50 protein-coding genes and 1 riboswitch (2 of these 51 running past the window's edge) are annotated in these 56,968 nt (G+C 68.7%); of the genes, 18 read left to right on the top strand and 32 right to left on the bottom strand.

What is annotated here, in order from left to right:
- Positions 1-69 carry the end of a DUF6458 family protein gene (locus OG555_RS30315; RefSeq protein ID WP_329475965.1) on the top strand. The gene continues 228 nt to the left of window position 1, outside the view, so only the last 69 of its 297 coding nucleotides appear in the window; its start codon lies off the left edge, out of view; its stop codon occupies positions 67-69.
- Between the two features lie 41 nt (positions 70-110).
- Positions 111-494, top strand: coding sequence for a nuclear transport factor 2 family protein (locus OG555_RS30310; RefSeq protein ID WP_329475964.1), 384 nt, complete (start codon positions 111-113; stop codon positions 492-494).
- Here OG555_RS30310 and rny read toward each other — a convergent pair.
- Complete coding sequence (gene rny / locus OG555_RS30305) at positions 475-2,166, bottom strand: ribonuclease Y (protein WP_329475963.1); 1,692 nt, start codon at positions 2,164-2,166, stop codon at positions 475-477. The two genes, OG555_RS30310 and rny, sit on opposite strands and share 20 nt — an antisense overlap.
- A gap of 776 nt (positions 2,167-2,942) precedes the next feature.
- On the bottom strand, positions 2,943-3,401 hold the full coding sequence (locus OG555_RS30300) for an antitoxin (protein ID WP_329475962.1): 459 nt from the start codon (positions 3,399-3,401) through the stop codon (positions 2,943-2,945).
- 357 nt (positions 3,402-3,758) lie between these two features.
- Between OG555_RS30300 and OG555_RS30295 the strand changes: the two genes are divergently transcribed.
- A complete protein-coding gene (locus OG555_RS30295) occupies positions 3,759-4,514 on the top strand; it encodes an alpha/beta hydrolase (RefSeq protein ID WP_329475961.1) in 756 nt (251 codons plus the stop codon).
- Here the strand turns inward: OG555_RS30295 and OG555_RS30290 are convergent.
- From OG555_RS30290 to recA, 4 genes are all read right to left on the bottom strand, one after another.
- Entirely contained in the window at positions 4,511-4,909 is a 399-nt protein-coding gene (locus OG555_RS30290; RefSeq protein WP_329475960.1) for an MmcQ/YjbR family DNA-binding protein, read from the bottom strand. The genes OG555_RS30295 and OG555_RS30290 overlap by 4 nt on opposite strands.
- A gap of 480 nt (positions 4,910-5,389) precedes the next feature.
- Positions 5,390-5,884: a regulatory protein RecX gene (locus tag OG555_RS30285; protein ID WP_442914453.1), complete on the bottom strand. Its 495-nt coding sequence runs from the start codon at positions 5,882-5,884 to the stop codon at positions 5,390-5,392.
- A gap of 266 nt (positions 5,885-6,150) precedes the next feature.
- Positions 6,151-6,309 (bottom strand): hypothetical protein, encoded by a 159-nt coding sequence (locus OG555_RS30280; RefSeq protein ID WP_329475958.1) that lies wholly within the window; start codon positions 6,307-6,309, stop codon positions 6,151-6,153.
- A 905-nt stretch (positions 6,310-7,214) separates the two neighbouring features.
- Positions 7,215-8,291, bottom strand: a complete 1,077-nt coding sequence (recA, locus tag OG555_RS30275) for a recombinase RecA (protein WP_329475957.1) — start codon at positions 8,289-8,291, stop codon at positions 7,215-7,217.
- A gap of 249 nt (positions 8,292-8,540) precedes the next feature.
- Between recA and OG555_RS30270 the strand changes: the two genes are divergently transcribed.
- From OG555_RS30270 to OG555_RS30260, 3 genes are all read left to right on the top strand, one after another.
- Positions 8,541-9,332 carry a hypothetical protein gene (locus tag OG555_RS30270; RefSeq protein WP_329475956.1) on the top strand — a complete coding sequence of 264 codons (792 nt, stop codon included), beginning with the start codon at positions 8,541-8,543 and terminating at the stop codon, positions 9,330-9,332.
- A gap of 42 nt (positions 9,333-9,374) precedes the next feature.
- Complete coding sequence (locus OG555_RS30265; RefSeq protein WP_329475955.1) at positions 9,375-9,935, top strand: GrpB family protein; 561 nt, start codon at positions 9,375-9,377, stop codon at positions 9,933-9,935.
- 157 nt (positions 9,936-10,092) lie between these two features.
- On the top strand, positions 10,093-12,207 hold the full coding sequence (locus OG555_RS30260; protein ID WP_329475954.1) for an MMPL family transporter: 2,115 nt from the start codon (positions 10,093-10,095) through the stop codon (positions 12,205-12,207).
- A gap of 10 nt (positions 12,208-12,217) precedes the next feature.
- On the opposite strand, the gene OG555_RS30255 is transcribed toward OG555_RS30260, so the two are convergent.
- Positions 12,218-12,412 carry a DUF3046 domain-containing protein gene (locus OG555_RS30255; protein WP_328521670.1) on the bottom strand — a complete coding sequence of 65 codons (195 nt, stop codon included), beginning with the start codon at positions 12,410-12,412 and terminating at the stop codon, positions 12,218-12,220.
- On the bottom strand, positions 12,409-13,533 hold the full coding sequence (locus OG555_RS30250) for an LppM family (lipo)protein (protein ID WP_329475953.1): 1,125 nt from the start codon (positions 13,531-13,533) through the stop codon (positions 12,409-12,411). Before OG555_RS30250 ends, OG555_RS30255 begins: the two co-directional genes overlap by 4 nt.
- Positions 13,534-13,641: 108 nt before the next feature.
- Between OG555_RS30250 and OG555_RS30245 the strand changes: the two genes are divergently transcribed.
- The 3 genes from OG555_RS30245 to OG555_RS30235 all read left to right on the top strand — a co-directional run bounded on the left by OG555_RS30245 (position 13,642) and on the right by OG555_RS30235 (position 19,697).
- Positions 13,642-18,237: an ATP-dependent helicase gene (locus OG555_RS30245; RefSeq protein WP_329475952.1), complete on the top strand. Its 4,596-nt coding sequence runs from the start codon at positions 13,642-13,644 to the stop codon at positions 18,235-18,237.
- A gap of 116 nt (positions 18,238-18,353) precedes the next feature.
- Positions 18,354-19,139: an Fpg/Nei family DNA glycosylase gene (locus OG555_RS30240; protein ID WP_329475950.1), complete on the top strand. Its 786-nt coding sequence runs from the start codon at positions 18,354-18,356 to the stop codon at positions 19,137-19,139.
- Between the two features lie 105 nt (positions 19,140-19,244).
- Entirely contained in the window at positions 19,245-19,697 is a 453-nt protein-coding gene (locus OG555_RS30235; protein WP_329475949.1) for a DUF4262 domain-containing protein, read from the top strand.
- 97 nt (positions 19,698-19,794) lie between these two features.
- Here OG555_RS30235 and OG555_RS30230 read toward each other — a convergent pair whose 3' ends face one another.
- Positions 19,795-20,736 (bottom strand): LysR family transcriptional regulator, encoded by a 942-nt coding sequence (locus OG555_RS30230; protein ID WP_329475948.1) that lies wholly within the window; start codon positions 20,734-20,736, stop codon positions 19,795-19,797.
- Between the two features lie 70 nt (positions 20,737-20,806).
- Between OG555_RS30230 and dapA (OG555_RS30225) the strand changes: the two genes are divergently transcribed.
- The gene (dapA, locus tag OG555_RS30225; protein WP_329475947.1) at positions 20,807-21,730 is read left to right on the top strand and encodes a 4-hydroxy-tetrahydrodipicolinate synthase; all 924 of its coding nucleotides are present in this window, start codon (positions 20,807-20,809) and stop codon (positions 21,728-21,730) included.
- Between the two features lie 95 nt (positions 21,731-21,825).
- Here the strand turns inward: dapA (OG555_RS30225) and OG555_RS30220 are convergent, their stop codons facing one another.
- The 9 genes from OG555_RS30220 to OG555_RS30180 form a co-directional block, all read right to left on the bottom strand.
- Positions 21,826-22,116 (bottom strand): helix-turn-helix domain-containing protein, encoded by a 291-nt coding sequence (locus OG555_RS30220; protein ID WP_328521677.1) that lies wholly within the window; start codon positions 22,114-22,116, stop codon positions 21,826-21,828.
- Positions 22,117-22,279: 163 nt separating this feature from the next.
- Positions 22,280-22,780, bottom strand: a complete 501-nt coding sequence (locus tag OG555_RS30215) for a CinA family protein (RefSeq protein WP_329475946.1) — start codon at positions 22,778-22,780, stop codon at positions 22,280-22,282.
- 87 nt (positions 22,781-22,867) lie between these two features.
- The gene (gene pgsA / locus OG555_RS30210; RefSeq protein ID WP_329475945.1) at positions 22,868-23,491 is read right to left on the bottom strand and encodes a CDP-diacylglycerol--glycerol-3-phosphate 3-phosphatidyltransferase; all 624 of its coding nucleotides are present in this window, start codon (positions 23,489-23,491) and stop codon (positions 22,868-22,870) included.
- Complete coding sequence (locus OG555_RS30205) at positions 23,488-25,188, bottom strand: MiaB/RimO family radical SAM methylthiotransferase (protein WP_329475944.1); 1,701 nt, start codon at positions 25,186-25,188, stop codon at positions 23,488-23,490. The genes pgsA and OG555_RS30205 overlap by 4 nt, the downstream gene beginning before the upstream one ends.
- A gap of 83 nt (positions 25,189-25,271) precedes the next feature.
- Complete coding sequence (locus tag OG555_RS30200; RefSeq protein WP_329475943.1) at positions 25,272-26,024, bottom strand: helix-turn-helix domain-containing protein; 753 nt, start codon at positions 26,022-26,024, stop codon at positions 25,272-25,274.
- Between the two features lie 118 nt (positions 26,025-26,142).
- Entirely contained in the window at positions 26,143-26,709 is a 567-nt protein-coding gene (locus tag OG555_RS30195) for a hypothetical protein (protein WP_329475942.1), read from the bottom strand.
- A gap of 3 nt (positions 26,710-26,712) precedes the next feature.
- Positions 26,713-29,346, bottom strand: coding sequence for an FtsK/SpoIIIE family DNA translocase (locus OG555_RS30190; protein WP_329475941.1), 2,634 nt, complete (start codon positions 29,344-29,346; stop codon positions 26,713-26,715).
- 127 nt (positions 29,347-29,473) lie between these two features.
- A complete protein-coding gene (locus OG555_RS30185) occupies positions 29,474-30,004 on the bottom strand; it encodes a DinB family protein (protein WP_329475940.1) in 531 nt (176 codons plus the stop codon).
- Positions 30,005-30,044: 40 nt separating this feature from the next.
- Positions 30,045-30,413 carry a VOC family protein gene (locus OG555_RS30180; protein WP_329475939.1) on the bottom strand — a complete coding sequence of 123 codons (369 nt, stop codon included), beginning with the start codon at positions 30,411-30,413 and terminating at the stop codon, positions 30,045-30,047.
- Positions 30,414-30,509: 96 nt separating this feature from the next.
- Positions 30,510-30,623, top strand: a riboswitch (SAM riboswitch).
- Between the two features lie 15 nt (positions 30,624-30,638).
- Between OG555_RS30180 and OG555_RS30175 the strand changes: the two genes are divergently transcribed.
- Positions 30,639-32,003, top strand: a complete 1,365-nt coding sequence (locus tag OG555_RS30175; protein ID WP_329475938.1) for an aminotransferase class V-fold PLP-dependent enzyme — start codon at positions 30,639-30,641, stop codon at positions 32,001-32,003.
- Positions 32,004-32,011: 8 nt separating this feature from the next.
- Here OG555_RS30175 and OG555_RS30170 read toward each other — a convergent pair whose 3' ends face one another.
- Complete coding sequence (locus tag OG555_RS30170; protein ID WP_329475937.1) at positions 32,012-34,069, bottom strand: prolyl oligopeptidase family serine peptidase; 2,058 nt, start codon at positions 34,067-34,069, stop codon at positions 32,012-32,014.
- A gap of 116 nt (positions 34,070-34,185) precedes the next feature.
- Positions 34,186-35,712 carry an alkaline phosphatase D family protein gene (locus OG555_RS30165; protein WP_329475936.1) on the bottom strand — a complete coding sequence of 509 codons (1,527 nt, stop codon included), beginning with the start codon at positions 35,710-35,712 and terminating at the stop codon, positions 34,186-34,188.
- Positions 35,713-35,929: 217 nt separating this feature from the next.
- Between OG555_RS30165 and OG555_RS30160 the strand changes: the two genes are divergently transcribed.
- On the top strand, positions 35,930-37,009 hold the full coding sequence (locus OG555_RS30160; RefSeq protein WP_329475935.1) for a fatty acid desaturase family protein: 1,080 nt from the start codon (positions 35,930-35,932) through the stop codon (positions 37,007-37,009).
- A 55-nt stretch (positions 37,010-37,064) separates the two neighbouring features.
- Complete coding sequence (locus OG555_RS30155) at positions 37,065-38,150, top strand: fatty acid desaturase family protein (RefSeq protein WP_329475934.1); 1,086 nt, start codon at positions 37,065-37,067, stop codon at positions 38,148-38,150.
- Here the strand turns inward: OG555_RS30155 and OG555_RS30150 are convergent.
- The 4 genes from OG555_RS30150 to OG555_RS30135 form a co-directional block, all read right to left on the bottom strand.
- Complete coding sequence (locus OG555_RS30150; RefSeq protein WP_329475933.1) at positions 38,127-39,155, bottom strand: LacI family DNA-binding transcriptional regulator; 1,029 nt, start codon at positions 39,153-39,155, stop codon at positions 38,127-38,129. The two genes, OG555_RS30155 and OG555_RS30150, sit on opposite strands and share 24 nt — an antisense overlap.
- A 47-nt stretch (positions 39,156-39,202) precedes the next feature.
- Positions 39,203-40,897, bottom strand: coding sequence for a ribonuclease J (locus OG555_RS30145; RefSeq protein WP_329475932.1), 1,695 nt, complete (start codon positions 40,895-40,897; stop codon positions 39,203-39,205).
- Positions 40,894-41,808 carry a 4-hydroxy-tetrahydrodipicolinate synthase gene (gene dapA, locus OG555_RS30140; RefSeq protein ID WP_329475930.1) on the bottom strand — a complete coding sequence of 305 codons (915 nt, stop codon included), beginning with the start codon at positions 41,806-41,808 and terminating at the stop codon, positions 40,894-40,896. The genes OG555_RS30145 and dapA (OG555_RS30140) overlap by 4 nt, the downstream gene beginning before the upstream one ends.
- 197 nt (positions 41,809-42,005) lie before the next feature.
- On the bottom strand, positions 42,006-42,794 hold the full coding sequence (locus tag OG555_RS30135) for a metal-dependent hydrolase (protein WP_329475929.1): 789 nt from the start codon (positions 42,792-42,794) through the stop codon (positions 42,006-42,008).
- Positions 42,795-42,919: 125 nt separating this feature from the next.
- On the opposite strand from OG555_RS30135, the gene argG reads away from it, so the two are divergent.
- The gene (gene argG, locus OG555_RS30130) at positions 42,920-44,353 is read left to right on the top strand and encodes an argininosuccinate synthase (RefSeq protein ID WP_329475928.1); all 1,434 of its coding nucleotides are present in this window, start codon (positions 42,920-42,922) and stop codon (positions 44,351-44,353) included.
- A gap of 46 nt (positions 44,354-44,399) precedes the next feature.
- Here argG and paaE read toward each other — a convergent pair whose 3' ends face one another.
- From paaE to paaA, 5 genes are read right to left on the bottom strand one after another with little or no spacing between them, the layout of a single operon-like run.
- On the bottom strand, positions 44,400-45,485 hold the full coding sequence (gene paaE, locus OG555_RS30125; RefSeq protein ID WP_329475927.1) for a 1,2-phenylacetyl-CoA epoxidase subunit PaaE: 1,086 nt from the start codon (positions 45,483-45,485) through the stop codon (positions 44,400-44,402).
- A complete protein-coding gene (paaD, locus tag OG555_RS30120) occupies positions 45,486-45,974 on the bottom strand; it encodes a 1,2-phenylacetyl-CoA epoxidase subunit PaaD (RefSeq protein ID WP_329475926.1) in 489 nt (162 codons plus the stop codon).
- 35 nt (positions 45,975-46,009) lie between these two features.
- Positions 46,010-46,750 carry a 1,2-phenylacetyl-CoA epoxidase subunit PaaC gene (paaC, locus tag OG555_RS30115; RefSeq protein WP_329475925.1) on the bottom strand — a complete coding sequence of 247 codons (741 nt, stop codon included), beginning with the start codon at positions 46,748-46,750 and terminating at the stop codon, positions 46,010-46,012.
- On the bottom strand, positions 46,747-47,025 hold the full coding sequence (paaB, locus tag OG555_RS30110) for a 1,2-phenylacetyl-CoA epoxidase subunit PaaB (RefSeq protein WP_131351625.1): 279 nt from the start codon (positions 47,023-47,025) through the stop codon (positions 46,747-46,749). The genes paaC and paaB overlap by 4 nt, the downstream gene beginning before the upstream one ends.
- Positions 47,022-47,948, bottom strand: coding sequence for a 1,2-phenylacetyl-CoA epoxidase subunit PaaA (paaA, locus tag OG555_RS30105; RefSeq protein ID WP_329475924.1), 927 nt, complete (start codon positions 47,946-47,948; stop codon positions 47,022-47,024). The genes paaB and paaA overlap by 4 nt, the downstream gene beginning before the upstream one ends.
- Positions 47,949-48,123: 175 nt before the next feature.
- Here paaA and OG555_RS30100 point away from each other — a divergent pair, with 175 nt between their 5' ends.
- Together OG555_RS30100 and OG555_RS30095 are read left to right on the top strand one after the other, a co-directional pair.
- Positions 48,124-49,308 carry a DUF418 domain-containing protein gene (locus OG555_RS30100; protein ID WP_329475923.1) on the top strand — a complete coding sequence of 395 codons (1,185 nt, stop codon included), beginning with the start codon at positions 48,124-48,126 and terminating at the stop codon, positions 49,306-49,308.
- Between the two features lie 111 nt (positions 49,309-49,419).
- Positions 49,420-50,025: a GNAT family N-acetyltransferase gene (locus tag OG555_RS30095; RefSeq protein WP_329475922.1), complete on the top strand. Its 606-nt coding sequence runs from the start codon at positions 49,420-49,422 to the stop codon at positions 50,023-50,025.
- Here the strand turns inward: OG555_RS30095 and OG555_RS30090 are convergent.
- Entirely contained in the window at positions 50,014-50,985 is a 972-nt protein-coding gene (locus tag OG555_RS30090; RefSeq protein ID WP_329475921.1) for a GlxA family transcriptional regulator, read from the bottom strand. The two genes, OG555_RS30095 and OG555_RS30090, sit on opposite strands and share 12 nt — an antisense overlap.
- Positions 50,986-51,038: 53 nt before the next feature.
- Here OG555_RS30090 and OG555_RS30085 point away from each other — a divergent pair, with 53 nt between their 5' ends.
- Both OG555_RS30085 and OG555_RS30080 read left to right on the top strand, forming a co-directional pair.
- The gene (locus OG555_RS30085; RefSeq protein ID WP_329475920.1) at positions 51,039-51,425 is read left to right on the top strand and encodes a cupin domain-containing protein; all 387 of its coding nucleotides are present in this window, start codon (positions 51,039-51,041) and stop codon (positions 51,423-51,425) included.
- 227 nt (positions 51,426-51,652) lie between these two features.
- Positions 51,653-53,434 (top strand): alpha/beta hydrolase, encoded by a 1,782-nt coding sequence (locus tag OG555_RS30080; RefSeq protein WP_329475919.1) that lies wholly within the window; start codon positions 51,653-51,655, stop codon positions 53,432-53,434.
- A 505-nt stretch (positions 53,435-53,939) separates the two neighbouring features.
- On the opposite strand, the gene OG555_RS30075 is transcribed toward OG555_RS30080, so the two are convergent.
- Positions 53,940-56,453 carry an ATP-binding protein gene (locus OG555_RS30075; RefSeq protein ID WP_329475918.1) on the bottom strand — a complete coding sequence of 838 codons (2,514 nt, stop codon included), beginning with the start codon at positions 56,451-56,453 and terminating at the stop codon, positions 53,940-53,942.
- 131 nt (positions 56,454-56,584) lie between these two features.
- On the bottom strand, positions 56,585-56,968 hold the 3' portion of the coding sequence (locus OG555_RS30070; protein WP_329475917.1) for a hypothetical protein. 63 nt of this gene lie beyond the right edge of the window; 384 of the gene's 447 nt are visible here — the last part of the coding sequence; its start codon lies off the right edge, out of view; it ends in the stop codon at positions 56,585-56,587.

Here is a 56,968-nt window from a genome sequence, read left to right as displayed (position 1 = left end):
CAGGTCGCCGACCAGCCCATCGACGTGACTCCCACCCATCTGCGCGGGGACGACAGAGGCTTACGGTAGGGCTTCAAGCCTGCCTGAAGAATCGCGCGGAGGGTGGCTTCATGGACCGCAATCGGGAAGTACTCGAACGCTTGTGGCCTACGGACGACAAGCTCGCGCTGTCGGCCGAGGCGGAACATGAGCTGCGTGCTGACGACTACGTGCTGGAGATGCCGCAGTCCGGCGAGCGCATCGTCGGGCGGGACCGGATGCGTGCCATGCAGCAGGAGTATCCGGCGCCGCCGTCGATCCAGATCCTGCGCATCACCGGCGAAGGCGACCACTTCGTCGTCCTCGGCCGATCGGACTACGGCGGCGACATCTACTACGTCGCCAACGTCGTCGAGTTCCGCGACGGCCGGATCGCGCGCGAGACCCGCATCTACGGCGCCCCGTTCGAGGCGCCGGCCTGGAGAGCGAAGTACGCTACTTCGCCACCTCAGTAGCGCGGGACTCGCGGACCACAGTCACGCGGATCTGGCCAGGGTAGGTGAGCTCCTCCTCGACCTGCTTGGCGATGTCGCGCGCCATCACCTGGGCGGCGATGTCGTCGACCGCGTCCGGCAGCACCATCACCCGGATCTCCCGGCCGGCCTGCATCGCGAACACCTTCTCCACGCCGTCGTGGTGCATCGCGATCTCTTCCAGCCGTTCGAGCCGCTGTACGTACGCTTCCAGCGACTCGCGCCGCGCACCCGGCCGGCCACCGCTGACAGCGTCCGCGGCCTGCGTCAGCACCGCCTCGACCGTGCGTACCTCGACCTCGTTGTGGTGCGCCTCGATGCAATGCACGACGTCGTCGTTCTCGCCGTACTTGCGGGCCAGCTCAGCGCCCACGATCGCGTGACTGCCCTCGGACTCGTGCGTCAGCGCCTTCCCGATGTCGTGCAGGAACGCACCGCGCTTGCAGAGCTTCGGATCCAGCCCGAGCTCGGCCGCCATCATCCCGGCGATGTGCGCGGACTCGATCAGATGCTTGAGCACGTTCTGCCCGTACGACGTCCGGTAGCGCAGCAGACCCATCGTCCGGACCAGCTCCGGATGCAGGTCGGTGATGCCGACCTCCGCCATCGCGTCCTCGGCGGCCCGCTCGCACAGCTCGGCCACTTCGCCCTTGCTGCGTTCGTAGATCTCCTCGATCCGGCTCGGGTGGATCCGGCCGTCGAGCACCAGCGAGTCCAGAGTCAGTCGCGCGGTCTCCCGCCGGACCGGATCGAAGCAGGACAGCAGCACCGCTTCGGGGGTGTCGTCGATGATCAGGTTCACGCCGGTGGTCTGCTCGAACGACCGGATGTTGCGGCCCTCGCGGCCGATGATCCGGCCCTTCATGTCGTCGCTCGGCAGGTGCACGACCGACACGACCGACTCGCTGGTCTGCTCGGACGCGAGCCGCTGCACCGCGCCGGTGATGATCTTGCGTGCCTTCACCTCGCCCTCGTCGAGTGCCTGCCGCTCGATGTCGCGGACGATCGTGTGCGCGTGCCGCTTCGCCTCGGCCTCGATGGACGCGACCAGTTCGGCCCGCGCCTGCTCGGTGGTGAGGTTCGCGACGCCTTCCAGGATCCGGCGGCGCTCGTCCTCGAGATCCTTGATCTCGACCTTGCGCTGGTCGAGTACGGCCAGTTGCGCGGTCAGCTCGGCCTGCCGTTCCTCGATCGAGCGGTGCTGCTCGTCGAGCCGCTCCTCGCGCTCGGTCAGCCGATGATCACGACGCTCCATCTCCAGGCGCTGCTCGCGCAGATCGTCCCGGATCGACTGGGCCTCGGCCTCGGCTTCGCGCCGTACGTCGGACGCCCGCTGCTCGGCCTCTCGCCGTACCTCCAGGGACCGGTCCTCCGCGGCGCGGCGGATCTCCTCGGCACGCTGCTCGGCCGACTCCGCGCGAACCCGCAGTACGGCGGCCTCTTCCTCGGCCTGGCGCCGGACGAGCTCCGCCGCGGACTTGGCGCCGGCGGCGACGTGGGCGGCCTCGAGTTGGGCGCTGGCGGCGGCCGCGGAACTGTCGGCGGCTTTACGGCGGGAGAGGGTGAAGCCGATCCAGGCCAGCAATCCGGCGATCAGCAGTCCGATCAGGGTCAGCCCGAGGGACGTCGCTGTGGGCAAGGCCGCGAGTGACATCGGCGTCTCCCCTCTCCTTCGAGTTCCGCCCAGGCGGAACTTTGGCGTCGGTCGAAGGGACTCGCCACTCGTACGGTCGAAGATACGGCTGAACGCACCACCGGCATCCGGCGGTGCCTTGTCCCTCCGTTACGGCGCCACCGCCCACAACGCTGGTGCGTTCCGTGCGAGGCTGCGCAGTGTTCGCGCCGTCCGTTACCGATCGTGGCCGCTGCCGGAGCCTTGTCTGGGTATGCGTCACCCAGGATCGCTGCTCATGGCCGCTTCCACCGCCGGATCCGTCCGCCGCGGTGCCGTCTATCCGACGGCGCTGCGAGCCGCCGTCGTCCTTCCTTCAGCTCGGTCGAGCGATTCGTGTCGTCTTCTGCGGCCGGTCAGCCGGATCAACCGGCCCGCCGGTGCCTATATCCGCCACCGTCAGGTGGAGTGATCCCTTCCTGATTCCGAGGCTAGGCGTGCCCTACCACGCGGTCAAGACGGACACTCGCAGCCCGGCCACCGATCACCGCGAGCACGAAGGCCACTCTTCCCCGTCATCGCTGTCACAAGACCACTAATCACATTGGTCTACTCCACAACAGATCGCTCCGGGCGCGACACAATCCAGGGCAACCGGTTGGAGTCGGCCGAAGTTGCCGGCGGCCGGTTCCGGACTCTGGCGGTCGTCCCGGATTCTCGAGCCTGGCCCGGATTCTGTTTCGAGGTCGGCGCGGCTTCTGGACGTCGGCTCGGACTCTGTTCTCGAGGCCGTCCCGGCTCCTGGAGGCCGGCTCGGGCTACGGGCGCGGGCCGGGCAGTTCGCCCTCGGACTCCAGCGGCGGTTCGGTGCCGGCGGTTTCCGCGTCGGTCTGGCCGGTCGCGGTGCTGCCCGTACCTGCGCCTTCCGTGCCTGAGCCGACCGAACTGTCCGGCTGGGACGCCGGGTCGGGAGCTTCCCCGCCGACAACCTCGGCTTCCGGCGCGCCGCCACCACCGGGGGACGCGACGCCACCCGCACCGGCTTCACTCGCCTGGTCCACGGCGGACGGCGCTTCGGCGGAGGTGCCCTCGGACGCATGGGAATCCACGAGGCCGCCGACCTTCTGCTGCACAGCGTCGACCTTCTCCGCGTACTTCCCGCCAGTCTGCTTGTCGACCAGGTCCCCGGTCTTCTCGACGCCGGCCTTGATCTTGTCCGGGTTCTGCTTGACGACATTCCGGAGCCAGTTCTTCGCCTGTTCCTGGAAATCGTTCATTGCACCCTCCGCGGTGTTCAGGGGCGGATCGACGGAAAATCCCCAGCCTACGGACCGGCCAAAACACCGGCCCTACTTCGGATAACACACCGTCACACCGCACCCGTCAACGCCCCTCGCCGCTCGCACCCCCTCCGATTGCCCTCACTCTCCGTCGTTACGCGCTCCTGACGTCCTCCCGCGGTGGAAAAGCGCTGGGCCAGATGACGCCCTGACTGCTAACGTCTCGGCCGTCCGTGACACAACGCGAGGAGGTGAGGCCCCCATGGGCGCTCTCTTCGTTTTCACGGTTGGGCGACAGCTGTAGTCATCGCCGGGAGCGCCTCGACCAACTGGCACTCCCGAAAGGCAACAGCCATGCATTTCACCGCGAAGACATCGTCGAACGGTGTCGTCGAACGCAACTTCACGCTGGGCGACGTACCCGGCGTCCTCTGGTCACCCGCAGCCGGCGTCGCCGGTGCGCCTCTGGTCCTGATGGGTCACCCGGGCGGCCTGCACAAGAAGACACCGGGACTCGTGGCCCGTGCTCACCACTACGTGACCACCTGCGGTTTCACCGTCGCCGCCATCGACGCACCTGGACACGGCGACCGACCGCGTAACGCGCAGGACGAAGAGTGGGTCGCCGCACTCCAGAATGCTCGGGCGGCCGGCGAGCCGATGGGCCTGATCATTGCCGAGTACAACATCTCATTGGCCGAGCGCCACGTCCCGGAATGGCAGGCCACCCTGGACGCCCTCCAGTCACTGCCCGAGATCGGGCCCGAGGCACCGATCGGCTACGGCGGTATGACGTTGGCGAGCGCGATCGGGCTTCCGTTGATGGCGATCGAACCCCGGATCACCGCCGCGGTCGTCGGAGGGGTCTTCGTGTACGACGCTCTCACCGAGGCGGCGCGTCAGATCACCATCCCGGTCCAGTTCCTGCTCCCGTGGGACGACGAGGAGATCCACCGCCAGACCGGTCTCGACTTGTTCGACGCGTTCGCCTCGAAGGAGAAGACGCTCCACGCCAACACCGGCAGCCACCATCACGTGCCGTGGTTCGAGGTCGAAGACTCGGCCCGCTTCTACCTTCGCCACCTCGGTACGGATCGACCAGCTGACTAGGTCGCGTTGGCGTCGAGGTGCGCTTTTGCCAACGCCGGCGGCGCGAAGAGCAGCCACGCGTCGAGTAGTGCCTCGCTCAAGGCGGGCTCCGAGACCTGGTCCAGCTCGATGAGTACGGCGGCGTAGTTGTCGAAGTGCGGGATCGTGAAGAACCCGTCGGCGGCCCGAGCGGCGAGCAATGCTTCCTTCTCGCTGAGATCCTCCACGCGGACCGCGAGGATCGGGCCGTCCGGCGGGGTTTCGTCGCCGAAGCGCTTCAGATCGGCCTTGCTGAACGGGCGCTCCCACGCGAAGCCCTTGCCGCCTACCGCCCAGGTGCGGTTGCCGTGCCGCGTCGTCTGCTCGGTCTCCGGCAGCGCCGCGACCAGTCGCTGCACGTCATCCAGGGTCGCCATGCCGGTCACGCTACTCCGCCGGGCAGACCCTCGACTTGAACAAAAGGAGGTATCCCACCAACTTGTCGCCAGCCCGACGCGACCTTCTCGCCGACACGACGCGACCTTCTCGCCGACATGAGGCGAGCTTCTCGCAGGTCCGATGTGACCTTCTCGCTGGGGTGACGCGGCCGGCTGCGCGGTGGCGTGACCAGGCGATGGGGCGATCGCCTGGTCACGCTCGCTCGTCAGAGGCGGTGGCGGGTGCCGCGCTCTTGGTGGGGAACGACCTGCGCGGACCCCGGGAAAGTCGGGGCCGGCAGTTGGGCCGTCTCGTAGGGCGGCCATGTTCAGCCGCGAGCCGGCCTCCGGGAGGAGCGGCGGCTTCCGTCACCGACACTTCGCCCGGAAGGTGTCTTTCATCCGGCACCTGCTCCAACGTTGCCGAACTAGTTTCCAGGCACAACTTATTGCGCAGGTGAACAGATTCAGCCCCCGCGGTCAGTCCGGCTCCAGCCCAGACGGATCCAGCAGCGGGAGCTCGTCGTGGCCAGCGTCCAACTCCTGCTTCACGATCGTCATCGCAAGGCCGCCCGGGTACCCCTTGCGCCCAAGCATCCCGAGCAGACGACGCATCGCGACCTGCCGATCAAGCGAACGCATGGACCGCAACTTCCGCCGAACCAGAGCGCGAGCTGTCTCTTCCTCCTGCTCGGGATCGAGCTCATCGAGCGCATCCCGCGCCAGCTCGTCATCCACACCTCGCCGGCGCAGCTCCTGAGCCAGCGCGCGCTTCCCCAAACCCCGCCCCCGATGCCGCGACTCAACCCATGCGTTGGCAAACGCAGCATCATCAATCAACCCGACGTCGGTGAACCGATCCAGCACCTGCTCGGCCACCTCATCCGGAATCTCCCGCTCCGCCAAGAGATCCGCCAACTCAGCCCGAGTCCGCGGCTGCCCCGTCAACTTGTCCAGCAAGATCCCCCGAGCCACCACCCCCGGATCCTCCACCCCATCCAACTCCGGATCCGCCGCCCCCTCAGGCCCATCAGCTCCACGTCGACTCCCCCGGCCGCCTCCAAAGCCCCGCCGCCCCACCGTCCGCCGCTGCTTTCTCTCCCCGCCCCCCGAACCCGCCCCCGCGCGACCACGCTCGTCAGCAGGGTCTCCGGAGCGCGTACGCACGGCCTCTGCATCCCGATTAGCCCCAGCACGCGGCGCATCGCCGGCGTTGGCGCGCCCCGCCGCGCGGGTATCCGTCACAGCACCAGCACCGCTGCTCGCATCCCCGGCCCGGTCGGGGTCTTGCCCGGCGCCGAACTCATCGTCTCCGGTGCCCCAGGCACCAGACTCTCCTCCGGCGGCGGTGTCAGATGCCCGACGTACGACGGCACCGGTGTCGGTCGAAGGTCCGGCACCCTCGTCGGCCGAACCGTCTTGTGAGTCGCCCCACGGATCGGCGCTCCCCACCTCGGAACCAGGACCAGGAGAGCTACTCGGCGACTCGTCGACGGACGCGATGTCGTTCGGATCTGCCCAAGGATCAACGAGCCTCGCATCGGAGCCACGGCCACGCGCCTGGCTCAGCGATTCACCGGCGGACGCGGTCTCGTCATCTGCGCGGGAATCAGCCGGGCGCCGTGTGGATCGGGGCGCGCGTCCGGTGTGGCTGGGTAACTCGCCGTCGGGCGCGGTGTCATCTGAATCTGCCCACGGGTCTAGCGGGCGCGAACCGCGGGCGCGGCTCGGCAGCTCGTCCTCGGTTGCGAAGGCCTGTGCAGCTGCCCGGGAGTCGGCCTTGCGTGCCGCGGCTTCAGCAACCTCGTCGTTCTCGGCAATTCGACGGATCGAGCCTGCCCGGCGTCGGGGCGAGCCCGACCCCGGAAAGTCGTCGTCAGCCGAGACGTCGTCCGGATCGGCCCACGGATCAACAGCCCTCGCACCCGACCTACCGCCGCGGGTACGACGCCCCTCGCCGACAGTGCCACCGTCGCAAGAAGCACCACCGACGCGAGAACCACCCGTGCCAGAAGCGCCGCCGGCGCGAGAACCACCGTCGCGCAGAGAGCCACCGAGGCGAGAACCGCCGTCACCAGCCGAATCGCCGTCACGCGCGGAGGTGTGTGCAGCCTGGTCGCGACTGTGTTGGGCGGAACCTCGGTTGGGTTGTGGGGAGGTGCCGGAAGGCCCTGTAGATGCGGCCGTGCCCTCAGCCAGGAGCTTTCGCGCCAGGGCCAGGCGTTCTTCGTGAGGTAGGGACAGGGCCACGGGGGCAGCGTCGTCGGCTGGGAGCCGGGGGACGCCGCCGCCCGCGGGGGGTCGATCAGAAGTCGACATCGACCTCGGCCGTGGCGGCCTCGTCGGCCGGCTGGTCCAGCGTCGGGCCGATGCCCATCTTCTCCTTGATCTTCTTCTCCAGCTCGTTGGCCAGATCGGGGTTGTCGCGCAGGAAGTTCCGCGCGTTCTCCCGGCCCTGGCCGAGCTGGTCGCTCTCGTAGGTGAACCAGGCGCCGGCCTTGCGGACGAAGCCCTGCTCCACGCCGAGGTCGAGCAGGCTGCCCTCGCGGCTGATGCCCTGGCCGTAGATGATGTCGAACTCGGCCTGCTTGAACGGCGGGGCCACCTTGTTCTTCACGACCTTGATGCGGGTCCGGTTGCCGACCACGTCGGACCCGTCCTTCAGCGACTCGATCCGGCGCACGTCCAGCCGCACCGAGGCGTAGAACTTCAGCGCCTTACCACCGGTCGTGGTCTCCGGGGAGCCGAACATCACGCCGATCTTCTCGCGTAGCTGGTTGATGAAGATCACGGTCGTGTTGGTCCCGCTGACCGCACCGGTCATCTTCCGCAGCGCCTGGCTCATCAGCCGGGCCTGCAGACCGACGTGGCTGTCACCCATCTCGCCCTCGATCTCGGCGCGCGGCACCAGCGCGGCCACCGAGTCGATCACGACGATGTCGACGGCGCCGGAGCGAACCAGCATGTCGGCGATCTCCAGCGCCTGCTCACCCGAGTCTGGCTGCGAGACCAGCAGCGCGTCGGTGTCGACGCCCAGCTTGCGCGCATAATCCGGGTCGAGCGCGTGCTCGGCGTCGATGAAGGCGGCGATGCCGCCGGCGCTCTGGGCGTTCGCCACCGCGTGCAGGGCGACCGTCGTCTTACCGGAGGATTCCGGACCGTAGATCTCCACCACGCGACCGCGCGGCAGACCGCCGATCCCGAGCGCGATGTCGAGCGCGATCGAACCAGTCGGGATGACCTCGATCGGCGCGCGGCCCTGCTCGCCCAGACGCATCACCGCACCCTTGCCGCACTGCCGCTCGATCTGCGTCAGCGCGGTCGCCAGCGCCTTCTCGCGATCCGCCGCCGCGCGCTCCGCACTCGCCGCTGCACCAGCCATATGACTGCCACCTGACCCATCTGATATTCGGGGCCGCTGTCCCAGCCGCCCGGAGAAACTTCGTGTCGCCAGAGAAGGTAAACGTCTCGTCGGACAGTTTTCGCCGCCACTTCGAATCTGTGGACAACTCGGCCGCCCGGCGCACCTTCAGGACACCAAACTATCCCGAACACGTGTTCGAATCGCAACTGACACGCCGAAGCTGTCCCGGCAACCATCCTGGACCGCCGGCTCCCTACCCTGGCGGGCGTGGCAGACCGTCCCGACGTCCCCGACTCCGCCGTCGTCCTCGCCCTCAGCCGGGTCGAGTTCGGCATCGATTCGGTCCTCGACGCGCTTCGTACCCAGGACCCGTTCGGCATCCGTAGCGTCCTGGCCGACTACTCCGCCCAGGAGCAACCCAACCTGGCCGAGAAGGGCCTGATCCTGGCGGTCGACCAGCTGCTCAGGATGAGAGTGCCCGGGCATGCCGAGTGGCCCTCGCTGCCGCTGGCCAAGCGCTGCGATTGGTGGGTCGAGCGACTCGGCGGGTTCGCGGCCGTCGTCGCCGGTCTCCCCCGGATCACCGGTGCGGCCGCCGACCGGCTGCCGGTCAAGGACACCCTCGGCGCGGCCGTCCAGGCGATGGTGATCGGTGCGGTCTGCCGCGAGTACGGCGTCGAGGCGCATGCCGACCGTACGGCGGTAATCGCACGGGTACTGACGGACCGTCCGATCACTCCGGACGACGTACTCAAGTACGACGACCCGACAGCGGCGGGCCAGGATGTCGCGAAGCAACTGGGGCTCGGCGATGAGTCCGAGGAGGCAGGACTGCGCATGGGCGTCCGGATGGTGTGGCGGATCAGCAAGCTCTTCGGTGGGCTCGGTGAGGTCTTCGAGGACCGCCCGCGCGGCAGCATCGGTGCCCGGCTCGTCGGCAAGCTTCCCGGGGTCGGCGTGGTCGGCGGATTCTTCGACGAGCGCAAGGGCATCCGCAAGGCGGCGTACGAGACCGCGGAGTTGCTCAGCAGCAGTGCGTTCCGGGTCAAGCCGTTCTGACAAACACTGGGGCCACGGCTGCAGTCCTGGGATGATCTCGGCATGACTGGGATCGTGATCGCACAACCGGACGACAGCTGGCCGGCGCAGTACGAGAAGATCGCGCACGCGGTCGGCGGACTGCTCGGCGAGTTGGCACAGCGGATCGACCACATCGGATCGACCTCAGTCCCTGGCCTGCCCGCCAAGGACATCCTCGACATGCAGGTGACGGTCGGGACGGAGCCGGAGCTCGACGACGTGGCCGAGCGGATGGTGGCAGCGGACTGGGAGCTCCGCCCGCCCCGACGGGATCATCCCGTCCCCGGGCTGCCCGCCGACGACCTGCAGTGGGTGAAGCGCATGCTGCGCGAGCCGATGTACCGGCGGCGGGTGAACCTGCACGTCCGAGTCGCCGGTCGTGCGAACCAGCGGTACGCACTGCTCTTCCGCGACTATCTGCGCAGTCATCCGGAGACAGCACAGGCGTACGGCGCCTTCAAGCGCCAGGCCGCTGCGCTGCAGGTCGACGTCGCGGACTACACCGACTTGAAGGACCCGGTCTGCGACCTGATCTACCTGCCCGCCGAAGAGTGGGCCGCGCGTACCGGCTGGACCACTTGAGTGACCTGATGCCCGAGTGGGCAGCAGGACGCACGGTGAGCGCAGTACTACTGCGCGGTCGTTGACCCCGGTCTGCTGCACCCAGCAGGCTGGGTGCAGGGACGTCGTGGTCGGCCCGGCGTGCGGGCGGGTGTCCCTCTCAGGGGGCGTGGTTCGGGTGGCCGGAGCAGGACGGCTGGCGGCGTTGCCGTGCGGCAAGGTGTCCAAGTGGATCGTACTGGCGCTGTGGATCGTCGCCGTGGCGGTGTGCTTCAGCCCGGCGGGCAAGCTGACCGGTGCGCAAGAGAACGACGCTGTCTCCTGGCTGCCCGGCAACGCAGAGTCCACCAAGGTCTTGAAGGAGTCCGCGCAGTTCTCGTCCCCGGACGAGATCCCGGCGGTGCTGGTGTACGAGCGCTCGTCCGGTATCACTGCTGCCGATCAGCAAGCAGTGGCACGCCAGGTCACGCAGTACGGCGGTCTGCCCGACGTCGACCGTGATGTCATCGGGCCGATCCCGTCCGAGGATCGCAAGGCACTACAGGTCCTCGTCCCGATCAACGCCGGGTCTGGCGGCTGGGAGACGATCGGTGCGCGCGCCGACGACATCAGGCGCATCGCCGCGGATCGTCCGGACGGACTGTCGTTCCACGTGACCGGGCCGGGCGGCTTCTCGGCTGACTCGCAGGAGGCCTTCGCAGGTATCGACGGCAAACTCCTGTACTCCGCTGCCGCCGTAGTGATCGTCATCCTGCTGCTGACGTACCGCAGCCCGGTGCTCTGGATGCTGCCACTGCTGTCCGCAGGCGTCGCACTCTTCGCCGCACAGGCGGTGATCTACGCCTTGGCGACCCAAGCGAACCTGACCGTCAATGCCCAGAGCGCAGGCATCCTCACTGTCCTGGTGTTCGGTGCTGGGACGGACTATGCCCTGCTACTGATAGCTCGCTACCGCGAAGAACTCAGGAGGCATGAGGACAGACATGAGGCGATGGCGTTCGCGCTGCACCGGTCAGGTCCGGCCATCATCGCCTCCGGTTCCACCGTGGTGGCAGGCATGCTCTGTCTGCTGTTCGCGTCGATGAACTCCACGCGCGGGCTCGGTCCGGTCGCAGCGGTCGGCATCGTGATCGCACTGATCGCCATGCTGACCCTGCTGCCCGCACTGCTCGTCATCTGTGGTCGCTGGGTGTTCTGGCCGCTGCGTCCGACGTACGGATCGGATGACCACACCGAGACGAGTGTCTGGGGTCGCATCGGCCGGCGGATCGCCGTACGTCCACGAGTCACCTGGATCACCACATCCCTCATCCTGGCCATCGCCGCGCTCGGCACCTTGACGCTCAACGCCAACGGCCTGTCCAACGCGGAGTCGTTCGTCGGTACGCCGGACTCCGTGGTCGGTGAGAAGGTCGTGGCAGCCCACTTCCCAGCGGGCGCCGGCAATCCACTGGTCGTAGTGAGCAAGGCCGACAAGGCCGCCGAGGTCCGTACCGCGATGTCCTCGACGCAAGGTATCGCCGCAGTGGCGCAACCGCGGGTCGGCGGCGGACTGGCGTACCTCGAGGGGACGATGACCGACGCGGCAGACTCGCAGGCGGCGAAGACCACCGTGGATCGCGTACGGGCGTCGGTGCACGCGGTGCCGGGCGCCGACGCGCTGGCCGGTGGTGGTGCGGCGATCCTGCTCGACACACAGCGAGCGGCCGATCACGACAACAAGGTGATCATCCCGATCGTGCTCCTGGTGGTGCTGGCGATCCTCGCACTGTTGCTGCGGGCACTGGTCGCGCCGCTGATGCTGGTGGCAACTGTCGTGCTGTCGTTCGGCGCGGCGCTCGGGATCAGCTCACTGGTGTTCAAGGCGCTCGGCTTCGAGGGGGCCGACACCTCGCTGCCGTTGTTCGTCTTCGTGTTCTTGGTTGCCTTGGGCATCGACTACAACATCTTCCTGATGACGCGCGTGCACGAGGAGTCGAAGGTGCACGGCACCCGGCGCGGGGCGCTGATCGGCGTGGCCGCGACCGGTGGCGTGATCACCTCGGCGGGCCTGGTGCTGGCGGGAACGTTCGCGGTGCTGGCGACGCTGCCGGTGGTCGCGTTCGCGGAGATCGGGATCGCGGTCGCGCTCGGCGTACTGCTCGACACCATCATCGTCCGCTCCGTGCTGGTCACGGCCCTGAACCTGGACATCGGCCGGCACCTGTGGTGGCCGAGCCAGTTGGCCAACAAGCGCGATCCCGAGCCGGCCGACAGCGTGCCCGAGAGCGAGTCGGCACTCACCAGCACCTAGCAGGTGCAGGTCAGCGTTCGCTGGGTGGGAGTTGGAGGTGGGCCCAGACGGCGCGCCAAACGGTCTTGGCATGTTCGCCGTCGGCCAGAGCCTCCACTACCGTGCGGCCGCCGAGCCCCTGGACGACCTGGGTCTCAGCCCAGGTCCGTGCATAAGCGGTACCGAGATGGCGATCCATCCGGTCCCAGAACTCCGTCAGTCTCATGCCTGCCCGTTGTCGTCCTTCGGTGGCGGTCCCCAGCCGCCCTGCTGGGGCGGCTGCTGGCCGTACGGCGATCCTTGCTGCGGCTGACCGGGCGGCTGTCCCTGGCCCGGCTGCCGTCCCCAACCACCCTGACCCTGCTGCGGCGGCTGCCCCTGCTGCCCCGGCGGCTGCTGTCCTTGCGGACCCCATTGCCCCTGCCCCGGTCGGCCCTGCTGCGGCTGAGGCTGTCCAGGGTACTGCGGCTGTCCAGGCTGCCCCGGATACGGCGGTTGCCCCGGTCCAGGCTGACCTTGACCAGGTTGGCCCGGCCCCGGCTGACCCGGGTACTGGCCGGGCTGACCGCCGTACTGCCCAGGCTGCCCGGGGTACTGACCGCCCGGACCGTAGCCAGGCTGCTGCCCGTAGCCCGGCTGACCCGGGTACGGCCCCGGCTGTCCGCCGTACTGCCCCGGGTACTGACCGTAGGGCCCGTAGCCCTGCTGGGCCTTGGCCTTGCGACGACGCAGTACGAGGAAGAGGACCGCGCCGATCACGAGCAGCACCAGCACGACGATGAGGACGATCGCCCAGGTCGGGAAGCCGCCGCCGGCCTCGGACGTCAGCGAAACCTTGCCGAGCGTGTCGAGGCTGTCGTACGTCGCGGTCCGGCCGTCGATCTTCGCACCGTCGTCGTGCTCGAGGATCTTGCCCGGCATGGTGATCTTGAAGTTCACCTCCGGCTGGCTGCCGGACGGGACCTGGCCGAGGCTCGAGTCCTTGACCGAGACCATGACCTTGTCGCCGTCCTTGCGGAAGCTCACCCCGTCCCCGCTCGAGCTGCCCATCTTGTCGAACGGAACGCTCTCGAACGTGCAGGTCGAACCGACGAACTTGTCGTTGTCGTACGGCGTGCAGGTGACGCCCTCGGTCGTGGTCTGCTTGATCGCGTCGTCGATCCGCTTCCGGATCGTGTCGAGCGACTGGCCGCTGGCCTGTAGCAGCTGCTTGTCGACGCCGATCTTCATGTTGCCCGAGACCGTCTCGTTGGAGCCGACCTTGAGATCGGCGTCGAGCTGCACGCACCCGGTCAAAGCGACCAGGCAGGCCACGACGAGGAGCGCTGCGCGCACGCGGTTGATCATGTCGCCGATCATTCCAGACGAGGGGGACAAGATCCGCATCGGACGGAAAGCGCCTGTTCACAGCGGGCGATGAACGGGTGATGAAAACTGTCGGCGGGACCCGGCAAGATGGGCGACGTGAAGAAAACCAGCGCGTTGAGCCGGTTCTCGCCCGCGACCCGGGCATGGTTCGGCGACGTCTTCGAGGCGGCCACCCCGGCCCAGCTCGAGGCGTGGGACGCCATCACCGCGGGCCGGGATGCGCTGGTGGTGGCCCCGACCGGCTCGGGCAAGACGCTGGCTGCCTTCCTGTGGGCGCTCGACCGGCTGGCCACAACTCCCCCACCCGACGATCCGAAGCTGCGCTGCCGGGTGCTGTACGTGTCGCCGCTGAAGGCCCTCGCGGTCGACGTCGAGCGGAACCTGCGGGCCCCGCTGATCGGGATCCGGGAGACCGCTCGGCGGCTGGGCGAGGCGCCTCTCGACATCGAGGTTGCGGTGCGATCGGGCGATACGCCGGCCGGCGAGCGACGACGGTTCGCCTCGCGGCCGTCCGACGTACTCATCACCACTCCTGAGTCCTTGTTCCTCCTGCTGACGTCGCAGGGCCGGGAGTCGCTGCGCGGTGTCGAGACCGTCATCGTCGACGAGGTGCACGCGGTCGCGGGGACGAAGCGCGGCGCACATCTGGCGCTGACGCTCGAGCGGCTCGACTCGCTGCTGCCGAAGCCGGCGCAGCGGATCGGACTGTCCGCGACGGTGCGGCCGGTCGAGGAGGTGGCGCGCTTCCTGGGTGGCGAGCGGCCGGTGACGGTCGTGCAGCCGAAGTTCGCCAAGCAGTGGGAGCTGAGCGTCGTCGTGCCGGTCGAGGACATGGCCGAGCTGGCGTCCACCGAGCTCGAGACCTCCGGATCCGCCGCGGGACCGCCGCAGCACGCCTCCATCTGGCCGCATGTCGAGGAGCAGGTCTTCGACCTGATCGGCCAGCACAACTCGACCATTGTCTTCGCGAACTCGCGCCGCCTCGCCGAGCGCCTCACCGCCCGGCTGAACGAGATCGCCGCCGAGCGGGCCGAGCTCGAGCTGGCCGACCAGGGTTCGCCGGCTCAGGTGATGGCCCAGTCGGGTGCGTCGCTCGCGGCGCCGCCGTTGATCGCGCGCGCGCACCACGGTTCGGTCAGTAAGGAGCAGCGGGCGCTGATCGAGGCCGACCTGAAGTCCGGCCGGCTGCCGTGCGTGGTGGCGACGAGCAGCCTCGAGCTCGGCATCGACATGGGTGCGGTCGATCTGGTCATCCAGGTCGAGGCACCGCCGTCGGTCGCCAGCGGCCTGCAGCGTGTCGGTCGCGCCGGCCACCAGGTCGGAGCGGTGTCGCGTGGCGTCCTGTTCCCCAAGTTCCGCGGCGATCTGATCGACACTGCCGTTGTTGTGCAACGGATGCGCGACGGGCTGATCGAGAGCCTGCACATCCCGGCGAACCCGCTCGATGTGCTGGCGCAGCAAATCGTGTCGATCGTTGCCCTGGACACCGTTGACGTCGACGAGCTGTTCGCCTTGGTACGACGCTGTGCGCCCTTCGCGACGTTGCCACGATCGGCGTACGACGGGGTCCTCGACATGCTCTCGGGCCGGTACCCGTCGGACGAGTTCGCGGAGTTGCGCCCGCGCATCGTGTTCGACCGGGTCAGCGGCGAGATCTCGGGGCGGCCGGGGGCGCAGCGACTCGCGGTCACCAGCGGCGGGACGATTCCGGATCGCGGCCTGTTCGGCGTCTTTCTGGTCGGCGAGTCGACCAACCACCGCGTCGGCGAGCTCGACGAGGAGATGGTGTACGAGTCGCGGGTCGGCGACGTGTTCACCTTGGGAGCGTCGAGCTGGCGGATCGAGGACATCACCCACGATCGCGTGCTGGTCTCCCCCGCGCCCGGGCAGCCGGGACGCTTGCCGTTCTGGAAGGGCGACGCAGTCGGGCGGCCGGCTGAGCTGGGTGCGGCCACCGGTGCGTTCGTTCGGAAGATGGCGGCGCTGCCGGCAGCCAAGGCGATCGAGCGAGCGCGGACTGCCGGCCTGGACGAGTACGCCGCCAACAACCTGGTGTCGTATCTCGCCGAGCAGCGGGACGCGACCAGCCGAGTGCCCGATGACGTGACCATCGTGGTCGAGCGGTTCCGCGACGAGCTCGGCGACTGGCGGGTCTGCGTGCATTCGCCGTACGGCGGTCAGGTGCACGGACCGTGGGCGCTGGCGATCGCGGCGCGGCTGCGCGAGCGGTACGGGATGGATGCGCAGTCGGTCTCGGGTGACGACGGGATCGTGCTGCGGTTGCCGGAGACCGACGAGTTGCCGCCCGGTGCGGAGCTGGTGCTGTTCGATCCGGCGGAGATCGAGGACTTGGTCACCGCTGAGGTCGGCGGATCGGCGTTGTTCGCGGCGCGTTTCCGAGAGTGCGCGGCCCGCGCGTTGCTGCTGCCGCGGCGAAATCCGGGGCGGCGGTCGCCACTCTGGCAGCAGCGTCAGCGGTCGGCGCAACTGCTGTCGGTGGCTAGCAAGTACGGGTCGTTCCCGATCGTGCTGGAGACTTTGCGCGAGGTGTTGCAGGACGTCTACGACCTGCCCGCGCTGAAGGACCTACTCACGGGGATCAGCGAACGACGGATCTCGGTCGTCGAGGTGGAGACGCCAGAGGCTTCGCCGTTCGCGAAGTCGTTGCTGTTCGGCTATGTGGGCGCGTTCATGTACGAGGGTGACAGTCCGCTCGCGGAGAAGCGTGCGGCCGCGCTCGCGCTGGATCAGAGCTTGCTCGCGGAGCTGCTCGGGCGGACCGAGCTGCGCGAGCTCCTCGACGCCGAGGTCGTGCTGCGGACCGAGGCCGAGCTCCAACGGCTCGCCGAGGACCGGCGCGCTCGTGATGCGGAGGGTCTGTTCGACGTACTGCGGATGGTCGGTCCGCTGTCGTTGTCCGAAGCATCGCAGCGTTGTGTCGACGGGTCGGACGCGGAGTCTTGGCTGACCTCCTTGGCCGCGGCTCGTCGGGTCGTACGGGTTCGGATCGCCGGCGAGCACCGGTGGGCAGTTGTTGAGGATGTGGCGCGGTTGCGTGATGCGCTCGGCGTACCGCTCCCACCTGGGGTCGCTGAGGCGCACGCGGAGCCGGTCGCCGACCCGCTTGGGGACCTGGTCTCCCGCTATGCGCGAACGCACGGGCCTTTCCGGGCTATCGACCTGGCGACGCATCTGGGGATCGGCGTTGCTGTCGTCACCGAGGCGTTGCGGCGGTTGGGTGCGGCGGGGCGGGTCGTCGAGGGCGAGTTCCTGCCGGGCGGGATTGCTCTCGAGTGGTGCGACAGCGAGATCTTGCGCTTGCTCCGGCGGCGGTCTCTGGCGGCGCTGCGCAAGGAGGTCGAGCCGGTCGATCCATCCGCGCTCGCCCGCTTCCTGCCCGCTTGGCAAGGCATCACGAGCAGCCGCGGCCGTGGGTACGACGTACTCCTCGGTGCGGTCGAGCAGTTGGCCGGATGTGCGGTCCCGGCGTCAGCGCTGGAGTCGATCGTGCTGCCGTCGCGCGTGCCGGGGTATCAGCCGTCAATGCTGGACGAGCTGACAGCGACTGGTGAAGTGGTGTGGGCGGGTTCGGGATCGTTGCCGGGGACAGATGGGTGGGTGTCCCTCCATCTCGCGGACAACTGCGATCTGACCTTGCCCGACCCCGATCCTGCCCTCGAGCTCGGAGAGACGCATCAGGCCGTGCTCGACGCGTTGTCGGGCGGTGGCGCGTTCTTCTTCCGGCAGTTGAGCGACGTTGTCGGGGCGGCCTCGGGAGTGGTGAACGACGAGACGCTGGTCGGGGTGTTGTGGGATCTCGTCTGGGCTGGTCACCTGACCAACGACACACTCGCTCCGGTGCGCTCGCTCGTGGGCGGAGGTCGCGGTAGTCATCGAACTCGCCGTACGACGCCTCGTGCGCGGCCTGGACGCCCGACGCGGCCGGGCCGACCGGCCATGCCGTCACGCAGTGGGCCACCGACAGCCGGTGGGCGATGGTCGTTGCTTCCGGCCCGTAGTGCCGATGCGACACGGCGGGCGCATGCCGCGGCGGAGACACTGCTGGATCGATACGGCATCGTCACGCGAGGGTCGGTGATGACCGAGCGGACGCCCGGTGGGTTTGCTGCCGTCTACAAGGTGCTGAGCGCGTTCGAGGAGTCGGGGCGATGCCGGCGCGGATACTTCGTGGCCGGGCTCGGTGCCGCACAGTTCGCCCTGCCCGGTGCGGTGGATCGGCTGCGCGCCTTGGCTGAGCTACCCGGGTCTGCCGCCGGTGGTCCGGGACGCAGCCGGCGTGACGAGGAGCTGACTGTGCGGGCCGTCGTACTCGCGGCGTCCGATCCCGCGAACCCATACGGCGCAGCCCTACCGTGGCCCGAGCGCGAAAGCGCCGGCGGGCACAGACCCGGGCGGAAGGCCGGCGCGCTGATCGTGATGGTGGACGGGCAGCTGATCGTGTACGTCGAGCGCGGCGGCCGGACCGTCCTCAGCTTCACCGAGGACCCAGACCTCCTCCAGCCCGCAGTCGATGCGCTCGCGCTGTCGATCCGAGACGGCCAACTCGGCAAGCTCAGCGTGGAGACAGCCGACGGCGAACAGGTTCGCCACACAGCCTTCGGCGACGCCCTGGCCAAAGCAGGCTTCCACGCAACCCCCCGAGGCCTACGCCTCCGAGCCTGAAACCCACCCCCAGTGCCCGGCACTTGCGAATCACCTCTCCACGCCACGGCCCCATGGCCGCGAGCACAACACTCGGGCGATCGGCGATGCTGGTGAGATGGCTGGGGTGATTGGGAATGCCTGAGGGAGATACCGTCTGGCGGGCCTGCAAGCGGCTGAATCAGGCGCTCGGCGGGCAGGAGCTGACCCGGACAGACTTCCGCGTGCCGTCACTGGCGACGACCGACCTCAGCGGTCGCACGGTGCTGGAGGTCGTTGCACGCGGCAAGCACCTGCTCATGCGCCTCTCCGGTGGAGTGACAGTGCACAGTCACTTCAGGATGGACGGGAGCTGGCATCTGTACCGCCCCGGCGAGCGATGGCATGGCGGACCTGATCACCAGATCCGCGCCGTACTGGAGACCGCATCCTGGACGGCCGTCGGATACCGACTGCCGGTGCTCGACCTCGTCGCGACGGACGCCGAGGAGACCGTCGTCGGTCACCTCGGGCCGGATCTTCTGTCGCCGTCGTTCGACCGCGCCGTCGCGATCGCCAACGTCGAAGCCGACCCGAAGCGAACCATCAGCGAGGCGCTGCTCGACCAGCGGAACCTGGCCGGCATCGGCAACTTCTATCGCACCGAGGTCTGCTTCCTGCTCGGCCTCCATCCATGGCGCCCGGTGTCCGCGGTCGACGTACCCGCGGCGGTCGACCTCAGCCGGCGGCTGATGAAGGCCAATGTCCGCAACGGCACCCAGGTGAGCACCGGCGTCGACCGACCCGGCCAGCGATCCTGGGTCTTCGAACGCGCCGGCAAACCCTGCCGCCGCTGCGGTACGACGATCCTGACCGCCTCGCTCGGCGAACCACCCCGGGACCGGATCACGTACTGGTGCCCGGCCTGCCAGCCCGAGAACTGACCTGTGGACAACGCCATCACCGGGACGCGACACGGATATCTTCTCTGACGCATCGAACATTTGTTCGAACGAGAGGAGAGGTTGATGTGCGACAGGTGCGGTGGCTTGACCAACGAGCAGTACTCGCGGCAGATCGAACGGAACATCCAGACCTACGGCTGGACGATGCAGTACGTCGAGGGCGACGGCGCCCGCAATCCCGGCTTCGGATACAGCCTCGGGCTGAGCCTGTACCGCCACCCGGAGATCATCGTCTTCGATCCAGATCCAGCCTGGGCCTACCTAGGCCTCAAACCCTTGGCCTGGGCAGTGATGGACGGCGCTGTCTTCGACGAAGGCGACGACCTCTCGGCGTTCTTCCCACCACCAGAAACCGCCGAGCTCCTCCGGTTCCCGGACTCGGCAACCCACCTCTTCACCGCCAACCACATGTTCCGCGACCCCGACGAGTCTCCCCTCCCGGCCCTTCAACTCCTCTGGCCCCACCGCCTCACCCTCATCCAACCAAGCACCAGCCACCCCACCCCCAAGCGAGACGCCAATGACGACAGGCGCTAATGGCCGACCAGTTCCCGTTCAGCGAGGGCCCGGGTGAGGCCGGGTGGTGCGCTAGGTGACGGCAACCGCTCGGGACGTGCACCAGCGGTTGGAGCCATCACTGCTTGACGTGCCGCGACGTTGTGCCCGTGGATATGGCGCCCGTAGAGGTGGTGCTCGTGGATGTCGAGCTCGGAGGTGCGATGGCTGCGTGTAGGGCTGTGCGGGCCGCCGAGATGGCTGGGTGGGTGGCGGTGCCACGGCGGAAGGCCAGGTGGGTTCTGCGTCGGATGGAGAGGGGCGTCAGTACGACGGCGGCGGGTGGCGCGGCGGCGCCCAGGTCGGGGACGAAGGCGACGCCTTGGCCGGCCGCCACCAGCGCGAGCACTGCGCCGAAGTCGTCGGCGTGATGGCGGATGCGGGGCGTGAATCCTACGGCCTCGCAGGCCCGGATGGTCAGGGAGTGGCAGAGGGTCCCTGGGGTGCCGGCGATCCATGGGGAATCACGCCGGTCTGTCAATGGTCCGGTCGTCAGGGCAGCCAGGTGGACGGTTTCTTCGAGCAGTGGTTCTGTCTGCAAACCGGGATCGGAGGCGATTGGGACGTAGTCGTATTCCTGGAGCAGGGCGACGTCGAGGCTTTCATCGCGGAGGGCATCGGGCATCGACGCCGGATCGAGTTCGGTGACCATGAGGTCGAGGCCCGGATGGTCGGTGCTGAGGGCGACGACGGCTGGCGTCAGGATGGTCGGGACTGCAGTCGGGAAGACGCCGATACGCACGGTTCCGGTGAGTGCGGTTGCGGTTGATGCCAGGTCAGCGGCGGCCTCCTGCAGGATCGCGAGGATCGACTCGGTGCGCTCGACGAGGGCGCGTGCGGCTGGGGTCAGCGTGACTCGCCGGCCGGTCCGTTCGAGTAGCGGTACGCCGGTCTCGCGTTCGAGGGCGGTGAGCTGTTGTGACACCGCCGACGGCGAGTATGTCAACGCCTCGGCAACGGCGGCGATCGTTCCGCGGTGGGCCAACTCGCGGAGGAGCCGGAGTCTGCGTACGTCGAGCATCAGCTCAGCTTACGCTCGACGACAGAAACGCGAACTGGATCTGCAGAGCGGAATGCGTGATCGTCGAGGCATGTCGCTCTCTGGTCTCTTCGTTCCGCTCGTCACGCCGTTCACCGCCGCAGATGAACTCGCCTCCGATTCGCTGGAGGCACTCGCCCATGCCGTCCTCGATGACGGAGCGGCCGGGATCGTTGCCTTGGGCACGACTGCCGAACCGGCGACGCTGACATCAGCGGAGCGCCGCAAGGTGGTCGATATCTGCGTCAACGTGTGCGTGGAGCGCGGCGCGGACTTGATTGTCGGCGCCGGGTCGAACTCGACCGCCGGCTCGATTGACTCGCTCGCCGCGATCGATCCGCGCGCCACCGCTGCTCTGACGGTTGTCCCCTACTACACCCGCCCGTCCGAGGATGGCGTCGTCGAGCATTTCCGGCGACTTGCGGCTGCCAGTCCGGTGCCATTGCTCGTGTACAACGTTCCCTACCGCACAGGTAGGCCGTTGGGCGCGGATGCCCTCGGGCGGCTCGCTCGGATCCCCAACGTTGCCGGGTTCAAGCACGCAGTCGGGGGGATCGACGATGCGACTGTCGAGTTCATGAGCAGCGCGCCGGAGGATGTCGCGGTTCTAGCCGGCGACGACCTGTACGTCGGACCCCTGCTGGCACTCGGGGCACACGGGGCGATCCTGGCCTGCGCCAATGTGGCGACGCGGGCGTACGCAGACCTCCTCGCCGCTTGGCGCGACGGGCCGCTCGAACACGCGCGTGAGCTTGGCAACCGGCTCGTTCCGCTGGCCCGCGCGCTCTTCGCCGAGCCCAATCCTGCGGTGATCAAGTCCGTACTGGCGGCTCACGGCCGGATCCCCAGCCCACACGTGCGCCTACCGCTGCTTCCGTCCAGCCCGGCAGCAACGGCAGCCGCTCTCGCAGGCTGCGAGACCTTGGACACGCGCCGCATCGAGCATGCTCTCGAGCCGGCGATCCGACACCGCTAACGCCGGAGAACCGGGCCGGCGCGGCGGACAGCCTTAAGCCTGGTCAGGCGGCGGAGGCGACGATGTCGGGCTGTGGAGGCGGTGGGCCTGGGCCGTTAGGCGGCGGAGGCTACTACCTCGGGCTCGATGGTGGGGTGGGTCAGGACCAGGGCCTCTTCGCGGGCCAGGTCTTCGCTGACTTCGGCGAAGACGGTGGACAGCGGGACGTCCAGGGCCATGCAGATAGCGGCCAGGAGTTCGCTGGAGGCTTCCTTCTGGCCGCGTTCCACCTCGGAGAGGTAGCCCAGGCTGACGCGGGCGTCGGCGGATACCTCGCGGAGCGTGCGCCCCTGGCGCAGCCGCTTACGCCGCAGGACGTCGCCCAGCAGGCCACGAACCAGCACCATGAGGTTTCTCCCTTCCGCCTGTCCGGTCGTTTCTACTCGCACGGTAGCTCGACCGTAGGAACCAACGGTACCCGTTGCTGGGTCACTACTCCTCGCAATGTCCACCTTCGGTGCGCCGCGCCTGTCTGTCCTACCTGTCCCCATGGTGGTCTCAACACCTCGATCAGTCGAGTTCTTCCGCCACAAGAGTTGCTCCGAGTTCAAGAACGGCCTGCACACTTGCTCGGCGTATCGCTGCCCGGTCACCGGTCAGTTGCAACTTCCGCACCTGTACAGAGCCCGGTCCGGCCGCTGCGACGTACACCGTGCCGGCCTCGATCCCCGCCTGTGGGTCCGGTCCGGCCACACCGGTCGTGGCAAGGCCGTAGGTGGCCTCCAGCCGCTCCCGTACGCCGGCGGCGAGGGCAGCGGCCGTATCTGGGTGGACCGGCCCCACGGCAGCCAGAAGGTCCTCAGGAACGCCCGCAAGCTTGGCCTTCAGGTCGGTCGCATACACGACAACTCCGCCGCGATAGACCGCCGACACGCCCGGCACATCCGTCAGCGCGCCTCCAACCAGTCCGCCGGTCAGCGACTCAGCTGTGGCAAGCGTCTCCCCACGATCCTTCAACAGCCCCACCAAGCGCGCGAGTACCACCTCGAGCTCCGCGTCCCCACCGGCCACCTGTCACCTCCACCAGTTCCCCAACAGATCCCAGCAACCCCACCAGGCTTCCCCACTGACCCCGGACGTCGACACGCCGGGCCGGGGTCACGGGAGGGGGCGTTTCGCGGCGGCGCGGAGGCGGAGTGCTCGGCCCACGTAGTCGATGCCGGTGACGATCGTGACGATGACGGCGGCGGCCATGAACGCGACGGCGGTCCAGTGGAGGGGCGCGAACGACTGCCACGGGAGGAGATAGAGGCCGAGCGCGATCGCCTGGAGCACGGTCTTCAGCTTGCCGCCGCGGCTGGCCGGCATCACGCCGTGCCGGATCACCCAGAAACGCAGTGCCGTCACACCCCACTCGCGGACCAGCACCACGACGGTGACCCACCACGGGAGTTCACCGAGATAGGACAGACCGATGAAGGCGGCGCCGGTGAGCGCCTTGTCGGCGATCGGGTCGGCGATCTTGCCGAAGTTCGTGACCAGGTTCCAGCGGCGGGCGATGTCGCCGTCGAAGCGGTCGGTGACGATCGCGACGACGAACGTAGCGGTGGCGAGCAGGCGGTTGCCGTCGCCGTCGCCGCCGTCGCGAAGCAGCAGCCAGACGAACAGCGGGACCAGGAGCAGCCGCAGGACCGTGAGCGCGTTCGGCACGTTCCACACGCTGGGGGCGTGGAGCGGACCGGAGGATGCGTGCGACGCCGGGTTCGTCGGCGAGTTGGTCACGCGGTCAGGTTAACTGCCGGACGGCCGTCCCGGGTGCTCACGAGTGCCGCGAACTCGGCAATCAGGTCGACTCCGTCGCTCCCGACCACCTTCGCGGACACCAGATCGCCGACCCGGACGCCCGCCGGCAGACCCGTGACCGTCGTCGAGCCGTCCACCTCTGGTCCCTGATGAGCGGCCCGCCCCTCCCCCGTACGCCCGGCTTCGTCGCCTGAGGTGGAGCTGTCGGCGGAGAACTCGGTGCCGGTTGCGGTCTTGGTGTCTACGGAGGGGGTGGGGTCGAGGGATTCGACGAGGACTTCGAGGAGTTCGCCGGTACGGGACTCGGCTCGGGCTGAGGTGAGGTCTTCGGCAAGCCGGGTGACGCGGTCGAGGCGGGCGGCGATGGTGTCCTCGTCGAGTTTGCCGTCGTACGTCTCGGCTTCGGTCCCGTCCTCGTCGGAGTAGCCGAAGACGCCGATCGCATCGAGGCCGGCGCGGGAGAGGAAGTCGCACAGGACGTCGACGTCGTCCTCGGTCTCGCCGGGGAAGCCGACGATGACGTTGCTGCGGATACCGGCCGTCGGGGCAGCCGCGCGGACCTGGGCGATGAGCTCGAGGAAACGCTCCGAGTCACCGAAGCGGCGCATCCGGCGCAGGAGTGGACCGGAGGCGTGCTGGAAGGACAGGTCGAAGTACGGGACGACGCCGGGGGTCGAGGTCATCGCGGTGATCAGCGTCGGGCGCATCTCCGCCGGCTGCAGGTACGAGACGCGCACGCGGGTGATGCCGGGGACCGCGGCGATCTCGCCGACCAGGGTCTCGAGCAGGCGCAGGTCGCCGAGGTCCTTGCCGTACGAGGTGGAGTTCTCGGACACGAGGAAGAGCTCGCGTACGCCGTTCTCCGCCAGCCACTCGGCTTCGCGGAGGACCTCGGCGGGGCGGCGCGAGACGAACGCACCGCGGAACATCGGGATTGCGCAGAACGCGCAGCGGCGGTCGCAGCCCGAGGCGAGCTTGAGCGGGGCCATCGGGCCGCCGTCGAGGCGGCGGCGCATGACGCGCGGGCCGCTCGCCGGGGCGGAGGTGAGGTCGGGGGCCTCGATCTTCAGCTCTTCGGGCCGACCGGTGGCGAAGCGGCCCTTCAGGGCAGGCGCGTCAACCGAGGCGTCGTCAGCGGCAGACGCCTCGCGCGCCGGCCTCAGCTGGTCGGGGATGTGGCCGGCGTCCTGGACGCGGGTCGGGTCGCCGTGGCCGGGGATGGCTATGCCTGTGGTGGAGGCTCGGTCGGCGGGGGCCAGCGGGAGGAGTTTGCGGCGGTCGCGCGGGACGTGGGCCTGGTGCTTGGTGCCGGCCAGGATCGAGCGGAGGCGGTCGGAGATGTCCGCGTAGTCGTCGAAGCTGAGGACCGCGTCGGTCTCCGGGAGGGCCTCGGCGAGTTGGTCGCCGTACCGTTCGGCCAGGCAGCCGACCGCGACGACGGCCTGGGTGCGGCCGGAGTCCTTGTAGTCGGCGGCGGCGAGCAGCGTGTCGACCGAGTCCTTCTTCGCGGCCTCGACGAACCCGCAGGTGTTCACCACCACGGTGTCCGCCTCGGCGGCGTCCTCGACCAGCCGGAACCCGCCGGCTTCGAGCCGGCCGGCCAGTTCCTCGGAGTCGACATCGTTGCGGGCACAGCCCAGCGTGACCAGGGCGACGGTGGTGGGTGGCGTAGTCATCCCCCCGAGTATGACGCGCCGCGCAGCCCGGCACCTAACTCAGGACCACGCTCCGCGACCTGAAGACCCTGAGCGGCGAGAGGTCAATTCGGCGGGTACTTGGTGAGGGTGCCGTCGGGGTGGGCGGTGAAGCGGTACAGCTTGGTGGATTGGCGTTGGCCGTTGAGGGTGACGATGAGGTTGGCCGGGATGCCGACGGTGATGCGGATGTCCCCGGTCGTGGTGACGGACTGCGCGATCCCGGGGCTGAGGTGCCCCTGGAAGAGGCGCTTGCCCTTCTTGTCGCGGACCGTCAGGTAGGTGCCGTCCCCCTTCGCAGTGAGGGTGAGCTCGGTCTTCAGCACCGGTGGCTTCTTGGACGGCGTCCGCGTGGGACGGACGGTCGGCGTCGGCTTGGGCGTGGGAGTCGTGACGGTCGCGGCGGTGGTCGCGGTCTTGGAGGCGTTGGCCTCGATGTCGCTGGGGAGGGTGAAGAGGCGGACCATCCCCCAGCCCATCAGGCTCACCAGGATCGCGCCGACCACGAGCGCCCACCGCGGCCGGGCCGGATGCAGGGTCGGGCCTTTGACTGCGGCGCGTTCCTCGCGGCGAGCCTTCTCCTCCTCGACGGCGTGTTCGGCGTCGAAGGCGGCGAGCAGTGGTGCGGGATCAGCCTTGACCACCCGGGCGATCGAGCGGATATGGCCGCGGGCGTAGAAGTTCCCGCCACAGCGGGAGAAGTCGTCGGCCTCCATGGCGACGAGCAGCCCGGTTCTGATCCGGGTGGCGGCGCTCAACTGCTCGATCGACATGTCGGCCCGTTCCCGGGCCGCCGTGAGCTCGCTGCCGATGCTCACGTCCCCACCATCCTCTCCATCGCCCGGCGTATCTCCGCGGTCCGTCGACATCGCCATGCCGACAACCGGATCGTCGACATCAAGTCAACGGCCTTGGTGCGACGGGGTCACGGACGTATCAGAGTTGTTCCCTGACCGGACATCTGGCATTCGCCAGCATGTGCAGTGCCTGTACCACTTCCCCGTTCGACGGCCGAGCCGTCAACCCGAACGGTACCGCGAGCGAGGAGCCAGTCAGTCGACGGTTCGCATCAGTCGTCTTGCGAGTCGAACTCGGCATCACTCCCAGCACCGGTCCAGGATCCAGCAAATGAACGGCAATCCGGCCGTCGTCCAGCAGGTGGCGGCGCTGCAGCACCGTCACCTCGTCGATGTCCTCCCAGCGCGTCCCGATCCATTCGTGGCCGATCCGCAACCGGATGCCGACCTCGTCGGCCACCAGCATGTCCCCGACCGTCAGCGCCCGCGCACAGACCACAGCCAGTACGGCGAACCCCGCCGCCGCGAACCATCGCAGGATGCCGGTGGGACTGGTGGATGCGGAAGTGGCGAAGCCCACCGCGACCAGCAAAGCCCCGAGGGCGAGCCCGCCGTGCACCTTCTGCGAGGCGCGGACGGTGAACGGCACCGGCTTGGGGTCGAGGTCGAAATGGTCCTGCCTGGGCAGTGCACTCGCGGCGGTCACGGGTCACTCTCCTCGGAGGGTGGTGATGAAGTCCTCTAGATCGTCCGGTTTGACCAGGACGTCCCTGGCCTTCGAGCCCTCACTGGGACCGACGACGCCGCGGCTCTCCAGGATGTCCATCAGCCGGCCGGCCTTCGCGAAGCCGACCCGGAGCTTGCGCTGCAGCATCGAGGTGGAGCCGAACTGCGTCGACACGATCAGCTCCGCGGCCTGCACGACCAGGTCGAGGTCGTCGCCGATCTCGTCGTCGAGATCCTTGCTCGGCCCGGCGACGGCGGTGACGTCCTCGCGGTACGTCGGCTCCAGTTGGGTCTTGCAGTGCTCGACGACGCCGTGGATCTCGGACTCCGTCACCCACGCACCCTGGATCCGCATCGGCTTGCTCGCGCCCATCGGCAGGAACAGGCCGTCACCCTGGCCGACCAGCTTCTCCGCACCCGGCTGGTCCAGGATGACCCGGCTGTCGGCCAGCGACGAGGTCGCGAACGCCAGTCGCGACGGCACGTTCGCCTTGATCAGACCGGTCACGACGTCCACCGACGGCCGCTGGGTGGCGAGCACCAGGTGGATGCCGGCCGCCCGGGCCAGCTGGGTGATCCGGACGATCGAGTCCTCGACATCGCGCGGGGCGACCATCATCAGGTCGGCGAGCTCGTCGACGATCACCAGCAGATAGGGGTACGCCGAGAGCACGCGCTCACTGCCCGGCGGCGGCTTCACCTTGCCCGCGCGGACCGCCTTGTTGAAGTCGTCGACATGCCGGTAGCCGAACGCGGCCAGGTCGTCGTACCGCATGTCCATCTCGCGGACGACCCACTGCAGCGCCTCGGCCGCCTTCTTGGCGTTGGTGATGATCGGCGTGATCAGGTGCGGGATGCCCTCGTAGTGGTTCAGCTCGACCCGCTTGGGGTCGACCAGGATCATCCGCACCTCGTCCGGCGTGGCCCGCATCAGGACCGAGGTGATCAGCGAGTTGACGAACACCGACTTACCCGAACCGGTCGCGCCTGCGACCAGCAGGTGCGGCATCTTCGCCATGTTCGCGACCACGAAGCCGCCCTCGACGTCCTTGCCGAGGCCGGCCACCATCGGGTGGTGGTCGTTGCGCGCGGTCGCCGACCGGATCACGTCGCCGAGGCTGACGATCTCCTTGTCGGTGTTCGGGATCTCGATGCCGATCGCGGACTTGCCCGGGATCGGCGACAGGATCCGCACGTCGGCCGACGCCACCGCGTAGGCGATGTTCTTGCTCAGGGCGGTGACCTTCTCGACCTTCACCGCCGAGCCGAGCTCGACCTCGTAGCGGGTGACTGTCGGGCCGCGCGTGTAGCCGGTGATCTGGGCGTCGATGCCGAACTGCTCGAACACCTCGGTCAGCCGGTCGACCACCGCGTCGGACGCCTTGGTCCGGGCCTTGTGGACCGAACCCGGCTTGAGCATCTGACCATCGGGCAGCGTGTACGTGATGTCGCCGGAGAGGCTGAGCTGCTCGACCCGCTGCGGGATCGGCGTGTGCGGAGGCGGCTCGGGCGGCGCTTCCGGCTTGCTGGGACCACCGCCGGCCCCCACAGCGATGCCTAGGCCTGGAGCCCCGGCCGCAGCGGCCGCATCACCGTCGACGTCGTACGCGTCCTCCTCAGGAACCGGAGCCGCCTTGGCCTTGCGGCCTCGCTTGGAGAGCTCACGTCCCTCGAGCACCGGCGAGTCGTACGGCTTGATGGTCGGCTCGCCGTCCTCCTCCTGCGCGGCCTTGGCGCGACGCTCCTTGCGGGTCAGCCGCACGGTGTCGTCGGTCGGCGCGGCCACGACGGACGGTGCGTCCTCCGGCAGCGCCGTACGCCCCATCAGTACGTCGAACGCCGCACGGAACCGCAGTGGGATCGCATAGACGGGAGTGCCCGTGACGACGAGGGCACCGAAGATCGACAGCAGCACCAGCAGCGGTGCGGCGACGTACTGCGTCAACAGGTCCGACAGCAGGGACGAGACGACGTACCCGATCGCGCCGCCGGCGTCCTGCAACGAACCGTCGGCCGGGTTGCTCGGACGGGGCAGACCGTTGGCGATGTGGACCAGGCCGAGTACGCCGAGGGAGATGGCGGTCCAGCCGATCACCTGACGTCCGGCCGGGCCGTTGCGGTCCGGGTGACGCAGAGTGCGGATAGCGACGAACAGCAGCATCAGCGGGACGGCCCAGCCGAGCATGCCGACGCTGCCGCCGACGACGGTCCGGATGCCGTTGCCGACCGCGCCCGGGAGATCCCACCAGATCGCGGCGGCCACGACGACCGCCAGGCCGATCAGGAACAGGCCGGCGCCGTCACGACGGTGCTCGGGGTCGAGCTCGCGGGCGCCGTGACCGATGCCGCGCACCATGCTGCCGATCAGATGCGCGATGCCGAGCCAGACTTTCACCACGCCGCGACCGAGAACGATCATGGCGGCCGCGAACGGGCCAGGTCCGCTGTTCTTGGGCGTGCTGGTCCGCGCGGCGGAGGATCCACCGCGCTTCGCGCTCTGCCCACGCTTCTGGGCGCCTGACGGCCGGGAGCGTCCACCAGCAGCCGAACGAGCCGAACTCGGCCGTTTGGCTGCCGACTTCTGCGCCCGCGCCGGGGAAGACGTGCGGGTCGCCATATCTAGCAGGCTACCCCGATTACCTCTCGAGTCCCACGTGTCACACGCCGATTACGCTGCCCCATACATAACGTCACAGCGCCGCCGCAAACGGGCTGCAGCCACAGACCGAGAGCAAGCGGTCGCTTCACGCCCCGGTGGTGCCGTCGAGTTGTTCGCGCAGCAGGTCGGCGTGACCGCAGTGACGGCCGTACTCGCCGATCATGTGGATGTAGATCATCCGGAGCGTCGACTCGGTCCCGCTGAAGGTGAAGCGATCGTCGAGCGACCGCCCGGCCGCGGCCGCGTCCGACAGCTTCCACTCCGCGATCAGACCTTCGTACGCCGCCTGTGCCTCAGCCGGATCGATGCGCTCGAAATCGGCGTCCTTGCCCAGCTCGGGAGCGAACAGGGGCTCAGCCGGCGACTCCGCCGCGAAGTGGATGCGGAACCAGATCCGCTCCACCTTGGTGAGATGCCGGATGAGGCCGAGCAAGGAAAGGTTGGACGGCGGCGACGGCCGCTCGGCCAGCTGCTCGGCCGTCAGACCGGCGCACTTGTACAGCAGCGTGGTCCGGTAGAAATCCAGGTAGCCCCGCAGCAGTTCGGCTTCGGGTGCGGTCAGCGAGCCGTCCGGCCGCTCGACCGCTGGCGCCGTCCACGCCGTCGTCAACGTCATGCCGCCATCAAACACGCCCCGGTCGCCCGGAGCGAATCCATTACGGATTGACCGGCGGCGCCCAGCCGGGTCGCGGGATGAGACAGAACGGGTGGCCGGCCGGATCCTCGTACACAGTGGCCGAGAGCTTGCGAGCGCCGAGCGCCAGGACCGCCGACCCGGCCACGTCGAGGTCGTCGACCATGACGTCGAGGTGCATCTGCTGAGGACGTGTGGGGTCCGGCCACTGCGGGCGCTGGTGGCCGAGCGCTCGCTGGAAGGCGAGACCTGACGTGTGGTCGTTGTCGGCGACCACCACCCAGCCGTCGCTCTCGTACGTGATGGGCTTGCCGAGCAGCGCCGAGTAGAAGCGCGCGAGCTCCAGCGGTTCCGGGCAGTCGATCGCCAGGTGATGCAGCCGTCCGATCATGGCAACAGTCTGCACGTCTCAGGATGTGTTTGGGAATCCCGGAATGTGAGATTGCCACTGGCGCGGGCTGTGGGCTGTTCGTTACCGTTCTCGGCAGGTCATGAGTGCCAGCGCCAAGCCCCGGCTCGCTGGCCGGCAACCCTCCTCCGCGGTGGGGTGCCCCGGGTGAAGACCAGGCCGTGCGGATACGCCGCTCGGCAAGTGCGGACTTCCTGGAGCAGCAGCATGTCGATTCTTTCCATCCTCGAACCGGCCAGCGCGAGTACGCCGCGGCCGACGGTCACCCGGCTCCTCACCGGCAGCATCCCCACCACGGTCGGCTCGGACCTGCTGGTTCCGCTGGCCGACGGCCGAGTCACCGACTACGCGAACTTCGACCACGGAGCCAGTGCGCCGTGTCTGGAGTCCGTCCGGGCCAGCGTCGAGGCGGCGCTGCCGTCGTACGCGTCGGTGCACCGCGGCAACGGCTATGCGTCCCGCATCACCACCCAGTGGTACGAGCGCGCTCGCGCCGAGGTGCACGCGTTCGTCGGAGCCCGTGCCGACGACCAGGTGATCTTCACCCGCCAGACCACGGACGCGCTGAACCTGCTCGCCCAGGCCGTCCCCCCGGACGCGACCGTGATCGTCTTCGAGTCCGAGCACCACGCCGCGCTCCTGCCCTGGCCGGCTGAGCGGACCGTCCGCCTCACGGCGCCCGCCTCCCCCAGTGAAGCAGTGACCAACGTCGCCGACGCTTTGCGCACCGCGCCGGAGGGTCCGCGGCTGGTGGTCGTGACCGGCGCCTCCAACGTGACCGGTGAGATCTTCCCGATCGCGGAGATCGCCGCGGTCGCCAAGGCGCACGGTGCGCGGGTCTGCCTCGACGCCGCGCAGCTTGCACCGCACCGGCCGGTCGACATCGCCGCACTCGACGTCGACTGGGTCGCACTGTCCGGACACAAGCTCTACGCGCCGTACGGCGCCGGTGCGCTGATCGGCCGCGCCGACTGGCTCGACGCCGCCGATCCGTACCTGTACGGCGGTGGCGCGACGACCGCGGTCACCGGCGACACCGTGGTCTGGGCGACCGGCCCGGCGCGGCACGAGGGCGGCTCCCCCAACGTCATCGGCGCGATCGCCCTCGCCTCGGCGTGTGCCGCGATCAGCAAGCACCGCGACGCGATCGAGCAGCACGAGCGCAGTCTGCTCGCCCGCCTCCGGACCGGCCTGGCTCAGCTCCCCGGCGTCACGACGTACTCGATCTTCGGCGAGGACGCGGACCGCGTCGGCACTGTCTGCTTCACGGTTGCCGGTCTGAGCTCGACGCTCGTGTCAGCGGCACTGAGCGCCGAGTACGGCATCGGTGTCCGGGACGGCAAGTTCTGTGCGCACCCGCTCGTCGGTCACCTGCTCGCGGACTCCCCCGAGCACGGCACCGCGGTCCGGGCGAGCCTCGGCCTCGGTACGACGCGTGAGCACGTGGACCGGCTCGTCAACGCCGTACGGACGCTGGCCGCCGGCGGACCGCGGTCGGAGTACGAGGACACCGCGCACGGCTGTCAGCCCACCGACGACCCGCGGGACCTCCAAGCTCCTCGCATCTGGTAACGGCCCTCCTACTGCTCAGGAGGTACAAGGCCTACATGGTGAGCAGCGAACGCCAGTAGGTCCGCCCATTCCGCCGCGACCATGGCGGCGGGTTTCCCGAAGCCGTGACCGGTGTTGACCTCGACGCGGGTCAAGACCGGTCCCGGACCGGACTGGGCATGCTGCAGCTCGGCGATGAACTTGTGACTGTGCAACGGCACCACCCGGTCGTCGTGATCACCCGTGACCACGAGCGTCGCCGGGTACGACGTCCCGTCGCGCAACCGATGCAGTGGTGAGTAAGCCAGCAAATCCTCGAACTCCGACGCATCGTCCGGATGGCCGAAGTCAGAGGCCCACGCGGCGCCCACTGTGAACAAGTGGAACCGCAACATGTCCATGACGCCCACACCGGGCAGCGCGACCGCGAACAGGTCCGGTCGCTGTGTCATGGCCGCTCCCACGAGCAGACCGCCGTTGCTGCGACCGTGGATCGCGAGCTGCGCAGGCGTGGTCACCTCGGTGTCCCGCAGGTGCTCTGCGACAGCGATGAAGTCGTCGAAGACGTTCTGCTTGTTCTTCAGCCGTCCCTCGTCGTGCCAGTCGCTGCCGTACTCACCGCCGCCCCGCAGGTTCGCGATCACCAGCACTCCGCCGGCCGCCAGCCACGCCGGCCAGCCCGGCTTGTAGTCGGCCAGGATCGGGATGCGGAAGCCGCCGTACCCGTAGAGCAGCGTCGGGCGTGGGGCTGATGTGTCCAGGTCGGAGCGAGTGATCAGGAAGTACGGCACCTCGCGACCCGGCTCGACCCGTCGCGTCACGGTGACCGACGGGGACGTGAATCCACCTGAGCCACGGACGAGCTCCGGCAACGCACGGACGACGCCCGACGACGTCGAGACGACGTACGACACCGTCGGATCGGTTGTGGTCGACAGGCCGATGAAGAGCTCGTCGTACTCGGGGCTGGCATCGAAGCCCACCACTCCCCCGCCCGGTACGTCGATGACCCGCGCATCGGACCCGTCGAGCGCGAAGAGCGTCAACGCCGGTTGTGCGTCGACCAGCGTCAGGGTGGCCAGTCCGGCGGCAGTGCCGCGAACCGCCTGCAGTGTGGCCTCGCCTTCCGGGATCAGGTCGACGAACTCACCGTCCAGCGAAGCGAGCACCACACGACCACGGGAGGCGTCACGATCGGTCCGCAATACCAGCTGGTCGCCGGACATCCGCACGAACGCGATCTCATCGGCGAAGGAGTCCACCACCTTCACCGGCTCGCCGAAACCGTCGGACGCGATCGGAAAGACCCAGAGCCGAGCTCCGGGGTCGGTGCCCTCGGTGATGTGGACGACGAGGTAGCGATCGTCCTCCGACACCTCCGGCGTGATGAAGTAGCGGTCGTGATCCGGGAAGCTCAGCACGAGCTCGTCATCGGACTGCGGTGTGCCGACCTTGTGCAGCATCAGACGCCCACCGGTGAGCGTCTTCGTCTCGGTCCCCTCACTGCGACCACTCGCCGGGTAGTGCAGATAGAGGTACGCCGAACTGTCGGGGAGCCACGTGGCTTCGCAGAACTTCGCCCCCGTGACCACGTCGTCCACAGGCGTGCCGGTGGCGATGTCGAGCAGCCGGAACGTCGTCCAGTCGCTGCCGCTCTCGTTGACGCCGTACGCGAGGTACTTGCCGTCCGGACTCACGGTGAACGAGCCCAGCGAGTCAGTGCCGTCGGCAGACAGCGTGTTGGGGTCGATCAGGACCCGGCCGCCGGCGAGCAGCGCGTCGAGGGACTCGGCGACGTACACGACATCCTGGGCCTGTGTGCCGTCGTTGCGGCCGACGAGGTACCAGCCGGCCTTCTTCGCCGGCACGCCGGCGCGTGGGCGGGCCAGGACCGCCGCCATGGTGGTCTGGAACCACTCGCGCTCCGGATAGCCGGAGAGCTCGGCCTGGGTGAACTCGTTCTGCCTGCGGACCCAGTCCCGGGTGTCGGGTGCGTCAGGGTCTTCCAGCCAGCGGTACGGGTCGGCGATCTCCTGCCCATGCAGCGTGTCGACCACATCGTCGCGGCGGCTCTCCGGATAGCTCATGCGGACAAACCTAACGGGACAGGACAACCTTCAGCCGCGGATGAGCGTCGTACTCACCTGCTCCGGTGGGCGGCATCCCGCGCAGGCGCCGGAGCCAGGTGAGTACGACGGGCCCCTCAGTGGTGGGCCGGGGTGATGTCCTTGGTCCAGAGGACCGTGCCGAACAGATTGCGCAGCGAGACCGTGAGGACTCCGGTGCGTGGGTCGATCGTGGTGTGGCCGAAGAACTGGTTGCCGCTCGCCGGTGACTGGCTCGCGAAGTCCGCGGCCTTCGAGAACACGACCCGCGGGCCGAACGTGTCGTCCAGCGCGTTCGGCCCGAACGTACCGGCGTTGATCGGGCCGGCCACGATCTCCCAGAACGGATCGAAGTCGGTGAACGCCGCACGGGACGGGTCGTAGTGGTGGGCGGCCGCGTAGTGCACGTCGGCGGTCAGCCAGATCGCGTTGCAGACCTTGCGCTTCTTGAACTGGCTCAGCACCCAGGCGATCTCGTGCTCGCGACCACCCGGCGCACCGGCGACGCCGTTGGCGACGGCCTCGATCAGGTCGCCGTCCGGGACCAGCAGGCCGAGCGGCATGTCGCTGGCGATCACCTTCCAGGTCGCCTTCGACGCGGCCACCTCGCGGACCAGCCAGGCGGCCTGCTCGGCACCGAGCATCGCGACCGGGCCGGCGGTGGCGGGCGTCGGGTTGGCGCCGCGGTAGGTCCGCATGTCCAGGCAGAAGACGTCGAGCAGCGGGCCGTAGTCGACCTTGCGGTAGATCCGGTCCCGGCCCGCGACGTGCTCCATCGGCAGGTACTCGAGGAAGGCCTTCTTCGCCCGGGACGCGAGGACGTCGACGCGCTTCTCGGTATAGCGGTCGTCGGTGAGGATCTCGCCCGGGTACCAGTTGTTCAGCGTCTCGTGGTCGTCCCACTGCGCGACCAGCGGCACGTCGGCGTACAGGTCGCGGACGTTGTGGTCGAGCAGGTTGTACTTGTACCGGCCGCGGTACTCGGCCAGGGTCTCGGCGACCTTGGCGACCTCCTCGGTCACCAGGTTCTTCCAGATGGTGCCGTCGGCAACTTTCAGCTCGGCCGCGATCGGGCCGTCGGCGTAGATGTTGTCGCCGGAGTGCAGGAAGAAGTCAGGGTGGGTGTCGTGCATCGCCTTGTACGCGATCATGCCGCCGAGCTCCGGGTTGATGCCGTAGCCCTGACCCGCGGTGTCGCCGGTGAACACGAAGGACACCGGCCGGTTGCGGCCCGGCGTACTGAACGAACCGTCGAGGGTCTCGCCGACGCGGCCGTGGGCGTCCTCGAAGCCGATCCGGTAGTCGTAGCGCTGGCCGGGACGCAGGCCGCGCAGCGGAAGCCGCGCGGTGAAGTCGTCGGCGGCACTGGTGACCGGACCGCGCAGCCGGATCGACTTGTCGAAGCGACCGTGGCTGGTCAGCTGGACGACCAGCCGGCCGGGGCGGTCCGTGCGGGACCAGACGACGGCCGACTCTGGGGTCACGTCGGCGCTGGCGATGCCGGACGGCAGCGCGGGCCGATCACGGCGAACGACGGTGGGAACCGCGGTCGCAACCCCTGGTACTGCGAGGGCGGCGCCGGCGACGGTGGATGCGGCCAGGAGCTGGCGGCGGCTCAAGTTCATGAGCCGAAAATGCGCTCCGCTGATGACAGTCAGATGACGGCCGGGCGAACTGGACGCCAAATCACCGGCAGCGCCGGACAGCCAGCGCGGTCACCGGACGCCGGCTTGCTTGTGGCTACTGGGCGTGGTTCCGTTGGGGGTACCAGCCACCTTCTCGTACCCGCTGCCCTGGACCCGGTAGCGCATCGACCGATGCACTCCGGAGCGGGGCATTTCCATGTCACAGCTTGTCGCGGACGAACATGATCCGCCACGGCCGCAGCAGCGGTACACGAACCTCTACACCGACCTCCTGACGGCCGTCCGCGAGCTCGGACTACTCAAGCGGCGGCGCGGGTACTACTTCACCCGGATCGGCTTGGTGCTGGCCGCCTTCGCGGCGGTCTGGGTCGGTGTCGGCCTGCTCGGCAACTCCTGGTTCCAGCTCCTGATGGCGGGTGCCCTGGCGCTGGTGCTGACGCAGGTCGCCTTTCTCAGCCACGACAGCGCGCACCGGCAGATCTTCGACTCCGCCGCGTGGAACGACTGGACCGCTCGCCTGCTGGCCGGCGGACTGGTCGGGATGAGCGCCGCGTGGTGGCGGTCGAAGCACAGCCGTCACCATGGGGCGCCGAACCAACTGGGAAAGGACCCGGACATCGCGATCGGGGTAGTCGCGTTCACCCCCGAGCACGTTGCCAAGCGCACTGGCTTCCAGGCGTGGCTGACCCGCCGCCAAGGCTGGCTGTTCTTCCCGTTGCTGACCCTGGAAGGCTTGAGCCTCTACGTCTCGAGCATCCGCCACCTGTTGCGCCGGGGAGCGACCTCGGTCGAGCGCATCGAGGCCGCGATCGTGGTGGGCCGGATCGGCGCCTATCTGGCCGTGCTGTTCATCCTGCTGCCGATCGGCAAGGCCGGCGCGTTCCTCGGCTTGCAGCTCGCCGTCTTCGGGGTCTGCCTCGGCGGTTCGTTCGCCCCGAACCACAAGGGCATGCCCCTGGTGCCGAGGACGATGAAGCTGGACTTCCTGCGGCGCCAGGTGCTGATGTCCCGCAACGTCCGCGGCGGAGTGATGGTCGACTTCGCGATGGGCGGCCTGAACTACCAGATCGAGCACCACCTGTTCCCGAGCATGCCCCGGCCGACGCTCAAGGCGGTCCGGCCGATCGTCCGCGAGTACTGCGCCCTGCATGAGGTGAAGTACACCGAGGTCGGCTTCTTCGCGTCGTACAAGATCGTCGTCGACTACCTGAACAACGTCGGGCTGCGGGCGCGCGACCCGTTCCAGTGCCCACTCGTCGCGCAGAACCGGAACTGATGCACTTTGCCCAGCCGACCTCACCGGTCCACCTCACCGCACGCCTGGCGTCACGATGATTCTTGATGATGACGGCGTGGGCGCCCAGCAGCGGTACGTCAGCCTGTACACGGATCTCCTCCAGACTGTGCGGGAGCTCGGCCTGCTGCGGCGGCGCCAGGGCTACTACCTCACCCGGATCAGCGTGGTCCTGACGGCATTGCTGGCCGTCGCCTTCGGCGTGGTCCTGCTCGGCGACTCCTGGTTCCAACTGGTGCTGGCCGTTGCGCTCGCACTCGTCCTCGTGCAGGTCGCGTTCCTCAGCCATGACAGCGCGCATCGGCAGGTCTTCGACTCCGCGGCCCGGAACGACTGGACGGCACGCATCCTCGCGGGCGCGATCGCCGGCATGAGTGTGACCTGGTGGCGGACGAAGCATTCCAGGCACCACAACGCGCCGAACCAGGTCGACAAGGATCCCGACGTCCAGCTCGAGGCCATCGCCTTCACCCCGGACGCGGTCGCGAAGCGCGGACGACTCGGTCAGTGGTTCGCCGCACGCCAGGGCTGGCTCTTCTTTCCACTGCTGACGCTGGAAGGGCTCGGCCTGCACGCGTCGAGCCTGCGGCACCTGCTGCGCCGGGACGCGAGCCGGCTGGAACGCATCGACGCCGCGGTCGTGGTCACGAGGCTCGCCGGCTATGTAGCCGCGCTCTATCTGCTGCTGCCGGCCGGGAAAGCCAGTGCCTTCCTCGGCCTGCAGCTCGCGGTGTTCGGCGTCTGCCTCGGTGCGGCGTTCGCGCCGAACCACAAGGGCATGCCCCTCGTTCCGGCCGGCATGCGGCTCGACTTCCTCCGCCGCCAGGTGCTGATGTCACGCAACATCCGCGGTGGCGTCCTGGTCGACTTCGCGATGGGCGGCCTGAACTACCAGATCGAGCACCACCTGTTCCCGAGCATGCCCCGGCCCACCCTCCGGCGGGTGCAGCCGATCGTCCGCGAGTACTGCGCCATGCACGGCGTGAACTACACCGAGGTCGGCCTGTTCTCGTCGTACAAGATCGTCGTCGACTACCTCAACAACGTCGGCCTGCACGCCCGGGACCCGTTCCAGTGCCCGCTGGCGGCGGAGCTGCGCTCAGGCCGGCGGGATCTCGCCTGATCCGCGGATGGTGAGCTTCACCGGCACGCGGACCGTCCGGCCGGGGCGATGCGGCTCCGGGAGACGCTCGGTCATCAGCTGGATCGCCGTCCGGGCCATCACGTCGGCCGACTGCGCGACCGCGGTCAGGCCGGGGCTGAGCAGGTCGCCGAGGGCGAGGTCGTCGAAGGAGACCAGCGCGACCCGATCCCGCCGGCCCGCGAGACCGCGGAGGACCTCGGCGGTGGTCATGTTGTTTGCCGACAGCAACGCCGTCGCCGGCTCCGGACGATCCAGTACGGCGGACAGCGTGATGCCGATGCCCTCGGTGGTCGGCTCGGACAGGTGGACCAGGTCCTCGTCCACGTCGATGCGGTGCCGGGCCATCGCGGCCCGATAGGCGACCACGCGCTCGCGGGCGGTGAAGATCCGCTCGTCGTCACCGAGGTACGCGATCCGCCGGTGCCCCTGCCGGACCAGGTGGTCGATCGCCTGGTCGATCCCGCCGGCGTTGTCCGCGAGTACGGCGTCGGCCTCGATCCCGTGGGCCGGCCGGTCGATCGTGACCACGGCCATCCCGGCGTCGACGTGCGGCGCGAGGTAGTCCTGGGTCTCCCCGATCGGTGCCATGATCAGCGCGTCCGGCCGGCGGGCGACGAACTCCAGGCAGACCTCCCGCTCGCGCTCCGGGTCCTCGTCGGTGAGCCCGATCATCACGACCGAGCCCGACGACCGGGCCCACAGCTCGACCGCGCGGCCGAGCGAGGCGAAGAACGGGTCGCCGATGTCGCGGATCACCACCGCGATCGTCCCGGTCTTGCCGCGGCGCAGCATCCGGGCGCTCTCGTTCGGGGTGTAGTTGAGCTCCTTGATCGCGGCCTGGACCTTGGCGGTCAGCTCCGGGCTGACGTTCGGCTCCTCGTTCACCACCCGGGAGACGGTCTTCAGCGCGACCCCCGCCCGGGCCGCGACCTCCTTCATCGTGGGCCGGCGCTGGCCCGTCCCGTTCACTCCGCTGATGGTCATCGCCGGCCCCTCTCTCCCCTGTTGTCTCAGTGCCTCGTGTGAGGCACTCAGCTCTCCACGACGACCGGGATGATCATCGGGCGGCGGCGGTGGGTGTCGCTGACCCACTTGCCGACCACCCGGCGGATCACCTGCTGCAGCTGGTACATGTCGTCCACGCCGCTGCCGATCGCCTTCTCGATCTCCGCCTCGATCTTCGGCTTGAGGTCGTCGAAGACGGTGTCGTCCTCGGCGAACCCGCGTGCCTGGATCTCCGGCCCGGCGGTCAGTTTGCCGGTGACAGAGTCCATCACGGCGATGACCGAGATGAAACCCTCGTCGCCGAGAATCCGGCGATCCTTCAGCGAGGTCTCGGTGATGTCGCCGACGGTCGAGCCGTCGACGAACACGTACCCGCAGTCCACCTTGCCGGCCACCACGGCCTGCCGGTCGATCAGGTCGACCACCACACCGTCCTCGACGACGACCACGTTCTTGGCCGGTACGCCGGTCTGGACGGCCAGCTCCGCGTTCGCGTGCAGGTGCCGGATCTCGCCGTGCACGGGCATCACGTTGCGCGGCTTGACGATGTTGTAGCAGTACAGCAGTTCGCCCGCGCTGGCATGTCCGGAGACGTGCACGAGCGCGTTGCCCTTGTGGATCACGTTCGCCCCGTGCCGGGTCAGGCCGTTGATCACCCGGTACACCGAGTTCTCGTTGCCCGGGATCAAGGACGACGCGAGTACGACGGTGTCGCCCGGCTGGATCTGGACGACGTGATGGTCGTTGGCCGCGATCCGGGACAGCGCCGACATCGGCTCACCCTGCGAACCGGTCGACACCAGCACGACCTGCTCCGGCGGGTAGTTGTCCAGCTCGCGCATGTCGATCAGCGTGTCGCCGGGCACCGTCAGGAAGCCGAGATCACGGGCCACACCCATGTTGCGGACCATCGAGCGGCCGACGTACGCGACCTTGCGGCGGTGCTTCACCGCGGCGTCCATCACCTGCTGCACCCGGTGCACGTGCGAGGCGAAGCAGGCGACGATGATGCGCTGGTTCCTCGCGTTGGTGAAGACCCGGTCCAGCACCGGAGCGATGTCGCGCTCGTTGGTGGTGAAGCCGGGCACCTCGGAGTTGGTGGAATCGACCATGAACAGGTCGACGCCCTCCTCGCCGAGCCGGGCGAACGCGCGCAGGTCGGTGAGCCGGTTGTCCAGCGGCAACTGATCCATCTTGAAGTCGCCGGTGTGCAGCACCGTACCGGCCGGCGTCTTGATCGCCACCGCGAGCGCGTCCGGGATCGAGTGGTTGACCGCGACGAACTCGCAGACGAACGGCCCGATCTGAAGCTTCTCGCCCTCGACCACGGTCTGCTGCGGCACGTTGCGGTGCCGGTGCTCCTTCAGCTTGCCCTCGAGCAGCGCGAGCGTGAGCTGCGAGCCGATCACGGGGATGTCGCCCCGCTCACGCAGCAGGTAGGGCAACCCGCCGATGTGGTCCTCGTGGCCGTGCGTCAGGACCACCGCGACGACGTCGTCGAGGCGGTCCCGGATCGGCTGGAAGTCCGGCAGGATCAGGTCCACGCCGGGCTGGTTCTCGTCGGGGAACAGTACGCCGCAGTCCACGATCAGCAGCTTGCCGTCGTACTCGAACACCGTCATGTTGCGGCCGACCTCGCCGAGGCCGCCGAGCGGGATCACCCGCAAAGCGCCCGGAGCGAGTGGTCCGGGCGCGTCGAGATCTGGATGAGGATGGCTCATGCAATCAGTCCTGCCGTCTTGAGGTCGGTGGTGAGCCAGTCCACTTGTTCGGCGGTCGCCTCAACCAGCGGCAACCGGAGTGTCGCGTGCTCGATGACGCCGGCCAGCTTGAGCGCGGCCTTCACCATGATGGCGCCCTGGGTCCTGGTCATGATCGTCTCGACGGCGGGCACCAGCCGTCGGTCGATCTCCTGTGCGGTGGCGAGGTCGCCGGCCACCACGGCGTCGATCAGTTGCCGGTACTCCGGGCTCGCGACGTGCGCGACGACACTGGCGATGCCGACCGCGCCGATCGCCAGCGAGGCGAGATTCAGCTCGTCGGCACCGCAGTAGTAGAACAGATCGGTGTTCGCCAGCACCTTGGTGGTCCCGGCGAGGTCGCCCTTGGCGTCCTTCACCGCGACGATCCGCGGGTGCTCGGCGAGCGCGATCAGGGTCTCGCTCCTGATCTCCACGCCGGCCCGGCCGGGGATGTCGTACAGGATGTTCGGCAGTCCGGTGGCGTCGGCGACCGCGGTGAAGTGCGCGCGCAGCCCGTCCTGCGGAGGCTTGTTGTAGTACGGCGTGACGACCAGGAGCGCATCGGCTCCGGCGGCCTCGGCCTGCTTCGCGCACTCGATCGTGTGCGCGGTGTTGTTCGTCCCGACACCGGCAATCACCTTGGCGCGGTCCCCGACCGCCGCCAGCACCGCCTGCACCAGCTGGACCTTCTCCTGGTCCGAGGTGGTCGGCGCCTCGCCTGTGGTCCCGTTGATGATGAGGGCATCGTTACCGCGGTCCACCAAATAGGTCGCGACCTTCTGCGCGGCGTCGAGATCGAGCGCGCCATCAGGCCGGAACGGGGTGATCATCGCCGTCGTCAGGCGGCCGAAAGGCGGCGCTGGCGTGGCGGAGGAAGCTGGCGAGGACATGGGGCTCAGATTACCGCTCCGCAGCCTCGGAGAAATGAGTAGGCCTGATGGCTGTCCGCTCGGGGGTCCGGGCAGCCACCAGGCTCACTCGTCCTATCGGGCCTGCCCCGGCAGTCGTTACAGCTTCCACGAAAAAAATCCGGAAAAACTTCTGTGGATACTTTCCGTAGCCGAACCGCTCCGCAGCGTCGATCATTTCAGCGCGCCAGCCAGATCGAGGTTGCGTCGAAGACGTGCTGGACGGCCCGCAATCCGCCAGGAAGCAGCAGTACGCCGGCCGCCAGCAGGAGCGGCGCGATCACCAGGCGCTCGACCCAGCTACCGGTGCTGAAGCGGAGGAGACGCGGGAGCCGGATCTCGTACCAGGTCTCGCCGCGGATCGGCAGCGGCCACAACCACGGGCAGCCGGAGCGAGTGAGAGTGTCACCGAGACAGTGGACGAACATGCCGAGGCCGACCGCCATCCCGATCCAGCCGCCGATCTCCGACAAGCCGGCCTGTACGGCGTCGGCCGTCGTCGTACCGGGCAGCGCCGTACCGAAGACCGACCAGGCCGAGGCGCCAAGGACTGCGAGGACGATCCAGTCGCCGAGTACGTCGGCGGCCAGCACCAGACCGGTGACGGCGACAGCGAGGACCGCCCACTTCCCTCGGTCGCCGAGGCTTGCCGTGAGTACGCCGAGCAGGATCGCGGCGGCCAGTGTGTGGGTCGCGTGGCGATGCCTCCCCGTACTGTCCTCGTCGCGTGGACCCTTGGTGAGGTCGTAGAGGACGCCGGAGAAGGCGCGGATGAGACCGGACATCAGCCGGGTGATCGGTCCGAGCAGCCGGGAAGCGCTCGCGCCCGGGTGATCGAGGTCAGGCAGCAGTGCGTAGCCGGCTGTCGCGGCGGCGAACGGCACCACCTCGGCCACCGACGTCAGCCCGATCAGCGGCGCCACCACCAGCCCGGCGCACCACCCCGACAAGGCATGCGACCGCCCCATCACCGTGCCTCACACTCCCCTCACCCTGGAACGGCTCATCCTTTCAACCGTGGTCCGGTCCTCCACGGAGGCTCGCCCGCCACTGTCGTTTTGCATAATCATGCAGAGGGGTGCATACTTTTCCTGTGTCCAAGGTGCTTACGTCATTGCCGGTTGGTGAGCGGGTCGGGATCGCGTTCTCGGGTGGTCTCGACACGTCGGTCGCGGTCGCGTGGATGCGCGACAGGGGGGCGGTGCCCTGCACGTACACCGCCGATCTCGGTCAGTACGACGAGCCCGACATCGCGTCCGTCCCGGGACGAGCCACGGCGTACGGCGCCGAGATCACCCGCCTGGTCGACTGCCGGGCGGCGCTGGTCGAGGAGGGGCTGGCCGCACTGGCCTGCGGTGCGTTCCACATCCGGTCCGGCGGGCGGACGTACTTCAACACCACCCCGATCGGGCGGGCCGTGACCGGCACGCTGCTGGTCCGGGCGATGCTCGACGACGACGTCCAGATCTGGGGCGACGGGTCGACCTTCAAGGGCAACGACATCGAGCGGTTCTACCGGTACGGCCTGCTGGCCAACCCGCACCTGCGGATCTACAAGCCGTGGCTCGACGCGGACTTCGTCTCCGAGCTCGGCGGCCGCAAGGAGATGTCCGAGTGGCTGGTCACCCACGGCCTGCCGTACCGGGACAGCACCGAGAAGGCCTACTCCACCGACGCCAACATCTGGGGCGCCACCCACGAGGCGAAGACGCTGGAGCACCTCGACACGAGCGTCGAGACCGTCGACCCGATCATGGGCGTCGCGCACTGGGATCCGGCCGTCGAGGTCCCGGCCGAGGACGTCACGATCGCGTTCGAGCAGGGCCGGCCGGTGACGATCAACGGCAAGGAGTTCGGCTCCGGGGTCGACCTGGTGCTGGAGGCGAACGCGATCGGCGGCCGGCACGGGCTGGGCATGTCGGACCAGATCGAGAACCGGGTCATCGAGGCCAAGAGCCGCGGGATCTACGAGGCGCCGGGGATGGCGCTGCTGCACACGGCGTACGAGCGGCTCGTCAACGCGATCCACAACGAGGACACGCTGGCCAGCTACCACAACGAGGGCCGGAAGCTCGGCCGGCTGATGTACGAAGGCCGCTGGCTGGACCCGCAGTCGCTGATGCTGCGGGAGTCCCTGCAGCGCTGGGTCGGTACGGCGGTGACCGGTGAGGTCACGCTGCGGCTGCGGCGGGGCGAGGACTACTCGATCCTCGACACCACCGGTCCGGCGCTCAGCTACCACCCGGACAAGTTGTCGATGGAGCGGGTCGAGGACTCCGCGTTCGGCCCGGTCGACCGGATCGGCCAGCTGACCATGCGCAACCTGGACATCGCCGACTCCCGCGCCAAGCTCGAGCAGTACGCCGGCCTGGGCATGTTCGGCAGCCATAACCCGGCGCTCGCGTCCTCCACCGACCTGATCGGCGCGATGCCGACCGGCGGCGCCGATGCGATCGCGTCCCGCGGCGAGGCCACCGAGGAGGACGAGCTCCTCGACCGGGCCGCGATGGAGTCCGGCACGGACTGATCCGCCCTGAACCCAGCGACCGGCCTTCAGGGGAGGCCGGTCGCTGTCAGGCGTCGTAGTCCAGCGTCACCTTGGGCGTGGTCGGGTGCGACTGGCACGTCAGCACATAGCCGGCCCGGATCTCGTCGGGTTCGAGCGCCCAGTTCGTGTCCATCCGGACCGAGCCGTCGAGCACCTTCGCCCGACACGTGCCGCAGACGCCGCCCTTGCAGGCGAACGGGGCGTCGGAGCGCACCGCCAGCGTCGCGTCGAGGACGGCCTTCGAGTGCTCGCCGAGCGAGAAGGTCGAACGGCGACCGTCGAGGATGACGGTCACCTCGGCGGCGTCCTCGTCCACGACCGTCTCCTCGACCGGAGCCGTCGGGGCCTCGTCGCCGACATGGAAGAGTTCGGCGTGCACGTGCTCACGCGCGACGCCCTCCCCCAGCAGCAACTCCTGCGCACCGACGACCATCGCGTACGGCCCGCACAGGAACCACTCGTCCACACTGTCCAACGGCAGGATCGTCGCGAACATCCGCCGCAACCGCTCCGCGTCGATCCGCCCGCTGAACAGCTCGACCTCGGTCGACTCCCGCGACAACACGTGCACCAGGTGGAGCCGCTCGGCGTATCGGTCCTTCAGATCGGCCAGCTCGTCGGCGAACATCACCGACCCGGCGGTCCGATTGCCGTAGAGCAGGGTCACGCGTGCGCCTGGCTCGGTAGCGAGGATCGTCGCGACCAGCGACAGCACCGGCGTGATCCCGCTGCCCGCGGCAACGAACGCGTAGTGCTTCACGTTCGCCGGGTCGAGCGTCGTACCGAACCGGCCGAGCGGGGTCATCACCTCCAGCTCGTCGCCGACCTTCAGCTCATGCGCCGCGTACGCCGAGAACTCGCCGCCAGGGATCCGTTTCACACCGATCCGCAGGACGCCCGACCCGGCGGGCGAGCAGATCGAGTAGCTCCGCCGTACCTCGTCCCCGGCACGACGGATCGTCAGGTGCTGGCCCGCGGTGAACTCGTACTCCCCCACCAGGTCGGCCGGCACCGTGAACGTGATCGCCACCGAGTCGTCGGTGATGGCCTCGATCGCGGCCACCTTCAACGGGTGAAAGACCGCCCGGCGCCGGGCCACTGTCGTCGTCATCTAGATCGCCTTGAAGTGGTCGAAAGGCTCCCGGCACGCGTTACAGCGCCAGAGGGACTTGCAGGAGGTCGAGCCGAAGCGGCTGAGCTCTGTGGTGTCCGGCGACCCACAGAGCGGGCAGCGGATGGTGAGGGAGAGAGCAACCGGTCCGCCGACGGCGCGTCGTCCGGTGGGCGGCGCGATCCCGTACTCGGTCAGCTTGGCCTTGCCGGCCTCACTCATCCACTCCGTCGTCCACGCCGGCGACAGCACGGTCTCGACCCGCCCGTCGACGTGCAGAGCTTGCAGTGTCAGCTCGACCTCGTGCCGGATCAGATCCATCGCCGGACAGCCGGAGTACGTCGGTGTGATCGTCACGACGACCTCATCGCCCTCGTGCCGCACCCCGCGCAACACACCGAGGTCCGCGATCGTCAGCACCGGCACCTCTGGGTCCAGCACCTCACCGACCGCTTCCCAGATCCTTGCGTCCGAAGAAGTGTGGCCCATAGCCCTCACATCTTCGGACGCAACGGGCTTGTCGGTCACCATGTCGCCCCCGGGTGCGAGCGAGCCACATGCTGCAGCTCCGCGAGCAGATACCCTTGGTGCTCGGTGTGACGCCCCTGACGGCCACCACTGTGCTGGTACGACGCCTCTGGCCGGCTGCACGTGGATTCGTCGATCACTGCCATCACTCGACGCGTCCACTCGTCCTGCAGGGTCGACGGGTCCACTGCGACCGCGAGACGTCGTACCAGGTCGTCGGACTCGAACATCTCGGCGGTGTAAGGCCAGACCGCTTCAAGAGCGGCCTGCATGCGGCTATGGCTCTCGTCGGTGCCGTCGCCGAGGCGCAGCACCCACTGGGTCGCGTGGTCGACGTGGTAGGCGACCTCTTTGACTGCCTTGCCGGCAACACCTGACAGCGTCTCGTCGGCGGACGTCTGGAGCTCGTCGTACAAAAGATGCTGATAGGTCGCGAAGTACAGCAACCGTGCCATCGTGTGGGCGAAGTCACCGGTCGGCAGCTCGCACAGCTGCAGGTTGAGGAAGTCGCGCTCGTCCCGGAAGTAGGCGAGATCGTCCTCCGACCGGCCGGCTCCTTCGACAGAACCGGCGTATTGCAGCAGCGACCGTGCCTGGCCCAACTGGTCCAGCCCGATGTTGCCGAGGGCAACGTCCTCCTCGAGCTGCGGTGCGGCCGCGATCCACTCGGCGGTGCGCTGCGCGGAGATCAGCGCGTCGTCGCCGAGGCGGAGCGTGTACACGAACAGGTCGTTCACAGGTGCTCGACGCCTTCCGGGACCTGGTAGAAGGTCGGGTGCCGGTAGACCTTGTCGCCGGCCGGGTCGAAGAACTCGTCCTTCTCGTCTGGGCTGGACGCGGTGATGTCCGCGGCCCGAACCACCCAGATCGACACGCCTTCCTGACGGCGGGTGTAGACGTCACGCGCGTTCCGCAGCGCCATGGTCGCGTCCGGCGCGTGCAGGCTGCCGACGTGCGTGTGCGACAGACCACGACGGGACCGCACGAACACCTCCCACAGAGGCTCGATCATGCTGCACTCTCCTTGCGAGCGGCCTGCTTCGCCGCATAAACGGCCGCGGCCTCACGGACCCACGCACCGTCCTCGTGCGCCTTGACCCGATGCGCGAGCCGCTGCTGGTTGCACGGGCCGTTGCCCTTCACCACGTCGTACAACTCGGTGTAGTCCGGCTCGGTGAAGCGGTAGTGCCCGGACTCCTCGTCGTACGACAGGCCGTCGTCGGGCACGCGCAGTCCGAGGACGTCGGCCTGCGGGACAGTCATGTCGACGAAGCGCTGACGGAGCTCGTCGTTGCTGTGCCGTTTGATCCCCCACGCCATCGACTGCTCCGAGTGCGTGGACGCGGAGTCGGGCGGACCGAACATCATCAGCGACGGCCACCACCAGCGGTCGAGGGCGTCCTGGGCCATCGCCTTCTGCGCCTGGGTGCCGTTGCACAGCGTGTACAGGATTTCGAACCCCTGCCGCTGGTGGAACGACTCCTCCTTGCAGACCCGGACCATCGCCCGCGCGTACGGCCCGTAGGAGCAGCGGCAGAGCGGGACCTGGTTGACGATCGCGGCGCCGTCGACCAGCCAGCCGATCGCGCCGATGTCGGCCCAGGTCAGGGTCGGGTAGTTGAAGATGCTGGAGTACTTCTGCTTCCCGCTGTGCAGCAGGTCGAGCAGGTCCGCGCGGTCCACGCCGAGCGTCTCGGCCGCGGCGTACAGGTAGAGCCCGTGGCCGGCCTCGTCCTGCACCTTCGCCATCAGGATCGCCTTGCGGCGCAGCGACGGCGCGCGACTGATCCAGTTGCCTTCCGGCTGCATGCCGATGATCTCGGAGTGCGCGTGCTGCGCGATCTGCCGGATCAGGGTCTTGCGGTACCCCGCCGGCATCGCGTCCCGCGGCTCGATCCGGCCGTCGGCGTCGATGGTCGCCTGGAAGCTGTCCATACCGGCAGCATAGCCGAGATGTGACACTTTCTCTCCAAACCAACAACAAGTGTCACAAAGTCGGACGGGGTGGTGGTAGGTCCACCCCGCGAAGTGGTGGCAGCGCGCTGGGTCCGCGCCGGGTGCACCGGGAGTATTCAGTTCAAGGCTTATACAGTTTTGGAAAGGACTCCCCGTGACCACGCAGACCCTCCCGGCCGTCGATCATCGCGGACCGGTCACCGGTACGGAACGTGCGCTCGCACCCGACCTGATCCGCGGTGCGATGCTGCTGCTGATCGGCCTGGCCAACAGCGCCAACTTCGCCTTCGCCGGCCAGCCCGGCGTCGAAAGCTCACCGCACGGCCTCGAGCGGGTGCTGAACTTCGTCAAGCTCACCTTCGTGGACGCCCGGGCCTACCCGGTGTTCGCGGTGATGTTCGGCTACGGCCTGGTCCAGCTGGCCCGGCGGCAGCGCTCCGCCGGCGCGACCTCCGGCGCGGTCCGGCGGATTCTGCTCAAGCGCAACGGCTGGCTGATCGCCTTCGGCCTGGTCCACGCGACCCTGCTGTACTTCGGGGACTTCCTCGGCGCCTACGGCATCGTCGGCATCATCTGCACGCTGTTCCTGCTCAACCGCGGCGACAAGTTCCACCGGATCATCCTCGGCGTCTGGGCCTTGGAGACCGTCTACCTCCTGGTCATCGCCGCCCAGGCCGCACTCACCGTCGTCAACAGCTCGGGGCCCGCACACCCGCTCACCAACGACCCGAATCCGTCGCTCGCTGCCCCGTCGTACGGCGCCAGCGTGATCGATCGGCTCCACGAGTACCCACTGCACACCGCGAGCGTGGTCGGCTTCATCATGGTCGTCTGGCTGGGCATCTGGGCCGCCCGTAAGCAGATCCTGGAGAACCCGGGTGCACACCGCAAGCTGCTGTGCTGGGTCGCCGCTGTCGGCCTGGGGATCACGATCCTGGGCGGTCTGCCGCTCGCCCTGGTCGGTGCCGGCTGGTTGCACGTCGACGAGACCGCGGTCGACTCGCTGAGCTATCTGTCCCACGTCAGTGGGATGTTCGGTGGACCCGGCTACATCGCGTTGTTCGGTCTGCTGGTCTCGCGCATCACCACGCTGTCGCTGCCGGTCCGCGCAGTGTCGGCCTTGGGTCAGCGATCGCTGTCCGGCTATCTGTTCCAGTCGCTCTCGTGGATGGTGCTGCTGGCTCCCTTCACGTTGGACCTTCGCTTCGGCAGTACGGCGTACACCGCGGCCCTGATCGCCATCGGTGTGTGGGTGGCGTCGGTGGCCGGCGCGTACGCGATGAGCAAGCGTTCCTACCGCGGTCCCGCCGAAACCCTCCTCCGCCGCCTCGTCTACTGACCCCACCTTGAGCATCCACCAACCACCTTCCGCGCCGGATTTTGGTTGGTGGGTGCTCAAGGTCGTCTCCCCGCGGCGGGAGGCGGAGGCGGGTTTGGGAGGATGGCGGGTATGAGTGACTTCGGCGTACCGGAACCCGCCAACCTGTCGGACCTCTCCAGTGAGAGCCCGGTGGCCGAGACGAGTGTGCGGCTGGCGCTTCCGGCCGAGGCGAACGAGATCGGTGAGATCCAGGTCGCCGCGTGGCGGACGGCGTACGCCGGTCTGCTGCCGATGGATGTCCTCGCGGATCTCAACCCGGCGCAGTTCGCGGCGCAGTGGCGGGCCGCGTTGCTCGCGCCGGGCGAGGCGCGCAACCGGGTGATGGTCGCGCTGGCCGGCCGCACCTTGGTCGGCTTCGCCGCGATCACGCCGTCCGACGACCCGGACGCCGACCCGCGGCGGGACGCGTTGATCGCCGAACTCGCGGTCAAGCCGGAGGCCACCCGCGCCGGACATGGTTCGCGGCTGCTGAACGCGGTCGTCGACACCATTCGCGCCGACGGGTTCAGCCGCGTGACGGTGTGGGTCAACTCCACCGACGACGTCCTCCGCGCCTTCTACACCGAGGCCGGCTGGGCCCCGGACGGCGCGCATCGTGAACTCGACCTGTACGGCGACGAGTCGGTGCGCATCAAGCAGATCCGCCTCCACACCGACCCGGGTTCAGCTGACTGACCTCAGTGCGAAGCGCCGGCGATAGTCGCTGGGCGTCAGGCCGGTGGTGCGTTTCAGCTGGATCCTGAGGTTGGCCGCCGTACCGAGGCCGCAGGTCCTCGCGATCGTCTCCAGCCTGACCTCGCCGCGTTCGAGCAGCCGGCAGGCGAAGGCCACCCGCTCACCGGTCAGCCAGGCGAGTGGCGTCGTACCCAGCTCGGCCTGGAACCGGCGATGCAGGGTCGCTTGACTGACCGCGGCGTACGTCGCGATGTCCGCGACCGTCAGCGGACTGCCGAGCCGCTCCCGCGCCCACTCGAGCAGCGGCGCCAGTGAGGTGTCCGCGACCACCGGCACCGGCTGATCGATGAACTGGCGCTGACCACCGTCGCGATGCGCCGTGAACACCAACCGCCGGCTCACCGCGTTCGCGATCTCGGCGCCGTGGTCGCGGCGGATCAGATGCAGGCCGAGGTCGAGCGCCGCCGCACTGCCGGCCGCGGTCAGAACGTTGCCGTCGTCAACGAACAGGACGTCCGGCAGCAACTCCACCTGCGGATACGACCGCCGGAAGGTGTCAGCCCATCGCCAATGTGTCGTAGCCCGGCGCCCGTCCAGCACCCCGGCCGCCGCCAGCGTGAACGACCCCGTGCAGAAACTCACCAACCGCGCTCCCCGCTGCGCGGCCCGCCGTACGACGTCCAGTACGGCGTCCGACGGTGGCACCTCGGGATCGGGACGATTCGGCACGATCACCGTGTCGGCGCGATCCGCCCGATCGAGGCCGGCGACCCCGGTCAGCGTGAAGAAGCCGGAATGCATGCGGATCTCGGGCTCCGGCGTACAGAGGCTGAGCTGGTACCAATCCCGGTCCAGCTCGGGGCGGCGCAGGCCGAACAGCTCGGTGGCGACGCCGAGCTCGAACGGGTTCGAACCGTGGTCCACGATCACGGCGACGTGGTGCGAGGATTCTTTCGGCATCTGCCATTTCTAGCACTCACTCATCTCCGGCGCATCCGGGAAGACTGGGCCGCATGAGCCACGAACCAGTTGATCTGCACGCTGTCCTGAAGACCTTCGACGACCTCTGGAGCCCGCGGATCGCCACGCGGATCAACGACTACGACGTCCGCGTCACCAAGGTGGCGGGCTCGTACATCTGGCACGTGCACGACACCACCGACGAGTTCTTCCTGGTCCTCGACGGCGATCTGAGCATCGCCGTCCGCGACCCGGACGAACGCGTCGTCACCCTCTCCCCCGGCCAGGTCTTCGTCGTCCCCCGCGGCATCTACCACCGCCCCTTCTCCGACGCCGGCGCCTCCATCGTCGTCATCGAACCCGCCGGCATCCCCACCACCGGCGACCACCACGACCCCCTCCCGGACCACATCTCCACCCACACAGGCCTCGAGATCTGACCACCACCGCCCATAGCATCCGGCGGATCGGCGACCGGCCGGGGGTGGTGCTCGACCGGCGTCGGCGGGCATGACAGATTGCGACGGTCCGATTACGCAAGGCCATCCGCTGGAGTCTGCATGAAGTACCTCACCCTGGCCGTGGGTCTAGGGCTGCTCCGATCATCACCCGCCGTCGCGAGCAGGTGCTCGATGGAGTGCGTCGGCGTGCTGGAGAGGAGGTTTCGATGCGGAGCATCGTGACCTTCTCGTCAGCGCGCCGAGGCGCCCATCGAGCGCCGCGCAGTAGGCGGGTGATGATCGGAGCAGCCCTCGGGCTGTCCGCTGCTGTTGTTCTCGTCGTGCCGGGGTCTGGTGCGACCGCCTCGATGCAAACCGCGACGGTGGTCGACCGGGCGCATCCGGTGGCCAACAAGTACTTGAAGCAGAGACCGGTGTGGACCCAGTGCGGCGACAAAGAGCTGCGCACGTACTGCGCCAAGATCACGGCACCGCGCGACTGGGCGAACCAGTACTCCGGCAACGACATCCAGATTGCGGTCAGCAAGGTCGCACCGGCCAAGGGCAAACCGAGCCGGGTCATCTTCGGGAACCCTGGCGGTCCGGGTGGCGCCGGCCTCGGGATGGCGCCGTACTTGGCGATCCAGGCACCGCTCGCGAAGGACCACCTCGCGGTCGGGTTCGACCCGCGGGGCACCGGTGACAGCACCGACGTGACCTGCCAGGGCTCGCCCGGCTACTCGATGGACGCGCGCGACCGGGATCCGTGGAACCTCGACCTGATCGCCGAGGCGTCGGCGATGACGCAGCCGTACTGCGACCGCCAGTCGCGCGGTCTGCTCCCGTACGTGACCACCGCGCAGACCGTGCAGGACATGGACCTGATCCGGCAACTGCTCGGCTTCGACACGATCGACTACCTCGGCTACTCGGGCGGCACCTGGCTCGGGGCGTACTACCAGACCTACTTCCCCGAGCACGTCGGGCGCTTCGTGCTGGACTCGAACACCGACTTCACCCAGCCCTGGATCAACACCTTCGTCGCGCAGCCGCCGGCGTTCGAGCGCCGGTTCCGCGAGGACTTCGCGACCTGGGCGGCGAAGTACGACGGTGAGCTGCACCTGGGCACCTCACCCGGAGCCGTCATCCGGACCTACGAGCGGCTGCGCGCGGCACTGAAGAGGCAACCGGCTGTCGAGGAGTTCCTGGACGGTTCGGTCAAGGTCGGCTACGACCAGAACACCCTGGACTCGATCATTTCCGGGGATTTGTATACAAAAATCGACTTCTATTCGCTGGCGCTCGACCTGGCATTTCTTCGCGACCTTTCCGCGACCCAGACAAAGGGCGGAGCCCGGGCCGCGCAACGCCAGGTGGACGCATTGTCGCCCGCCCGGCAGCACGAGCTGGTCCAGCGCGCCAACCGCGGCGTCGTCGGACTCCCTCCGCTGGGCCGGATGATCGGGGACGACGGCGAGAGCGCGACCTTCACGGCGATCACCTGCAATGACACGCCCTGGCCGCAAGGCCGCGAGTACGGCCAACAGTTGGCCGGACGCCTCGGTCCGAAGAACCCACTCCTCGGCTGGACCATGACTGAGAACCCCTGCTTCTACTGGGATCGCCCCAACCTGACGATGCCGACGCCGACCGGCAAAGGCCTACCTACAACGCTGATGGTGCAGTCGGTGCACGATCCGGCGACCAACTACGCGCTCGCCGTCGCCGCCCACAACAGGTACGCCGGATCGCGCCTGCTCACCGTCACCCGCGAGGGCGACCACGGCGTGTACGGCGGCGTGAACAAGTGCGCGGACAAGATCGTCAACGCCTTCCTCACCACCGGGAAGGCGCCGGCCAAGGACGTCAGCTGCACCGGCGAGGGCATCCCCGCCCCATCGGCCCCGGCACCGGAGCTCGAGGAGAGCGGCGAGCAGGGGTACGCCGAGAGCGCGCCACTGCGCCGGATCGCGGGATTCACCAAAGCCGTCTCGGGATATCTCCACTGATCCGAGCGAACGCTTGAATCGCAGGAAAGGATTGTCCGGCGCGGACGGAAAACGCAGTCAATTTCTGCCCGATTTCCCTACGCTCGGACAGACCGTGATCACCGTCGGCGAAATCCGGACCACGCTTTCGTTGTCAGGACAAATTTGTCAGGGCGATGTCAGGGTAACGTCCCTGTGCGACAGAGCGTGATTTCGACAACCTTGAGTCAGCGCGGAGGAACCAGGCGTCGACCGGGAGGGCTCGACGGCAGGTCTCCATCGCCGACGTGGCTTCGGCCGGCTGTGGGGTGGGGGGACTGCCTGGGGGGTCAGACAGAGACACAGCCGGCCGGGCCACGCACACGGCGTCATTCGCCCGCGCTCCCAAAAACCCTCGCGGGGTGCCGTCGATCCCCCAGGTCGTGGTGCTCCGCGAGGCACAAGGTCGGGGGGCTCGATCACCAGACCCGACCTACGCCGATCAGCAGCCCTGGTGGACTGCTGATCGGTTTTGTTCTGCCCGGCGTCAGAGCCGCCCGGTGTGATTCGGGTTGTGGCTCGAGGCCGGTGGCGGGTAGCCGTCGGCGACCGCGGCCAGTGGGGCCGCCCGACCGGCCGACCAGGCGGTCCGGAAGGCCCGCCGCTCCAGAGACTCCTCGATCGCCGCCCGAGTGGCCTGATAGTCCGGCTTCTCGATCTCCGGCACCGGTGCGCCGATGACCTCGCGGACACCATCCGCCGCACCCAGCAGGAACGCGGCGTAGTCGCCGCGGCCGCGTTGCTGGGCGACCGCCGCGAGCTCCTCGAGCACACTGGCCGACCGCCACCGATCACCCAGATCGCGATGCTCGGCCAGGCTCTCGTCCAGCAGGTGTACTGCGCGCTCCGTCAGGCCGCGGCGTCGTTCCACGATGCCCAGCTGGTTGAGCGACCAGGCGACACCCTCGCGGTACCCGAGCCGCTGAGACAACGCCAGGCTCTCCTGCAGCAGGTCCTCGGCCTCGACCAGCTCACCGCTGTACTGCGCGATGGCGCCGAGGCTGATCAGCGACCAGGCCAGCCCCTCGCCGTCACCGATGGCCCGGAAGGTGTCCCGTGCACGCCGGCACCGCCGCGCACCCACCTCGAGGTCGCCGCGCAACCAGGCCACGAATCCCAGGTGGTTGTGCGCCCAGGCCATCCCGGACCGGTCGCCGAGACTCTCGAAGAGGTCGAAACTCTCGCAGTGCAGGTCCTCCGCGGCCGAGTAGTCGCCCCGCTCCCGGGCTACTCCCCCGAGCCGCTGCAGGACGAGCGCCGTACCAGCTGCGTCGTCCTGCTCCTTGTACTGCACCAGGGCGGTCTCCAGCCGGACGGTCGCGGCGTCGTACTCGCACTGCAGGAACGCGAGCATGCCCGCGCCCAGATTCGCCTTCGCGCAGGCAGGAGCCAGACCGCCCAGCTCTTTGGCCGGCAGCGAGTCCGCGAGGGTCAGGGAACGTTCGAGCCACTGGCTGCCCTCGGCGTAGTGCCCGCGCAGGTAGCAGAACAGCCACAGGCCGCCGGACAACCGCAGCGCCTCGCTGACCGACCGCGTCCGCAGGGCCCACGCCATGGCGGAGCGGAGGTTGTCCAGCTCGTCGTCCAGCCGCTCGAGCCAGTCGGTCTGGTTCGGACCGCGCAGGTGGCCCTCGGCCTCCTCGGCGAGGCTGATGTAGTACTGCGCGTGCCGCCTGGCCGCCTCCTCCGTCCAGCCGGCCCCCGCCAGCCGGTCGGCGGCGAACTCACGAATCACCGCGAGCATGTAGTACCGCGCCATCCCGCGCCGCCGCGTCACCCGGATCAGCGACTTGTCCACCAGCCGCCCGGTGAGGTCGAGCGCCTCGGCCCGCTCCAACGGCCCTGGTGAAGCCTTCCCCGACATGACGGTCGCGGCCGCGTTCAGCGTCCAGCCGCCGACGAACACCGACAGCTGCGCGAACACGTCCCGCTCCGCCGGTGTGAGCAGGTCATGGCTCCACTCGATCGCGCCGGACATGGACTGCTGCCGCGGCGACGCCGTCCGCGAGCCGCCGGCCAGGATGCCGAACGACGTCTCCAGCTCGCTCGCCAGCTCCTCGATGGTCATCACGTTGGTCCGCGCTGCGGCCAGCTCGATCGCGAGCGGCATGCCCTCGAGCCGCCGGACGACGCGCGCGACCTGGTCGATCTGCCCGGCCGGATCGTAGCCGCGGGCGATCGCGCGCTCCACGAACAACCGGACCGCGGCCGACGACTCCAGCTGATGCTCGTCGTGCGGCAGGGCCAGCGCAGGTACGACGTACACGCTCTCGCCGGGGACACGCAGGAGCTCGCGGCTGGACGCGAGGACCGACAGGTTCGGGCAGTATTCCAAGAGGGCGGCGCAGATCTGGCCGACGGTCGCGACGACGTGCGAGCAGTTGTCGAAGACCAGCAGCATGTGGCTGCGGCCGATCTGTTCGGCGATCTCCTCGACCAGCCGGGTGCTCTCCACCAGGTGCAGGCCGGTAGAGGCAGCGACCGCCGGTACGACGGCGGCCGGGTCGCTGAGCGCTGCCAGTGGCACCCAGCAGACGCCGTCCGGGAAGCTGTCGGTGAGTTCGTTGGCCAGCGCTATGGTCAGGCGGGTCTTGCCCACGCCACCGGGCCCGGTGAGCGTCAGCAGGCGGGTGATGCGCTGGCCGAGCAAGCGTCTGGTGGCGGTGAGCTCGGTGGTGCGGCCGATCAGCTGGTTCGGCGGGGCGGGTGGCTGGCGCATCGGCGGCCGGCTGGTCTCGGTCTCCCGGCGCGCGGCGGAGGTGAGCTGTGACCGGTCCGGATCCTCCAGCCGCAGCGCGTCCGCGAGCAGGCGCAGCGTGTGTGCTCGCGGCGCGCGCCGACGTCCCCGCTCCAAAGCCGCGATCGCGTCGACACTCAAGCCGGCGAGCTCCGCCAGTCCCTCCTGCGACAGCCCGGCCTCACGCCGGTGCCGGCGCAGCAGGCCGCCGAATCCTGCCCCCTGCACGTCGTCCGAGCCGCGGCCAGACCCGTCTGATGGCACAGGACGGCTCCACCCAGTCTCCGACCTGCACGTGGCGGTTGCCACGCACGTCTTGAAAGTATCCCGTTTCACACCTGGTTGTCAGTTACCGCCCTGTCGTTCACAGCGAACTCCCAGGTAACTGACGGCCTTCAGCGCACCGCTTGGTCGTGGTGAGCGATCGCTGTGCGCATCGTCGCGCGGGCCCGTTTCCGGTCGCCCGCAGCGTCGTACGCGGTGGACAGGCGGAACCACACCCGCCAATCGTCGGGCGCCGCTTCCACCTCTACCTTGTACTTCAGGAACGCGGCGTCCGCAGCGGTCCGGTCGATCCGACCGGACGGCCGGCGCGGCAGATCGTCGACCGGCAGGCCACCGTCCGCCTCGAGTTCGCCGGCGAGGGCTTCGGTCCGGCGGCCGAACTGCAGTTCGCGCCAGACCAGGTAGATCCCGAGCAACGGGATGACCAGGACCGCGATCCCGAGCCCGATCGCCACCGGGTCGCCGGTCCCGATCAGCAACACCCCACGCCAGCC

The organism is Kribbella sp. NBC_01484 (assembly GCF_036227145.1).
Classification (GTDB): Bacteria; Actinomycetota; Actinomycetes; order Propionibacteriales; family Kribbellaceae; genus Kribbella.
Note: the sequence above shows the minus strand (reverse complement) of the source record. Positions and strands in the feature narration are given on the sequence as shown.

Excerpts from the sequence above, each read along its gene's own strand:
- OG555_RS30310 (WP_329475964.1), top strand. The coding sequence starts at position 111 with ATGGACCGCAATCGGGAAGTACTCGAACGCTTGTGGCCTACGGACGAC.
- rny (WP_329475963.1), bottom strand. The coding sequence starts at position 2,166 with ATGTCACTCGCGGCCTTGCCCACAGCGACGTCCCTCGGGCTGACCCTG.
- OG555_RS30300 (WP_329475962.1), bottom strand. The coding sequence starts at position 3,401 with ATGAACGATTTCCAGGAACAGGCGAAGAACTGGCTCCGGAATGTCGTC.
- OG555_RS30295 (WP_329475961.1), top strand. The coding sequence starts at position 3,759 with ATGCATTTCACCGCGAAGACATCGTCGAACGGTGTCGTCGAACGCAAC.
- OG555_RS30290 (WP_329475960.1), bottom strand. The coding sequence starts at position 4,909 with ATGGCGACCCTGGATGACGTGCAGCGACTGGTCGCGGCGCTGCCGGAG.
- recA (WP_329475957.1), bottom strand. The coding sequence starts at position 8,291 with ATGGCTGGTGCAGCGGCGAGTGCGGAGCGCGCGGCGGCGGATCGCGAG.
- OG555_RS30265 (WP_329475955.1), top strand. The coding sequence starts at position 9,375 with ATGACTGGGATCGTGATCGCACAACCGGACGACAGCTGGCCGGCGCAG.
- OG555_RS30255 (WP_328521670.1), bottom strand. The coding sequence starts at position 12,412 with ATGAGACTGACGGAGTTCTGGGACCGGATGGATCGCCATCTCGGTACC.
- OG555_RS30250 (WP_329475953.1), bottom strand. The coding sequence starts at position 13,533 with ATGATCAACCGCGTGCGCGCAGCGCTCCTCGTCGTGGCCTGCCTGGTC.
- OG555_RS30245 (WP_329475952.1), top strand. The coding sequence starts at position 13,642 with ATGGGCGACGTGAAGAAAACCAGCGCGTTGAGCCGGTTCTCGCCCGCG.
- OG555_RS30240 (WP_329475950.1), top strand. The coding sequence starts at position 18,354 with ATGCCTGAGGGAGATACCGTCTGGCGGGCCTGCAAGCGGCTGAATCAG.
- OG555_RS30230 (WP_329475948.1), bottom strand. The coding sequence starts at position 20,736 with ATGCTCGACGTACGCAGACTCCGGCTCCTCCGCGAGTTGGCCCACCGC.
- dapA (WP_329475947.1), top strand. The coding sequence starts at position 20,807 with ATGTCGCTCTCTGGTCTCTTCGTTCCGCTCGTCACGCCGTTCACCGCC.
- OG555_RS30220 (WP_328521677.1), bottom strand. The coding sequence starts at position 22,116 with ATGGTGCTGGTTCGTGGCCTGCTGGGCGACGTCCTGCGGCGTAAGCGG.
- OG555_RS30205 (WP_329475944.1), bottom strand. The coding sequence starts at position 25,188 with ATGACTACGCCACCCACCACCGTCGCCCTGGTCACGCTGGGCTGTGCC.
- OG555_RS30190 (WP_329475941.1), bottom strand. The coding sequence starts at position 29,346 with ATGGCGACCCGCACGTCTTCCCCGGCGCGGGCGCAGAAGTCGGCAGCC.
- OG555_RS30185 (WP_329475940.1), bottom strand. The coding sequence starts at position 30,004 with ATGACGTTGACGACGGCGTGGACGGCGCCAGCGGTCGAGCGGCCGGAC.
- OG555_RS30180 (WP_329475939.1), bottom strand. The coding sequence starts at position 30,413 with ATGATCGGACGGCTGCATCACCTGGCGATCGACTGCCCGGAACCGCTG.
- OG555_RS30175 (WP_329475938.1), top strand. The coding sequence starts at position 30,639 with ATGTCGATTCTTTCCATCCTCGAACCGGCCAGCGCGAGTACGCCGCGG.
- OG555_RS30170 (WP_329475937.1), bottom strand. The coding sequence starts at position 34,069 with ATGAGCTATCCGGAGAGCCGCCGCGACGATGTGGTCGACACGCTGCAT.
- OG555_RS30165 (WP_329475936.1), bottom strand. The coding sequence starts at position 35,712 with ATGAACTTGAGCCGCCGCCAGCTCCTGGCCGCATCCACCGTCGCCGGC.
- OG555_RS30160 (WP_329475935.1), top strand. The coding sequence starts at position 35,930 with ATGTCACAGCTTGTCGCGGACGAACATGATCCGCCACGGCCGCAGCAG.
- OG555_RS30155 (WP_329475934.1), top strand. The coding sequence starts at position 37,065 with ATGATTCTTGATGATGACGGCGTGGGCGCCCAGCAGCGGTACGTCAGC.
- OG555_RS30150 (WP_329475933.1), bottom strand. The coding sequence starts at position 39,155 with ATGACCATCAGCGGAGTGAACGGGACGGGCCAGCGCCGGCCCACGATG.
- OG555_RS30145 (WP_329475932.1), bottom strand. The coding sequence starts at position 40,897 with ATGAGCCATCCTCATCCAGATCTCGACGCGCCCGGACCACTCGCTCCG.
- dapA (WP_329475930.1), bottom strand. The coding sequence starts at position 41,808 with ATGTCCTCGCCAGCTTCCTCCGCCACGCCAGCGCCGCCTTTCGGCCGC.
- OG555_RS30135 (WP_329475929.1), bottom strand. The coding sequence starts at position 42,794 with ATGGGGCGGTCGCATGCCTTGTCGGGGTGGTGCGCCGGGCTGGTGGTG.
- paaE (WP_329475927.1), bottom strand. The coding sequence starts at position 45,485 with ATGACGACGACAGTGGCCCGGCGCCGGGCGGTCTTTCACCCGTTGAAG.
- paaD (WP_329475926.1), bottom strand. The coding sequence starts at position 45,974 with ATGGGCCACACTTCTTCGGACGCAAGGATCTGGGAAGCGGTCGGTGAG.
- paaB (WP_131351625.1), bottom strand. The coding sequence starts at position 47,025 with ATGATCGAGCCTCTGTGGGAGGTGTTCGTGCGGTCCCGTCGTGGTCTG.
- paaA (WP_329475924.1), bottom strand. The coding sequence starts at position 47,948 with ATGGACAGCTTCCAGGCGACCATCGACGCCGACGGCCGGATCGAGCCG.
- OG555_RS30095 (WP_329475922.1), top strand. The coding sequence starts at position 49,420 with ATGAGTGACTTCGGCGTACCGGAACCCGCCAACCTGTCGGACCTCTCC.
- OG555_RS30090 (WP_329475921.1), bottom strand. The coding sequence starts at position 50,985 with ATGCCGAAAGAATCCTCGCACCACGTCGCCGTGATCGTGGACCACGGT.
- OG555_RS30085 (WP_329475920.1), top strand. The coding sequence starts at position 51,039 with ATGAGCCACGAACCAGTTGATCTGCACGCTGTCCTGAAGACCTTCGAC.
- OG555_RS30080 (WP_329475919.1), top strand. The coding sequence starts at position 51,653 with ATGCGGAGCATCGTGACCTTCTCGTCAGCGCGCCGAGGCGCCCATCGA.